Source organism: Micromonospora sp. 067-2, assembly GCF_046549295.1.
Taxonomy (GTDB): Bacteria; Actinomycetota; Actinomycetes; order Mycobacteriales; family Micromonosporaceae; genus Micromonospora.
On sequence record NZ_JAJPWB010000005.1, the window covers coordinates 397,660 to 452,959 of the forward strand.

57 protein-coding genes (2 of these 57 running past the window's edge) are annotated in these 55,300 nt (G+C 71.2%); 30 read left to right on the forward strand and 27 right to left on the reverse strand.

Annotation, left to right across the window (positions count from 1 at the left end; all coding sequences use genetic code 11):
• Positions 1 to 827 carry the 3' portion of a 2,3,4,5-tetrahydropyridine-2,6-dicarboxylate N-succinyltransferase gene (dapD, locus tag ACLJN9_RS14605; protein ID WP_410811839.1) on the forward strand. Its footprint begins 133 nt before the window's first position, so only the last 827 of its 960 coding nucleotides appear in the window; its start codon lies off the left edge, out of view; the stop codon is at positions 825 to 827.
• A 51-nt stretch (positions 828 to 878) separates the two neighbouring features.
• Here dapD and ACLJN9_RS14610 read toward each other — a convergent pair whose 3' ends face one another.
• On the reverse strand, positions 879 to 4,235 hold the full coding sequence (locus ACLJN9_RS14610; RefSeq protein ID WP_410811840.1) for a S8 family serine peptidase: 3,357 nt from the start codon (positions 4,233 to 4,235) through the stop codon (positions 879 to 881).
• Positions 4,236 to 4,373: 138 nt separating this feature from the next.
• Here ACLJN9_RS14610 and ACLJN9_RS14615 point away from each other — a divergent pair, with 138 nt between their 5' ends.
• Positions 4,374 to 4,931 (forward strand): sugar O-acetyltransferase, encoded by a 558-nt coding sequence (locus ACLJN9_RS14615; protein ID WP_410811841.1) that lies wholly within the window; start codon positions 4,374 to 4,376, stop codon positions 4,929 to 4,931.
• 15 nt (positions 4,932 to 4,946) lie between these two features.
• Here the strand turns inward: ACLJN9_RS14615 and ACLJN9_RS14620 are convergent, their stop codons facing one another.
• The 5 genes from ACLJN9_RS14620 to ACLJN9_RS14640 all read right to left on the reverse strand — a co-directional run bounded on the left by ACLJN9_RS14620 (position 4,947) and on the right by ACLJN9_RS14640 (position 8,097).
• Complete coding sequence (locus ACLJN9_RS14620; protein ID WP_410811842.1) at positions 4,947 to 5,594, reverse strand: nucleoside/nucleotide kinase family protein; 648 nt, start codon at positions 5,592 to 5,594, stop codon at positions 4,947 to 4,949.
• Positions 5,594 to 6,238 (reverse strand): SIMPL domain-containing protein, encoded by a 645-nt coding sequence (locus tag ACLJN9_RS14625; RefSeq protein WP_410811843.1) that lies wholly within the window; start codon positions 6,236 to 6,238, stop codon positions 5,594 to 5,596. Before ACLJN9_RS14625 ends, ACLJN9_RS14620 begins: the two co-directional genes overlap by 1 nt.
• A 10-nt stretch (positions 6,239 to 6,248) precedes the next feature.
• Positions 6,249 to 7,268: a prephenate dehydrogenase gene (locus ACLJN9_RS14630; protein WP_410811844.1), complete on the reverse strand. Its 1,020-nt coding sequence runs from the start codon at positions 7,266 to 7,268 to the stop codon at positions 6,249 to 6,251.
• Between the two features lie 281 nt (positions 7,269 to 7,549).
• Positions 7,550 to 7,795: a flavin reductase gene (locus ACLJN9_RS14635; protein ID WP_410811845.1), complete on the reverse strand. Its 246-nt coding sequence runs from the start codon at positions 7,793 to 7,795 to the stop codon at positions 7,550 to 7,552.
• A complete protein-coding gene (locus ACLJN9_RS14640; RefSeq protein WP_410811846.1) occupies positions 7,795 to 8,097 on the reverse strand; it encodes a hypothetical protein in 303 nt (100 codons plus the stop codon). Before ACLJN9_RS14640 ends, ACLJN9_RS14635 begins: the two co-directional genes overlap by 1 nt.
• Positions 8,098 to 8,303: 206 nt before the next feature.
• Between ACLJN9_RS14640 and ACLJN9_RS14645 the strand changes: the two genes are divergently transcribed.
• The gene (locus tag ACLJN9_RS14645) at positions 8,304 to 9,050 is read left to right on the forward strand and encodes a DUF5753 domain-containing protein (RefSeq protein ID WP_410811847.1); all 747 of its coding nucleotides are present in this window, start codon (positions 8,304 to 8,306) and stop codon (positions 9,048 to 9,050) included.
• The gene (locus ACLJN9_RS14650; protein WP_410811848.1) at positions 9,038 to 9,232 is read left to right on the forward strand and encodes a DUF397 domain-containing protein; all 195 of its coding nucleotides are present in this window, start codon (positions 9,038 to 9,040) and stop codon (positions 9,230 to 9,232) included. The genes ACLJN9_RS14645 and ACLJN9_RS14650 overlap by 13 nt, the downstream gene beginning before the upstream one ends.
• A gap of 213 nt (positions 9,233 to 9,445) precedes the next feature.
• Here the strand turns inward: ACLJN9_RS14650 and dapC are convergent, their stop codons facing one another.
• Positions 9,446 to 10,555, reverse strand: a complete 1,110-nt coding sequence (gene dapC, locus ACLJN9_RS14655) for a succinyldiaminopimelate transaminase (RefSeq protein ID WP_410811998.1) — start codon at positions 10,553 to 10,555, stop codon at positions 9,446 to 9,448.
• Positions 10,552 to 10,878 (reverse strand): ferredoxin, encoded by a 327-nt coding sequence (fdxA, locus tag ACLJN9_RS14660; RefSeq protein ID WP_331461003.1) that lies wholly within the window; start codon positions 10,876 to 10,878, stop codon positions 10,552 to 10,554. The genes dapC and fdxA overlap by 4 nt, the downstream gene beginning before the upstream one ends.
• A 79-nt stretch (positions 10,879 to 10,957) precedes the next feature.
• On the opposite strand from fdxA, the gene ACLJN9_RS14665 reads away from it, so the two are divergent.
• The gene (locus ACLJN9_RS14665) at positions 10,958 to 11,953 is read left to right on the forward strand and encodes a GNAT family N-acetyltransferase (RefSeq protein WP_410811849.1); all 996 of its coding nucleotides are present in this window, start codon (positions 10,958 to 10,960) and stop codon (positions 11,951 to 11,953) included.
• A gap of 19 nt (positions 11,954 to 11,972) precedes the next feature.
• On the opposite strand, the gene ACLJN9_RS14670 is transcribed toward ACLJN9_RS14665, so the two are convergent.
• The 3 genes from ACLJN9_RS14670 to mshB all read right to left on the reverse strand — a co-directional run bounded on the left by ACLJN9_RS14670 (position 11,973) and on the right by mshB (position 13,897).
• The gene (locus ACLJN9_RS14670; RefSeq protein WP_410811850.1) at positions 11,973 to 12,437 is read right to left on the reverse strand and encodes a hypothetical protein; all 465 of its coding nucleotides are present in this window, start codon (positions 12,435 to 12,437) and stop codon (positions 11,973 to 11,975) included.
• Between the two features lie 81 nt (positions 12,438 to 12,518).
• Complete coding sequence (locus ACLJN9_RS14675; protein ID WP_410811851.1) at positions 12,519 to 12,953, reverse strand: hypothetical protein; 435 nt, start codon at positions 12,951 to 12,953, stop codon at positions 12,519 to 12,521.
• A 17-nt stretch (positions 12,954 to 12,970) separates the two neighbouring features.
• Entirely contained in the window at positions 12,971 to 13,897 is a 927-nt protein-coding gene (gene mshB / locus ACLJN9_RS14680; RefSeq protein ID WP_410811852.1) for an N-acetyl-1-D-myo-inositol-2-amino-2-deoxy-alpha-D-glucopyranoside deacetylase, read from the reverse strand.
• An 87-nt stretch (positions 13,898 to 13,984) separates the two neighbouring features.
• Here mshB and ACLJN9_RS14685 point away from each other — a divergent pair, with 87 nt between their 5' ends.
• Positions 13,985 to 16,150 (forward strand): prolyl oligopeptidase family serine peptidase, encoded by a 2,166-nt coding sequence (locus ACLJN9_RS14685; RefSeq protein WP_410811853.1) that lies wholly within the window; start codon positions 13,985 to 13,987, stop codon positions 16,148 to 16,150.
• Between the two features lie 57 nt (positions 16,151 to 16,207).
• Here the strand turns inward: ACLJN9_RS14685 and ACLJN9_RS14690 are convergent, their stop codons facing one another.
• Positions 16,208 to 16,582 (reverse strand): YciI family protein, encoded by a 375-nt coding sequence (locus tag ACLJN9_RS14690; protein ID WP_410811854.1) that lies wholly within the window; start codon positions 16,580 to 16,582, stop codon positions 16,208 to 16,210.
• A gap of 179 nt (positions 16,583 to 16,761) precedes the next feature.
• Positions 16,762 to 16,896, reverse strand: a complete 135-nt coding sequence (locus ACLJN9_RS14695; protein WP_410811855.1) for a hypothetical protein — start codon at positions 16,894 to 16,896, stop codon at positions 16,762 to 16,764.
• Between the two features lie 353 nt (positions 16,897 to 17,249).
• Here ACLJN9_RS14695 and ACLJN9_RS14700 point away from each other — a divergent pair, with 353 nt between their 5' ends.
• Positions 17,250 to 17,438, forward strand: a complete 189-nt coding sequence (locus tag ACLJN9_RS14700; RefSeq protein ID WP_410811856.1) for a hypothetical protein — start codon at positions 17,250 to 17,252, stop codon at positions 17,436 to 17,438.
• A gap of 132 nt (positions 17,439 to 17,570) precedes the next feature.
• Here the strand turns inward: ACLJN9_RS14700 and ACLJN9_RS14705 are convergent, their stop codons facing one another.
• The 5 genes from ACLJN9_RS14705 to ACLJN9_RS14725 form a co-directional block, all read right to left on the reverse strand.
• Positions 17,571 to 19,313: an ABC transporter substrate-binding protein gene (locus ACLJN9_RS14705; protein ID WP_410811857.1), complete on the reverse strand. Its 1,743-nt coding sequence runs from the start codon at positions 19,311 to 19,313 to the stop codon at positions 17,571 to 17,573.
• Between the two features lie 155 nt (positions 19,314 to 19,468).
• Positions 19,469 to 20,455, reverse strand: coding sequence for an ABC transporter permease (locus ACLJN9_RS14710; protein WP_410811858.1), 987 nt, complete (start codon positions 20,453 to 20,455; stop codon positions 19,469 to 19,471).
• A 127-nt stretch (positions 20,456 to 20,582) separates the two neighbouring features.
• Positions 20,583 to 21,590, reverse strand: a complete 1,008-nt coding sequence (locus ACLJN9_RS14715; protein ID WP_410811859.1) for an ABC transporter permease — start codon at positions 21,588 to 21,590, stop codon at positions 20,583 to 20,585.
• The gene (locus tag ACLJN9_RS14720) at positions 21,587 to 22,597 is read right to left on the reverse strand and encodes an ABC transporter ATP-binding protein (RefSeq protein ID WP_410811860.1); all 1,011 of its coding nucleotides are present in this window, start codon (positions 22,595 to 22,597) and stop codon (positions 21,587 to 21,589) included. Before ACLJN9_RS14720 ends, ACLJN9_RS14715 begins: the two co-directional genes overlap by 4 nt.
• A complete protein-coding gene (locus ACLJN9_RS14725; RefSeq protein WP_410811861.1) occupies positions 22,594 to 23,664 on the reverse strand; it encodes an ABC transporter ATP-binding protein in 1,071 nt (356 codons plus the stop codon). Before ACLJN9_RS14725 ends, ACLJN9_RS14720 begins: the two co-directional genes overlap by 4 nt.
• Before the next feature lie 666 nt (positions 23,665 to 24,330).
• Here ACLJN9_RS14725 and ACLJN9_RS14730 point away from each other — a divergent pair.
• The 5 genes from ACLJN9_RS14730 (at position 24,331) to ACLJN9_RS14750 (ending at position 31,473) form a co-directional block, all read left to right on the forward strand.
• Complete coding sequence (locus ACLJN9_RS14730; RefSeq protein ID WP_410811862.1) at positions 24,331 to 25,767, forward strand: TldD/PmbA family protein; 1,437 nt, start codon at positions 24,331 to 24,333, stop codon at positions 25,765 to 25,767.
• A 244-nt stretch (positions 25,768 to 26,011) separates the two neighbouring features.
• Positions 26,012 to 27,409, forward strand: coding sequence for a TldD/PmbA family protein (locus ACLJN9_RS14735; RefSeq protein WP_410811863.1), 1,398 nt, complete (start codon positions 26,012 to 26,014; stop codon positions 27,407 to 27,409).
• A 252-nt stretch (positions 27,410 to 27,661) separates the two neighbouring features.
• On the forward strand, positions 27,662 to 28,468 hold the full coding sequence (locus ACLJN9_RS14740; RefSeq protein ID WP_410811864.1) for a hypothetical protein: 807 nt from the start codon (positions 27,662 to 27,664) through the stop codon (positions 28,466 to 28,468).
• A gap of 12 nt (positions 28,469 to 28,480) precedes the next feature.
• Positions 28,481 to 30,409, forward strand: coding sequence for a fumarate reductase/succinate dehydrogenase flavoprotein subunit (locus ACLJN9_RS14745; protein ID WP_410811865.1), 1,929 nt, complete (start codon positions 28,481 to 28,483; stop codon positions 30,407 to 30,409).
• Positions 30,406 to 31,473, forward strand: a complete 1,068-nt coding sequence (locus tag ACLJN9_RS14750; protein WP_410811866.1) for a succinate dehydrogenase/fumarate reductase iron-sulfur subunit — start codon at positions 30,406 to 30,408, stop codon at positions 31,471 to 31,473. The genes ACLJN9_RS14745 and ACLJN9_RS14750 overlap by 4 nt, the downstream gene beginning before the upstream one ends.
• A 90-nt stretch (positions 31,474 to 31,563) precedes the next feature.
• On the opposite strand, the gene ACLJN9_RS14755 is transcribed toward ACLJN9_RS14750, so the two are convergent.
• Positions 31,564 to 32,004: a (deoxy)nucleoside triphosphate pyrophosphohydrolase gene (locus tag ACLJN9_RS14755; RefSeq protein WP_410811867.1), complete on the reverse strand. Its 441-nt coding sequence runs from the start codon at positions 32,002 to 32,004 to the stop codon at positions 31,564 to 31,566.
• Between the two features lie 183 nt (positions 32,005 to 32,187).
• Between ACLJN9_RS14755 and ACLJN9_RS14760 the strand changes: the two genes are divergently transcribed.
• The 4 genes from ACLJN9_RS14760 to ACLJN9_RS14775 all read left to right on the forward strand — a co-directional run bounded on the left by ACLJN9_RS14760 (position 32,188) and on the right by ACLJN9_RS14775 (position 34,724).
• Complete coding sequence (locus ACLJN9_RS14760) at positions 32,188 to 32,496, forward strand: 4a-hydroxytetrahydrobiopterin dehydratase (RefSeq protein WP_410811868.1); 309 nt, start codon at positions 32,188 to 32,190, stop codon at positions 32,494 to 32,496.
• Positions 32,497 to 32,633: 137 nt separating this feature from the next.
• Positions 32,634 to 33,389 (forward strand): class I SAM-dependent methyltransferase, encoded by a 756-nt coding sequence (locus ACLJN9_RS14765; RefSeq protein WP_410811869.1) that lies wholly within the window; start codon positions 32,634 to 32,636, stop codon positions 33,387 to 33,389.
• Between the two features lie 10 nt (positions 33,390 to 33,399).
• Positions 33,400 to 33,762, forward strand: a complete 363-nt coding sequence (locus ACLJN9_RS14770) for a PH domain-containing protein (RefSeq protein ID WP_007464929.1) — start codon at positions 33,400 to 33,402, stop codon at positions 33,760 to 33,762.
• Positions 33,763 to 33,992: 230 nt separating this feature from the next.
• Positions 33,993 to 34,724: a class I SAM-dependent methyltransferase gene (locus ACLJN9_RS14775; RefSeq protein WP_410811870.1), complete on the forward strand. Its 732-nt coding sequence runs from the start codon at positions 33,993 to 33,995 to the stop codon at positions 34,722 to 34,724.
• Positions 34,725 to 34,799: 75 nt separating this feature from the next.
• Here ACLJN9_RS14775 and ACLJN9_RS14780 read toward each other — a convergent pair whose 3' ends face one another.
• From ACLJN9_RS14780 to ACLJN9_RS14790, 3 genes are read right to left on the reverse strand one after another with little or no spacing between them, the layout of a single operon-like run.
• On the reverse strand, positions 34,800 to 35,243 hold the full coding sequence (locus ACLJN9_RS14780; protein WP_410811999.1) for an SRPBCC family protein: 444 nt from the start codon (positions 35,241 to 35,243) through the stop codon (positions 34,800 to 34,802).
• Positions 35,244 to 35,245: 2 nt separating this feature from the next.
• Positions 35,246 to 35,596, reverse strand: coding sequence for an ArsR/SmtB family transcription factor (locus tag ACLJN9_RS14785; RefSeq protein WP_410811871.1), 351 nt, complete (start codon positions 35,594 to 35,596; stop codon positions 35,246 to 35,248).
• Positions 35,593 to 36,051, reverse strand: a complete 459-nt coding sequence (locus tag ACLJN9_RS14790; RefSeq protein WP_410811872.1) for an SRPBCC domain-containing protein — start codon at positions 36,049 to 36,051, stop codon at positions 35,593 to 35,595. Before ACLJN9_RS14790 ends, ACLJN9_RS14785 begins: the two co-directional genes overlap by 4 nt.
• 116 nt (positions 36,052 to 36,167) lie before the next feature.
• Here ACLJN9_RS14790 and ACLJN9_RS14795 point away from each other — a divergent pair, with 116 nt between their 5' ends.
• Positions 36,168 to 36,542 carry a VOC family protein gene (locus ACLJN9_RS14795; RefSeq protein WP_410811873.1) on the forward strand — a complete coding sequence of 125 codons (375 nt, stop codon included), beginning with the start codon at positions 36,168 to 36,170 and terminating at the stop codon, positions 36,540 to 36,542.
• A 59-nt stretch (positions 36,543 to 36,601) separates the two neighbouring features.
• A complete protein-coding gene (locus ACLJN9_RS14800) occupies positions 36,602 to 38,083 on the forward strand; it encodes a hypothetical protein (RefSeq protein WP_410811874.1) in 1,482 nt (493 codons plus the stop codon).
• A 94-nt stretch (positions 38,084 to 38,177) separates the two neighbouring features.
• On the opposite strand, the gene ACLJN9_RS14805 is transcribed toward ACLJN9_RS14800, so the two are convergent.
• The gene (locus tag ACLJN9_RS14805) at positions 38,178 to 38,741 is read right to left on the reverse strand and encodes a hypothetical protein (RefSeq protein WP_410811875.1); all 564 of its coding nucleotides are present in this window, start codon (positions 38,739 to 38,741) and stop codon (positions 38,178 to 38,180) included.
• Between the two features lie 819 nt (positions 38,742 to 39,560).
• On the reverse strand, positions 39,561 to 40,646 hold the full coding sequence (gene ychF / locus ACLJN9_RS14810) for a redox-regulated ATPase YchF (RefSeq protein WP_410811876.1): 1,086 nt from the start codon (positions 40,644 to 40,646) through the stop codon (positions 39,561 to 39,563).
• Between the two features lie 146 nt (positions 40,647 to 40,792).
• On the opposite strand from ychF, the gene ACLJN9_RS14815 reads away from it, so the two are divergent.
• The 6 genes from ACLJN9_RS14815 to ACLJN9_RS14840 are packed head-to-tail and all read left to right on the forward strand — an operon-like array spanning position 40,793 to position 43,532.
• Positions 40,793 to 41,221 carry a YbaB/EbfC family nucleoid-associated protein gene (locus tag ACLJN9_RS14815; RefSeq protein ID WP_410811877.1) on the forward strand — a complete coding sequence of 143 codons (429 nt, stop codon included), beginning with the start codon at positions 40,793 to 40,795 and terminating at the stop codon, positions 41,219 to 41,221.
• 4 nt (positions 41,222 to 41,225) lie between these two features.
• Positions 41,226 to 41,543 carry a hypothetical protein gene (locus tag ACLJN9_RS14820; protein WP_410811878.1) on the forward strand — a complete coding sequence of 106 codons (318 nt, stop codon included), beginning with the start codon at positions 41,226 to 41,228 and terminating at the stop codon, positions 41,541 to 41,543.
• 18 nt (positions 41,544 to 41,561) lie between these two features.
• Positions 41,562 to 42,044, forward strand: coding sequence for a hypothetical protein (locus ACLJN9_RS14825; protein WP_410812000.1), 483 nt, complete (start codon positions 41,562 to 41,564; stop codon positions 42,042 to 42,044).
• Positions 42,041 to 42,610, forward strand: coding sequence for an exonuclease (locus ACLJN9_RS14830; protein WP_410811879.1), 570 nt, complete (start codon positions 42,041 to 42,043; stop codon positions 42,608 to 42,610). The genes ACLJN9_RS14825 and ACLJN9_RS14830 overlap by 4 nt, the downstream gene beginning before the upstream one ends.
• Positions 42,607 to 43,158 (forward strand): nucleotidyltransferase domain-containing protein, encoded by a 552-nt coding sequence (locus tag ACLJN9_RS14835; protein ID WP_410811880.1) that lies wholly within the window; start codon positions 42,607 to 42,609, stop codon positions 43,156 to 43,158. Before ACLJN9_RS14830 ends, ACLJN9_RS14835 begins: the two co-directional genes overlap by 4 nt.
• Before the next feature lie 26 nt (positions 43,159 to 43,184).
• Positions 43,185 to 43,532, forward strand: a complete 348-nt coding sequence (locus ACLJN9_RS14840) for a hypothetical protein (protein WP_410811881.1) — start codon at positions 43,185 to 43,187, stop codon at positions 43,530 to 43,532.
• 12 nt (positions 43,533 to 43,544) lie between these two features.
• On the opposite strand, the gene ACLJN9_RS14845 is transcribed toward ACLJN9_RS14840, so the two are convergent.
• Both ACLJN9_RS14845 and ACLJN9_RS14850 read right to left on the reverse strand, forming a co-directional pair.
• Positions 43,545 to 44,279: a Type 1 glutamine amidotransferase-like domain-containing protein gene (locus tag ACLJN9_RS14845; RefSeq protein WP_410811882.1), complete on the reverse strand. Its 735-nt coding sequence runs from the start codon at positions 44,277 to 44,279 to the stop codon at positions 43,545 to 43,547.
• 101 nt (positions 44,280 to 44,380) lie between these two features.
• The gene (locus tag ACLJN9_RS14850; protein ID WP_410811883.1) at positions 44,381 to 44,878 is read right to left on the reverse strand and encodes a hypothetical protein; all 498 of its coding nucleotides are present in this window, start codon (positions 44,876 to 44,878) and stop codon (positions 44,381 to 44,383) included.
• A 339-nt stretch (positions 44,879 to 45,217) separates the two neighbouring features.
• Here ACLJN9_RS14850 and ACLJN9_RS14855 point away from each other — a divergent pair, with 339 nt between their 5' ends.
• From ACLJN9_RS14855 to valS, 6 genes are all read left to right on the forward strand, one after another.
• A complete protein-coding gene (locus tag ACLJN9_RS14855; protein WP_410811884.1) occupies positions 45,218 to 46,714 on the forward strand; it encodes an FAD-binding protein in 1,497 nt (498 codons plus the stop codon).
• A gap of 95 nt (positions 46,715 to 46,809) precedes the next feature.
• Positions 46,810 to 48,327 (forward strand): DNA-3-methyladenine glycosylase 2 family protein, encoded by a 1,518-nt coding sequence (locus ACLJN9_RS14860; RefSeq protein WP_410811885.1) that lies wholly within the window; start codon positions 46,810 to 46,812, stop codon positions 48,325 to 48,327.
• Positions 48,324 to 48,833: a methylated-DNA--[protein]-cysteine S-methyltransferase gene (locus ACLJN9_RS14865; protein ID WP_410811886.1), complete on the forward strand. Its 510-nt coding sequence runs from the start codon at positions 48,324 to 48,326 to the stop codon at positions 48,831 to 48,833. Before ACLJN9_RS14860 ends, ACLJN9_RS14865 begins: the two co-directional genes overlap by 4 nt.
• 37 nt (positions 48,834 to 48,870) lie before the next feature.
• A complete protein-coding gene (locus tag ACLJN9_RS14870) occupies positions 48,871 to 50,724 on the forward strand; it encodes an ABC transporter ATP-binding protein (protein WP_410811887.1) in 1,854 nt (617 codons plus the stop codon).
• On the forward strand, positions 50,721 to 52,601 hold the full coding sequence (locus ACLJN9_RS14875) for an ABC transporter ATP-binding protein (protein ID WP_410811888.1): 1,881 nt from the start codon (positions 50,721 to 50,723) through the stop codon (positions 52,599 to 52,601). Before ACLJN9_RS14870 ends, ACLJN9_RS14875 begins: the two co-directional genes overlap by 4 nt.
• A 58-nt stretch (positions 52,602 to 52,659) precedes the next feature.
• Positions 52,660 to 55,224 (forward strand): valine--tRNA ligase, encoded by a 2,565-nt coding sequence (gene valS / locus ACLJN9_RS14880; RefSeq protein ID WP_410811889.1) that lies wholly within the window; start codon positions 52,660 to 52,662, stop codon positions 55,222 to 55,224.
• 54 nt (positions 55,225 to 55,278) lie between these two features.
• Here valS and ACLJN9_RS14885 read toward each other — a convergent pair whose 3' ends face one another.
• On the reverse strand, positions 55,279 to 55,300 hold the 3' portion of the coding sequence (locus ACLJN9_RS14885; RefSeq protein ID WP_410811890.1) for a hypothetical protein. Its footprint extends 623 nt past the window's final position; 22 of the gene's 645 nt are visible here — the last part of the coding sequence; its start codon lies beyond the right edge, outside the window — the gene reads right to left on this strand; it ends in the stop codon at positions 55,279 to 55,281.

Sequence of the window (55,300 nt, forward strand, 5' to 3'; positions counted from 1 at the left end):
CGGACGTGCTCGACCTGCCGCCGACCGCGCTCGGGGAGCGATCGCTACCCGGTCTGCGTACGGTGCAGGTGGTCACCGTGATCGGCTCCCTGGACGAGGAGATCAAGGACGCTCCCGACGCGTACCTCCGGTTGCATCTGCTGTCCCACCGCCTGGTGCGGCCCAACCAGCTCAACCTGGACGGCATCTTCGGCAAGCTGGCCAACGTGGCCTGGACGTCCGCCGGGCCGTGCCCGCCGGAGCGGGTGGACGAGCTGCGGGTGATCGAGCGGGCCGCCGGCCGCCACCTGGCGGTGTACGGGGTGGACAAGTTCCCGCGGATGACCGACTACGTGGTGCCCGCCGGTGTGCGGATCGCCGACGCCGACCGGGTCCGCCTCGGCGCGCACCTGGCCGCCGGCACCACCGTGATGCACGAGGGCTTCGTCAACTTCAACGCCGGCACGCTCGGCACCTCGATGGTCGAGGGGCGGATCGTGCAGGGCGTCGTGGTCGGCGACGGGTCCGACATCGGCGGCGGCGCCTCGATCATGGGCACCCTGTCCGGCGGCGGCACCGACAGGGTGCGCATCGGTGAGCGGAGTCTGGTCGGCGCGAACGCCGGTGTCGGCGTCTCGCTGGGCGACGACTGCGTGGTCGAGGCCGGCTGCTACATCACGGCGGCCTCGAAGATCACCCTGCCGGACGGCCGGGTGGTCAAGGCCCGGGAGCTGTCCGGCGTCGACGGCCTGCTGTTCTGGCGCAACTCGGTGACCGGCGCGTTGGAGGCCCGGGCGCGCACCGGCCGGGGCATCGAGCTCAACGCCGCCCTGCACGCCAACGACTGACGGCCCCGCCGGGTCCGCGGCGCTCGGCCGCGGACCCGGACGGGGTACGCCTCAGCGCAGCCGGTACGCCTGGATGATCTTTTCGCTCACCGTGTTGCCGGCGGCGTCCCGGGCGGTGGCCCGCAGGGACGCGTACCCGGCGCCGGCGGGATGCCGGACGGTGGCCGTCCAGCCGTGCCGACCGTTGCGGACCTGGGCGGCCTGCCAGGTCTTGCCGCCGTCGTAGGAGACGTCGACGGTCAGCTTCTCCACCCGGGCGGCCGGCGCACCGGGCTGCGACTCCACCCGCACCGGAATGACGAAGCTCCGCCCGGCCGGAGCGCTGTTGTCGACCGCCAGCGGCGGCGCGAAGCGTACCGCCCTCAGGGGCAGCCGGGCCGGGGCGTCGCCATTGACGTGCCGCGACCGGAAGGTCCAGCTGGACTCCACCTCCGTGCTCAGGTCGGTGAAGCTGCGCTTCGCCGACGTGCTGAGCCGGTAGTTCGCCGCGCCCGGCGGCACGGTGAACTCGCCGTAGCCGGCGTACTCGCTCTCGCCGACCAGCTTCCCGTTGCGCCACAGCGTGGTGCGCTCGGTGTCGGTGAGCGACCCGCCCGGGTGCCCGGCCGCGTCGCTGAAGATCGGCAGCCCGACCAGGATCGTGTCACCGACCCGGGTGACGCTCTGCTCCGGCCAACGTGGGGTCGGGAACGACGGTGAGTACGGCGCGTGGTTCCAGTCCTCCCGGACGGTCCGTCCGGCGCGATAGGCCGTGGGTGTCGAGAAGAGCGCGGCCTTCGCGTTCAGCCAACCGTCCTCGTCCCGCGTCCCGAAGTCGATCTCGGACTCCCACTTCACACCTCTGGTGTTGTAGTGCTCGACCCGCTGGCCGGGCACGTCGGTGGGCAGGATCAGCGCGGATCCGCCGACGTTGTACTCCAGCGCGGACAACACGATCCGCTCGGCGTCCAGCCCCTGGTAGCCGCCCCCGAACCGGTGTACGACGGTGGCCAGGTCCCGCCGGGTGTAGTTCCGCACGAAGCCGGTGGGCATACGGCCCGGGATCGCTTCGGCCAACGCGTACAGGTAGGGGCTGTTGGCCGTTTCGGGTTTGATCCACTGGCTGCTGATGGTGGCGACGAACCGGTCCGCGGAGGCCGGCCGGCCGAGCTGGGCGCTGGTCAGGCCATCGAAGGTGTCCGTCCAGAGCCCGATGGTGTAGCTGCTGCCGTCGTCGGCGGTGAAGTTTCCGCTGACGTCGATCAGCGCCGAGTAGGCGCCGCGCTCCGGAACGGTCGTGCGGACCGGCTTCGCCCGGCGGGCGTCCACGGTGATCCGGGTGTCCCGGTCGACGGTCAGTTCGGGTTGCACCAGCGCGGACAGCCCGGTCGGCCCACCGTCCGGTCCGGTCTCGAAGATCAGGCTGCTCAGGCCGTAGTGCCCCTTGGGCACCCGCACCGTGGCCACGCCGTCGGCGCCGGAGAGGTCCCGCCAGGAGAAGCTGTCCAGGCCCACCAGGCTGGTGGATTGCTGCGCGGTGCGCGCACCGGCGCGGTTCAGGTGCTCCACCGTCAGCGTGTAGCTCTCCACCTCCCGGTGCACGGCCAGCGGGGTGACCGCGACCGTCGTCCCGGAGCGGGCGACGACGCGCCCGGTCCAGTAGCCGTCGGCGTCCCCGAGCCGGGTGTCCGCGGTGACGGTGGTCGAAGCCGTTCCGCCCGCCGGCACGGTGAGCTGGCCCGCGCCGAGCGTGAACAGACCGGCCGGCACCGCCCGTCCGTCCGGGCCGGCGCCCTCGACGCTCAGGTTCAGGGTGACCGGGCCGGGACCGTCGTTGCGCCACGTCACCGTGCGGGTGATCGGGGCGTCGTCACCGTGCGGCCACAGGGTGCGCCCGAACGAGACACTCACCGGGTCGGTGGTGACCAGTTGGGTGATCGCGTGCGCGACGTCGACCCGCCCGGCGCCCTGCTGGTAGGCGGTCTGCGTCGGGTGCGGCTTGGCGGCGGCCATGAGCGTGGCCTTGAGCCGGTCGGCCCGCCAACCCGGGTGCTGCTGAGCCAGCAGCGCCGCCGACCCCGCCACGTGCGGGGTGGCCATCGAGGTGCCGGAGAGCGTGACGTAGCGCTCCCCCACCGGGTCGCCGATGACGCCGTTGGCGGACCGCGCGGCGACGATGTCGACGCCGGGCGCGGTGATGTCCGGCTTCAGCGCGTCGTCCCCGACGCGGGGGCCCCGGCTGGAGAAGTCCGCCAGCTGGTCGTCGCGGTCCACCGCGCCCACCGCGAGCGCGGCGTCCGCGCTGGCCGGGGAGCCTACCGAGCCGTCCGAGCCGTCGTTGCCGGCGGCGGTGACGAAGAGCGTGCCGGTCTGGGCGGTCAGTGTCTGCACCGCCTCCTCCAGCGGGTCGACCTCGGGGGTGTCCCAGCCGCTGAGGCTCATGTTGACCACGGAGGCCTTCTTCTCGACCGCGGCCCACTGCATGCCGGCGAGGATCGCCGAGTCGGTGCACCCGAAGTCCTCGCAGACCTTGCCGTCCAGCACCGTCGCGTCCGGTGCCACACCCTTGTACTTCCCGCCGGAGGCCGCGCCGGTGCCGGCGATGGTCGAGGCAACGTGGGTGCCGTGACCGATCGTGTCCCGAGCGTCGGGGACCTCGGTGAAGTTGCGCGCCTCGGCCACCTTGCCGGCCAGGTCCGGATGGGTCGCGTCCACCCCGGTGTCGAGCACCGCGACGGACACACCCTTGCCGGTGAACCCGGCTGCCCACGCGGCGGGCGCGCCGATCTGCGGCACGCTGTGGTCAAGGGTCACCCGGCGGCGACCGTCCAGCCAGATCCGCTCGACGCCCCCCGCCGCGCCGAGCCGGGAGGCCGTGGGGCCGGTGCCGACCGTCGCCCAGACCGCGCCGAGGGAGGACTTGCCGGTGCTCAGGGCCGCGCCACGGATCGCCGGCAGGTCGCGGGTCACCCGGGCGCCGGGCAGCGCGGCCGACGTACGCCGGGCGGTGCCCGCCGAGCCGTACGAGACGAGCAGCGGCAGGGTGTCGCGGTGGGCGTCGTCGTAGCCCGCCTCGACCAACTCGGTGACGTCGAAGAGCCGCCGGTCCACCCGGCCGGAGCGGAGCAGCGGCAACGCGTCGATCGGCGTCACCGAGAGGTGGCCGCGCTGGCGTTGAACGAGGAACCGGACGTCCTCCCGGCCGCTGCCCGGTCGAACGGCAGCGGCACCGGACGCGGTGACCGTCACCCGGTCACCGGTGATCAGGGTGACCGTGGTGGATCGCTCGGTGGGGGCGGCTGGGCGATTCGGCAGGGCCGCCCTGCCGGGGGTGCCGGGCACCGCGGCGGAGGCGGAGGCTGGGGCCGGCGTGGTGAGCGCCAGGACGGACACGAGGCCGAGGGCGGCCAATCTTCTTACCTGGTGCAACGGATCCTCCTCGGTGGAGCGTCGTTACCAGAGAGACACATTGACAGAGCTCAGGATTGCATACCCGGTATGCAGATGGAAGTCCCGAATATGACGATCTGAACAACCGCCCCGAGCGGGGGCCGGCATGATCGGGCGATGACCTCCATGAAGGACCGGATGCTGGCCGGCGAGCCCTACCTGGCCGACGATCCCGAGACCATCGCCGACCGGGACCATTCCGCCCGACTGATGGAACGCTTCAACACCAGTCCCGCCGACGACTCCCGGGCGCGGCTCACCGCACTGACCGACCTCCTCGGCGAACTCGGCGAGGGCACCTGGATCCGCCCGCCGTTCTACTGCGACTACGGCTGGCAGATCCGGATCGGGCCACGCAGCTTCGTCAACTACAACGCCGTTTTCCTCGACGTCGCCCGGATCACCCTCGGCGCGGACGTCCAGGTCGGACCGAACGTGCAGCTGCTCACCCCGACGCACCCGGTCGAGCCGGGGCCACGCCGGGACAAGTGGGAGGCCGCGAAGCCGATCACCATCGGCGACAACGTCTGGCTCGGCGGGGGCGCGATCGTGCTGGCCGGAGTCACGATCGGCGCGAACACCGTCGTCGGCGCCGGCGCGGTGGTGACCCGGGACCTGCCCGCCAACGTGGTGGCGGTCGGCAACCCGGCCCGGCCGGTCCGTCAGCTGGACTGAGCCGTACGGCTCCGGTCAGGCCGGCGGCGGCTCGGGAAGTCGGACGACCAGGTCGGCCCTTTCAGCGGTGCCGCTGACCAGGGCGGCATTGGCCTCGTCGCTGCCCGATGCCCAGGCCCGCGCCTCCTCCGGCGACCGCCCGAACGCCTCGTGCCGGGCGGTGAGCCGGCGCTGTCGCACCTCGGCGTCCAGGTCGAGGAACCAGATCTCGTGCACCAACTGCCGGACCTCCTGCCACGGATCGTCCGGCAGCAGCAGGTAGTTGCCCTCGGTCACCACCAGGCGGACCGACGGTGGCACCTCGATCGCCCCGGCCACCGGCTCCTCCACATCCCGGCGGAACTCCGGCGCGTAGACCGAGGTCGGCTCCAGCCGACGCAGTCGACGCAGCAGCGAGACGTACCCGTTGGCGTCGAAGGTGTCCGCCGCTCCCTTGCGCTCGGCGCGACCCAACCGGAGCAGCTGCGACTGCGCCAGATGGAAGCCGTCCATCGGCACCAGACGAGCGGTCGGGCCGACCTCCGCCACGATCTGCTCGGCGAGCGTGGACTTCCCGGCACCGGGAGCGCCCGCGATGCCGAGCAGTCGTCGCGGCCCGGCCTCGCCCAGAGCCCGCGCGCGGGCCACCAGCTCGTCGACCGGCAGCACCCGGGGCGGCGGCATCAGCTCAGGACCGGATCGCTGATCGTGAACCTCGCCTGCACGGCCGCCTGAACGGTCTGCGGTTGCGGGTCCAACTCCAGCTCCGGTGCTCCGCCGCCCGCGCCCCCGTCGTACGCCGCGCGGGCGAACATCGGTCGGTCGGCCGGACCCGCGTCGGCAAGCTCGATCAGCGAGGTGACCTGGGCACCGAGCGCTTCCGCATACTCCCGGGCGCGCAGCAGCGCGTCATTGATCGCCGCGTGTCGCGCCTCCCGATGCGCAGGGCTGCCCGGGAGCAGCTCCCACCAGGGACCCGCCACCTCGACCTGATCCTGGTCGGCCAGCCGGAGCATCAACTCGCCCAGGGCGGTGAAGTCGGTGACGGTGACCGTGGTGGTGACGCTTCCGTGCCAGGCCACCACCCGCTCGCCCGAGCGCCGCGTCTCCGGCCGGACCCGCAGGTCGCCGGTCTCCCGCCGGGCCACCACCGGGCCGGCGCCGTCCAACAGCACCCGGATCGCGGCCGCCCGCTCGGCGAGCCGGGTCAGCGTGGCCTCCCGATCCCGGTCCCGGGCCGTCGCCGTGACCGCGAACCGCGCCAGCTCGGGCGGCACCTCCCGGTACGCCTCGCCCCGCACCTGCACCACCGGACCATCGACCGCCATGTCCCCCACCTTAGTCAGCCACCGGGCGCCGCGCCGCGTAGGAGACGGTGTCCGCACCCACTTGGAGCCCGGCCAGGTGGCCGCCGGCCACCCCCAGCTCGCACAGCCAGGACACCTCCGCGGTGTGGTCGCCACCGACCGGGAACTGCCGGTCGTACGCGTCGAACCGGCGGTCCCGCAGCGCCGCCCGGGCGGTGCCGGCCTCGGCGTAGCGCGCGGTGAGCGCCGCCGCGTCACCGGCGCGCAGGGCGGCGGTCAGATCGTCCAGGAACGCGGTGACCCCGGCCAGCTCGTGCAGCACCCGGTCCCGGTTGCCGAGCAGCATGTTCGCCGTCCGTTGCGGCGGGGTGCCGGCGACCCGGGTGCCGTCGGAGAAACTACCCGCGGCAAGCGCCAGCACCGCGTCGCGCAGCGGCGCCCGCTGGGCGGCGCCGGCCAGCGCACCGGCGAGCAGATGCGGTACGTGTGAGGCCAGCGCGGCCGCCGAGTCGTGCTCGGACGCGGACATCGGCACCACACGGGCGGCGAAGACGTCGACCACCAGGTCGGCCAGCCACCGGAAGGCAGCCAGTCCCGGCTCGGGGGCGGGACAGAGCACCCAGGCAGCCCCGGTGAGCAGGTCCGGCCCGGCGGACGACAGGCCAGCCCGGTCGGTGCCGGCCATCGGGTGACCCGGCACGAACCGGTGGGTCAGCCCATGCGCGGCGGCGAACGCCGCGACCTCCGCCTTGGTGCTCCCGACGTCGGTCAGCACGCAACGCTCACCGGTCACCGCCGCCACCTCCAGCAGCGTCGCCGGGATCGTGGGCAGCGGCCCGCACAGGAAGACCACATCCCGGTCGGCCACGGCCTCGACCAGACGGTCCGGAGCGGGTACGCCCAACCGGCGAGCCTCCCGCCGGGTGTCCTCGTCCGGATCCCACCCGACCACGTCGAGGCCGGCGGCGTGCGACCGGAGCAACACCGAACCGCCGATCAGGCCGGTGCCGACCACCGCCACCCGCACCCGCGCGCCGGGCCTATCCGCCATCCGCACACCTCGACGTTCCTGCTGGGGTGCGGGGCCGACACAGCCCCGACCAGGTCCGGGGCCGAGGATATCTCTGACCCGGCCCGGACGCGGGTCAGTCCTCGGCGGCCATGCATCGTTGCGCCACCCGATGAACGGGATCAACGGGTCGGTGTTGGTGGGACCGCAGGTCCGAGACCTTCGAAGAGCCCATTCCGAAGGTGTCGTACCAGCCCAGTCCAGCCGCCGACGGCAGTCGGGGTGGCACACCGACTGGTTGGTTTCCAGGCGGTCAGCAGGGGCTAACGGGCCTCGGCCCAGCCAACGAAGCGGGGCGACAGGTCGGGGAGCAGAGTGTCCGGGTTGAGCTTGGTCAGATCGGCCGCCGCCTCCTCCTGAACCTTCGCCATGTGCGCCAGCAGGCCCGGCCGATCCTCGCGGAACTTCCCCAGGAGGCGCAGCTTCGCGGCCGAGCAGGGCCAGAGAATGCCGCAGTTAGGGCAGCGCCACGACGGGCGCAGCGGCTTGTGCTCAGGCTCGCCGCGCATCAGCCGACCCGCAGCGGCGTACGGGCGACAGGACGCCGGGTGACCTTCCGGGCCGGCGGAGCGGGCGGGGGACTCTGCCAGATCAGGCCGGCGGGCATGACGAACAACGACCGGCGCGCGACCGCGTCGCCGCTCTCGCCCAGCTCGTACGCGTCAATCCAAAGCCACCCGTCATAGGTCGGCCAGTTCTGCACCCGAATCACGCGGATGGAGATCGGGTGCATGAACTGCACGCTCGCGGCGGTGGTCAGGCGCAAGACGTCACCTGTGCGCGGCTTCGGTTCGGGTGGCTTGTTCGGCATGGCGCTCCCCCTGCTCGTAGCTCTGGAAGGGGGCCGCCCCCATGAGTGCTCGCTCAGCGGGGACGGCCCCGGCACGAACGCGTCCGCCGGGTTTCGGGTCCCTGCCGGCCACGCCGTCTACACAGCACCTTGCCGATCGGAGCTGGACGACTACACCACGTAGCCATACGTTCTATAGACGTTGAAGACGTTCGCTCGGAGGTGGCATGAACCAGGCGCTACGAGCGGCGTTGGCCGACGCGGGTGAGACCGTCGAGAGTCTTGCCGAGCAGGTCGGCGTAGATCCGAAGACGGTGGCGCGCTGGGTCAACCCCGGACGAGTCCCACACCCGCGCCATCGTGCAGCCGCAGCCGCTGCGCTCGGCCTCGCGGTTGAGGACGTTTGGCCGGACGTCTTGAAGCGGCGGGAACCGGCGTGGCTACGCCCGTGGGTGGAGACCGAGCTTCAGGCGTCCGCCCTGCGCGCCTTTCAGGTGGCGGTCATCCCCGGCCTGTTGCAAACCCCTGAGTACGCCTCGGCGGTGCTAGCCAGCGGAGTGCTCGACCCGGACGAGGTGGCTGACTACGTCGCGACCCGGCTACGCAGGCAAACGGCGGTACTCGACCGACGCAAGCCCCCGCTCTTCGTCGCGGTGGTTGATGAATGCGCACTCCGCCGTGGCGACCCCGAGATCATGAACCTCCAGCTAGACCACCTGGTGAAGATGGCTCAGCGGCCGAACGTTCTCCTCCATGTGCTGCCACTGGACGCGGGCCTCCACGCCGGGCAAGCGGGTCCGTTCGTCATCGCCACAACTGAAGACGGCGATGTCGCCTACCTCGATGATCAGGCTGCGGGACGGCTGACGAATGACACCGCTACCCTCTGGGCCACCTGGGATACGCTGCGTTCGATGGCTTACTCGCGCCGTCAAACCATCGACTACCTAGAGGCAAGATCATGGCTGACCTGACCGGCGCCCTCTGGCGCAAGAGCACCCGCAGTAGTTCCAACGGCGGCGACTGCGTCGAGGTTGCCGACAACCTTCCGGGCATCGTCGCCGTGCGCGACTCGAAGGACCCAACGGGTCCTGCGCTGACCTTCTCTCCGGGCGCGTGGGCCGCGTTCGTCGGCCAGGTCGCCGAGCGGTCCTAATCAACGCCAAGCGCAAAGAGCGCCCGTCCCCGATACCGGGGGCGGGCGCGATGCGTTGAGGGTGGCGCGCGCCGTTTGGCACAGTGTCAGCGTGGCCCGAGTGCGCACTTGATGCACGGAAATGGCTGAAGCCGTGCATCGGCCGCACGGTGCGGCCGTTGCGCTGGATTCCGCGCGAAGTTACGCGGGAACCTCGCGACCTCCCGGAACCCCTCAGGCGTGGGCGAGGCGGCCGGCGACCGCGGCGACGTGCTCGTCGGACTCGGTCAGCGCCACCCGGACGTACCGCCCGGCGGAGGGGCCGTAGAAGACGCCCGCGGCGACCAGGATGCCGCGTCGGGCCAGCCAGTCGACCGTCTGCCAGCAGTCCTCGTCCCGGGTCAGCCAGAGGTAGAGGCCCGCCTCCGAGTGCTCGACCGTGAAGCCGGCGTCGGTGAACGCGGCGGTCAGCACCTCGCGCCGCGCCCGGTAGCGCTCGCGCTGCTCGACAGCGTGCCGCTCGTCCTGGAGCGCGGCCACCATGGCCGCCTGCACCGGGGCGGGCACGATCATGCCGGCGTGCTTGCGGACCTTCAGCAGCTCGGCGACGAGCGCCGGGTCGCCGGCCACGAAGCCGGCGCGGTAGCCGGCGAGGTTGGAGCGCTTGGAGAGCGAGTGAACGGCGAGCACCCCGGCATAGTCGCCGCCGCAGACCTCCGGCGACAGCACCGAGACCGGCTCGGCCGACCAGCCGAGCGGCAGGTAGCACTCGTCGCTGGCGACCACCGCGCCCCGCTCCCGGGCCCAGTCGACCACCTTGCGCAGGTGCGCCGCGGGCAGCACCCGGCCGGTCGGGTTGCCGGGCGAGTTGACCCAGACCAGCCGCACCCGGGGAGTCGGCCCGACCGCGGTGAGCGAGTCGGCCCGGACCACGGTGGCGCCGGCCAGTCGGGCCCCGTCGGAGTAGGTCGGGTACGCGATCGACGGCACCACCACCACGTCGTCCGGGCCGATGCCGAGCAGGGTGGGCAGCCAGGCGACCAACTCCTTGGAGCCGATGGTCGGCAGCACGCCGAGGCCGTCGACCCCGGCGCCACAGGCCCGGGCGACCCACGCCGCTATCGCGTCTCGCAGCGCCGGTGTGCCCGCCGTCAGCGGATAGCCGGGAGCGTCGGACGCGTCAGCGAGCGCCTGCCGGATCACCTCGGGAACCGGGTCGACCGGCGTGCCCATCGAGAGGTTGATCAGGCCCTCCGGATGCGCCGTGGCCAGCGTGGCCGCGGCGTCCAGGGTGTCCCAGGTGAACTCGGGCAGCCGCGACGAGACCGGCGCGGACCGGTTCAGTGGCCTTCGCCGCGCGGCGGCTGCGCGGCGACGAAGGTGGTGTCCTTCTCCACCTTGCCGATCTTGGAGGCGCCCCCGGGCGAGCCCAGGTCCTCGAAGAACTCGTAGTTGGCGCCGGTGTAGTCCTTCCACTGCTCCGGGACGTCATCCTCGTAGAAGATCGCCTCCACCGGGCAGACAGGCTCACAGGCACCACAGTCGACGCACTCGTCGGGGTGGATGTAGAGCATCCGGTTGCCCTCGTAAATGCAGTCGACCGGGCATTCCTCGATGCATGCCTTGTCGAGCACATCCACGCACGGCTCGGCGATGATGTAGGTCACCGGTCTTCTCCTCCGCAAGACACGCCGCGATCTCCCGCGACGGTAAGAGCCTAGTATCTCGCCCGGGAGGGGGAGAATCGTGCTCCGACAGCAGGATGTGGGACACCGAATCGTGGTCCGCCGGATTGTGGGGATTCGCGAAGGCCGCCCGCTCTTCTCCGACGCCCTCGGCGAGCTGGTCGAGCTGAGCGAGACCCATCTCACTCTGGCCACCGCGCAGGGCGCGCTGCGGGTCCCGGTGGCGCAGGTGCACCGGGCGAAGCGGGTTCCTCCGACACGCCGTCCGACCGCCGCCGCCGTGGTGGCGTTGGAGCGCGCCGCCGACGAGGCGTGGCCGGCACCGACTCGGAGCCGGCTCGGCGACTGGCTGCTCCGGGCGGCCGACGGCTGGACCGGCCGGGCCAACTCCGCGCTGCCGATCGGCGACCCGGACCGCCCGCTGCCGGCGGCGGTGGACGCCGTCGAGCGCTGGTACGCCGAGCACGGTCGACCAGCGATGATCAACACACCGCTGCCGCTTGCCGCACCGGTCGGCGCCGAGCTGGACGACCGCGGCTGGGGCAGCCGCCCGCCCACGCTCGTACAGATCGCACGCCTCCCCCTGTCGGCGCCGACGGATGCCGACCCGGGCCCGGGGTCCCACGGCGGCGTGCTGAACAGCCCAGGCGGCGTGGTGATCGAGCTGGTGGGTGCGCCGAGCGAGGCGTGGCTGACCGTGGCCGCCGGCCGCAAGGGCGGCCTACCGGATGCCGCCCGGCACGTGCTCACCGCCGTGGACCAGGTCCGCTTCGCCCACGGGTACGCCCCCGACGGCACGCTGGTGGCGATCGGCCGGGGCACGGTGACCGGGCAGGGCCGCTGGCTCGGGCTCAGCCTCATCGAGGTGCTGCCGCCGGCCCGCCGGCAGGGGTTGGCCCGTGCGGTGATCGCCGCGCTGGTCGGCTGGGGCGGGACGCTGGGCGCGACCCGGGCGTTCCTGCAGGTCGAGCAGCGCAACACCGCCGCGGTGACGCTCTACCAACGGCTCGGCTTCACCACCCACCACACCTACCTCACCCGGGTCGCCCCGCACTGAAAGACGGGCCAGCCGCGGGTCAGCGGCGGACGACCCGGCGCGGCTTGGCGGCCTTGACCTCGGCGTACCGCTTGAGTTGCTGGGAGCGGTGGTCGCGGCCGAGCGCGGTGAGCACCAGATAGCCGATCAGCAGGCCGGCGCCACTGGCGAGCAGGTAGAGCCAGATCTGGGCGAAGAACGTGCCCGCACCCCCGGCGAACGGGTTGTGGCCGACCAGTAGCGGCCCGACCAGCACGGTCAGCGCCATCGCCACCAGCACCACGACCACCATGTCGGACGACCATTCGGCCAGCGGCCGGCGGCGGCCCCAGCCGAAGGCGACCACGGCCAGGATCAGGCCGATCACCACGAACATCGCCAACGACACCCGGTCCGCGGCGGTGTCGTCACCGTCGAAGCCGATCCGGATGATCAGCCGGGCGATCACGTTGACCGCAAACAGCGCCCCCGCGAGCACTCCGACGTCACGCCACCGTCTGTCCACCGCACGACCTCCTGCCGTACGCCCCGTCGCGGGGCCGTATCCCTGGCAGGAATATCTACCACCCTTACCTGGGTGGCGTCATCAGCCTCCGAGTGCGGGCGGTGGGGCGAGCAGCTGCCGGAAGCCCATCACCGCGAAGGTCATCGCACCGGCCACGATCATGGCGAGGCCGACCCAGTTGTCGCCGGCGAGCAGCAGATCACCCTCGGTGGTGCGGATGGCGGCCACCGCCATCAGCGCGAACCACGGCACCGCGGGCAGCGCCACCGCCCACCGGCGGCCGACCGACTCGTGGGCGAACCAGCTCAGCAGGATGTTGGCCCCGACCGCGAGCAGCGCCGACACGCCGGCCAACTGCCCGCCGACGCGGACCGTGGACAACAGCAGCTCCAGCACCCCGGTCAGCACCCCGGCCACCACCACGACGACCGCGCCCACCACCCGCAGGCCGAGGTCCAGCAGTCGCGGCGGCGGCCCCGCCGAAGGCGGGGTTTCCTGATCCGGTACGACCGACATCGGCGCGACGGGCAGGGTCACCGGGAGCCGGCCGCGGCGACCGGAGACCGGTCCCGGGCGGTCTCCTCCGGCAGCCCGGCGAAGAGGTCGTCCTCCCAGCCGTACCGGCCGGCGCCCGGCCCCTTCTCACCGACCGCGAGGGTGAAGAACTCCACGCCCATGAACTCGCCGCCGAAGTTGCCCGCGATCGAGTAGAGCCAGGAGGTTGCCGGGATCTGGGTGGCGTGCGCCCGCATCGCCGCCTCCTTGGCCGCGTGCTGGTCGGTGCCGTCGATGCGCGCGGCGATCTGCGCGTCGGGGGTGCCGAAGGGCAGGTCGGCGAGGTCCTCGATGCCGGCGAACGGGTTGTCCGAGGATTCGGCGAAGTGCGCCATGCCGGCTTCCAGCACGCTGAGTGGCATGGCCGTCCAGTAGACCTTGAGCGGGGCGCAACCCTCGGCGGCGGCCAGCTCGACGGCGCGCATCGCCACCCGGTGCGCCTGGATGTGGTCGGGGTGGCCGTAGAAGCCCTCCGGGTCGTACGTGACCAGCACCTGGGGGCGTACCTCCCGCATGATCTCCACCAGGTGCCCGGCGGCCTCGTCGAGGTCGGCCTGCCAGAACGCGCGGGGATGCTGGTTGGTCGCGAGCCCCATCATTCCCGAGTCGCGGTAGCGACCGGCGCCGCCGAGGAAGCGGTGGTCGCGGACGTCGAGCGCGGCGCAGGCGGCGGCCAACTCGGCGACCCGGTAGCCGCCGAGCTGGTCGGCCTCGGCGGCGGCGAGCTGCGCCAGCGCCGGGACGTGGATCTCGCCCTCCTCGCCGAGGGTGCAGGTCACCAGCGTCACCTGCGCGCCGGCAGCGGCATAGTGCGCCATCGTCGAGCCGGTGCCGATCGACTCGTCGTCGGGGTGCGCGTGGACCAGCAGAAGGCGGCGGTCGGGCAACGTCGTCACGACGGTCACTCTAACCGGCGGCTCCGCCCGGGGAGTCGCCGACGCGTCCGCCCAGGTCGGCCACATCTCGCCCGGCGCGGCTCTACGATTTGGCCTGTGGACTTTCCGGAGCTGGCCGCCCGCACCCGCCGGTTCAGCCACGGCGCGCCGCGTGCTGTCTCCGTGGCCGAGGACGGCTCCCGGGTGATCTTCCTGCGCTCGGCCGGCCCCGAGGATCCGGCGGACGCGCTCTGGCTGCTGGACGTCAGCACCGCGCAGGAGCGGCTGGTCGCCGACCCGGCCACCCTGCTCGGTGACGCCGGCGACGCCCGTGCGCTCTCCCCCGGCGAGCGTGCGCTGCGCGAGCGGCTGCGGCTCAGCGCCGCGGGCATCGGCTCGTACGCACTGGACGCGGCGGGCCGGGTGGCGGTGTTCGCGCTGGCCGGGCGGCTGTTCCGGGCTGACCTGGTGCACGGTGACGTGGTGGAGGTGGCCGCTCTCGGCCCGGTGCTGGATCCCCGGCCGGACCCGACCGGCCAGCGGCTGGCGTACGTGACGGACGCGGCCGAGGGGGTCCGCCGGGGCGAGCTGCGGTTGATCGACTCCGATGGCACCGACACGCTGCTGGCCGGCGAGGACTCCGGGGTGAGCTGGGGGCTGGCCGAGCACATCGCGGCCGAGGAGTTCGGCCGGTTCCGGGGCTACTGGTGGGCGCCGGACGGCCGCTCGGTGCTCGCCGCCCGGGTCGACGAGTCCCGGCTGGACCGCTGGCACCTGCACGACCCGGCCGAGCCGGCCAGCCCGCCGACCGCCGTCGCGTACCCCCGGGCCGGCGGCCCGAACGCGGAGGTCAGCCTGCACCTGCTGGACCTGGACGACGGCTGGGTCGACGTGCACTGGGACCGGGAGACCTACCCCTACCTGACGGCGGTCAGTTGGGGCGAGGGCAGCCCGTTGATCACGGTGCTGCGCCGCTCGCAGCAACACGGGCTGGTGCTGGCGGTGGACCCGCGGACCGGTGAGACGCAGGTGCACGCCGAGTTGGCCGACCCCCGCTGGGTCGAGCCGATCGCCGGCACGCCGGCGCACCTGCCGGACGGCCGGGTGCTGGTCGGCGGCGAGCTGGCCCACGACGGGTACGACGCGCGCTGCCTGTTCGCCGACGGCACCCTGCTCACACCGCCGTCGCTGTACGTGCGGCGGGTGGTGGGTCGGCTGCCGAGCCGCACCGGGCCGGCCGACCTGCTGGTCGAGGCGAGCGACGGCGAGCCGAGCGAGCGGCACCTGTTCCGCGTCCGGACTACGATCGGCGGCGGCGTGGACGCCCGCCGGCTCACCACCGACTCCGGCTGGTACACGGCGGCCGTGGGCGGGGACGTGCTGGCCGTCGGGGTGGCGTCGCTGGATCACGCCGGGGTGCGGTGGACGGTGCGCCGGGGCGACCAGGAGTTGGCCGAGCTGCGCTCGCTGGCCGCGACCCCGCCGTACTCGCCGTTGCCGTTGCTGGAGCGGGTGACCGACCGGCGGCTGCCGGCGGCGGTGCTCTACCCGGACAACCACGTGTCGGGCCGGCGGCTGCCGGTGCTGCTGGACATCTACGGCGGCCCGGGGCACCAGGAGGTGGTGGCCGCCCGCGCCGCGTGGCTGGAGCGGCAGTGGTGGGCCGACGCCGGGTTCGCGGTGGTCACCATCGACAACAGGGGTACGCCGGGAGTGGCGCCGTCGTTCGAGAAGGCCATCCACCGGCGGATGGCCGACGTGATCCTGACCGACCAGGTGGATGCGTTGACCGCGCTCGCCGGCAAGCACCCCGACCTGGATCTGGGCCGGGTGGGGGTGCGGGGCTGGTCCTTCGGAGGGTGGCTGGCCGGGTTGGCGGTGCTGCGCCATCCGGAGCTGTTCCGCTGCGGGATCGCCGGTGCCCCGGTGACCGACTGGACGCTGTACGACACCGCGTACACCGAGCGTTATCTCGGGCTGCCGGAGGACGGCATGGACGTCTACGCGCACCACTCGCTGGTCGAGATGGCCGCCGAGCCGGTCACCGGCCCGGACCAGGCCCGGCCGCTGCTGCTGGTGCACGGCCTGGCCGACGACAACGTGGTGGCGGCGCACACGCTGCGGCTCTCGGCGGCCCTGTTGTCCACCGGCCGCCCGCACTCGGTGCTGCCGCTGACCGGGGCCACCCACATGGCCGCGAACGGCACCGCCGAGCGCCTGCTTCCGTTGGAGCTGGACTTCCTCCGCACCCACCTCGGCTACTCCGCGACGCCACAACTGTGAATCTTGGACACTTACCGTCATCGCGGAACGGAAACTGTCCAAGATCTCCTGTTGGCGTCACCCGCCACTGATTGCCGCACGCAGCATCGCGTCCTGGTCGGCGTCCGGCATGAGTTCTCGTACCTCCTGCGCGCAGCGGCAGGCGGCGGCGATCCTGGCAGCCCACGCCAACGCCTCCTCGCGGGAGGCAACCTCGATGATCGAGAAGCCGCCGATGACCTCCCTGACCTCCGGGTAGGGACCGTCGGTGACCGTCCCGTCCGTGGCCACGACGCTCGCCCTCTGGCGTTCGAGACCGGCGCCGAACACCCACACGCCGGCGGCATGGGCATCGTGGACCACCGCCTGCGAGGCCTTGCCCACGTCAGCCCAGTCCTCGTCGGGGATGTGGTCCATCGAACCGTCACTGAACGAGATCAAGTATCGGGTCATCCCATCGCTCCCTTGTCCGGGCCGCCTCCCGCAACCGCCTCTGAGCTTCTACCACGTTGCGCCGCTGATGGCAGCGCACCTGCTCCGGCTCTCCGCAGCCCTGCAGCACCGGCCGGCCGTACACCATCCTGCCGTTGACCGGCGCCACCCACCTGGAGCTGGACCTTCTCTCGGTTGAACTACACGACCCCCAGGGCGATGGCGAGCCGGGTGATCGTCGGTGGGGCGTCCGGGTCGCGCGCGACCTGGGCGACCACGTCCCGTGCGGCCGGCCGGTGGCGGATCTCGGCGGGCGCGATGCTGTCGGCCCGCATCAGGACCAGGGCCGCGTTGGCAGGGTCGGGCCGAACGCCGTCCGGAAATGGTCGCGTCCGTCGCCCACCCGAACGGCCAGCTCGGCGGCCTCGTCCAGCAGATCTCCGACCACCCGTCAACCCAAGCGGACTCGCACAGCCGACTCTCACGTCCCCTGAGCTTCCCATTCCGCTGCAGTCGGAAGTCTCCCGCCCTCCAAGCGGCGGGCGAGGCCCGTCTTCTCGCGCATTGTCAGCGAATCCGGCATCTGCAGGAATGTCGGCGGCCAAATATCCAGCAGGGAAAACACTTCCTGACCATCCCGCATGCGCAACAGAAGCATGCACCGCCAGTGCGGCGAGAACTCAGGCCGATGACCCGCACGGTGAACCATGAACGGATACAAATTGCCCGCGTCGTCGAGAAGGGCCGCCAGCCGCGAGCCAGGGTGACGGACCTGCTCATCGCCGCAACCGCACACGCCCATGATGCCGCCGTCTACACCCGTAACGCCGACGACCTCGCCAGCCTCGAAGACCTCATCACAATCCGCGCGATCTGAGGTCACCCCGATCGGGATCTCGAGATAGCGACCGTGCGCTGCTCTGATCGCACCAGTGACACCGACCGGCGGGAACCGTAAGGGCCCCCGGCCGACGACGGTGTCGACCGGGGGCCCGTCCGGGTGGTGCGGTTACGGCTTGACGTACGCGTTCACGAACGACGGGTACCCGAAGACGCTGGAGATGAACACTCCGCCCGCCTTGGACCCGTGCACGTTGTAGGCCACGTCCACGAAGAGCGGCACCACCGGGGCGTGCTCCTTCATGATCCGCTCGTCGAGCTTGGCCCACTCCGGGCCCTGGTCGGCGGCGGGCAGTGCCAGGATGCGGTCCATCTCGGCGTTGATCGCCGCATCGTTGAGGAACGAGTTGTTGCTGTTGCCCTCGGCCTTGATGGTGCGGCCGTCGTAGAGCACCGGCAGGATCGAGGCCCCGCTCGGCCAGTCCGCCGCCCAGTTACCGATGTACAGGTCCCAGGGGTTGTTCTTCTTCTTGACCTCGTCGAGCTTCGCGTCGTCCGGGATGTTCCGGACCGTGATCTTGAAGCCGGCCCGCTCCAGGTTGGCCTTGAGCTGGGCGCCCTGCTGCTGCTCGGTCGAGTTGTCGGCCACACCGAGGACCAGTTCGGGGGTCTTCCCGCCGAGCAGTTCCTTGACCTTCTCCACGTTGCCGTTGGCGCCCGCCGGGTACGCGTCGTACGCCTTGTAGCCGATGGTCGCCGGCGGCATCAGCGTGGTCAGCGGAGCGGCCACGGTCTGACCGCCCAGCGCCTTGATGAAGCCCTCGCGGTCGATGGCGTAGTTGAGCGCCTGCCGGACCTTCAGGTCGGTGACCCGCTGCGTGTTGATCACGAGCTGGTTGGCGCTCGGCGTCGGCGAGAGGATGGTGCGCGACTTCAGCGCCGCGTCCCCGGCCACCCTGGCGACCAGCGAGGCGGGCACGGTGTTCCACGCCAGCGCGCTCTGGTCGGCGCCGTTGTCGGCGATCACCCGGTTGTTGGCGGCGTCGGCGGTCGGGCCGTAGGTCAGGACGAACTGGTCCGGATACTGGTGGCGCACCGGGTCGGTCTTCGCATCCCAGTTCGGGTTGCGGTCCAGGGTGAGCTGCACGCCCGTCTGGTTCTTGGCGACCTTGTACGGGCCGGAGGAGAACGGCTGCTGGTCCAGGTTGACGCCGGTGTCCTTGTCGGCGGGCAGCGGCGCCGTGGTCGGCAGCGAGACCGCGAACGGCAGGTCACAGCGGGCCTTGGCGAACTCGAAGCGCAGCGTCTTGGCGTCCGGGGTGGTCAGCCCCGGCGGCAGCGACGTCTTGTTCTTCTTGAAGTCCCACGTGGTGTCGAACTGCGCGGTGTCGGCCAGCCACTCCTGGAGGTAGGTCGGGCCGCCGGACAGGTCGGGGTCGAAGGAGCGGGCGATGCCGTACGCGATCTCCTTGGAGGTGATCGGGCGGCCGTCCTCGAACTTCACCCCGTCCTTGACCGTGAACTCCCAGACCTTGCAGTCGTTGTTGACGTTCTTGCCCGGCGTCTCGGCCAGGTCGCCGACCAGGACCAGGCCGCCCTTGCCGTCGTCCTTCCAGGTGGTCAGGTAACGGGAGAAGAGCGGGTTCGTCATCAAACCGGCGAACGAGTACGTCCGCTGCGGGTCCAGATGGGAGATCGGCGTCTCCCGGATGACGCTGAAGGTGCCACCCTTCGCCGCGCCGCTCACCTCGGCCGCGGGGCCCTGGGAGTCCTTGGGGTCGGTCGCGATGACCCCGCTCTGCTTCCGCTCGGTGTCCACCGTGGTGCCCTCGCCCGTGTTCTTCGAGCACGCACCCAATGCCACAACCAGAGCGATCGCGCCGCCAGCAGCGGCCGCCACGCGTGGTCGCATGAAGTACCTCCTTCACCCATGTGCCATGCGGTCCGTCGGGGCGAGATCCGCCGACGTCCCGAGGATCGTAAGGAAGAAAACCTACAAGTTGTGTAACAGTTGTCGATAAGTTTCGCCGCCGGCGGGGCGATGGACACCCCGGCCGACCGCCCGGCTCAGCGCAGCCGGACCCGCGGGTCGATGGCCGCGTAGAGCAGGTCGACCAGCACGTTCGCGAACACCACGAAGACCGCCGCGATCAGCACGGTGGCCATGATGGTGGGTAGGTCGCCGGCCTTGACCGCGTCCACCGCGGTCCGCCCCAACCCCTGGATGCCGAACGTGGTCTCCGTGATCACCGTTCCGCCGAGCGCACCGCCGACGTCCAGCCCGGCGATGGTCACCACCGGGGTGATCGCCGCCCGCAGCGCGTGCCGTCCGTACACCGCGGGTTTGGCCAGGCCCTTTGCGCGTGCCGTACGGACGAAGTCCTCGGACAGCGTCTCCAGCATCTGCGCCCGCGACAGCCGCGCGTAGATGGCCGAGAAGAGGAACGCCAGCGCCACCCAGGCCAGCACGAGCCCACTGGCCCACTTCACCGGATCGTCGAAGAGAGAGGTGTAGCTCGGCACGGGTAGCAGCCGCAGGTTGTAGACGAACACCAGCATCAGCACCGCGCCCACGAAATAGAGCTGCAACGAGGCGCCCGTCAGCGAGAAGCCGATGGCGGCCCGGTCCAACCAGGTGCCCCGCCGCAGCGCGGAGACCATGCCCAGACCCACGCCGAGCAGCAGCCAGAGGATGGCTGCCGGGATCACGATGCTCAGCGTCACCGGCAGCACCCGGCCGATGGTGTCCGAGACGGCCTCGTTGGTGACGTACGACCAGCCCAGGCAGGGCGCGTCGCACCGGCCGCCCTGGGCGCTGCCCAGGTCCCGTCCGGTCACGATGCCCTTCATGTAGCCGGCGTACTGGCTGATCAGCGGGTCGTTCAGGCCCAGCTCGGTGCGGACCCGCTCCAGCCGCTCCGGGTTGCAGTTCTTCGGGCACATGCCGGTGACCGGGTCGCGCGGCAGGGCGAAGAACATCAGGAAGGTCAGCACGCTCACCGCGAAGAGGGTCAGCAGGGCGGAGAGGATCCGCTTGATCAGAAACCGCGTCATGGGAGCCACCTTTCGTTCGCGACTGCGGGGCTCCGCTTCGCTGCACTCCTCGCGCTCAATGGGAGCCACCTCTCGTTCGCGACTGCGGGGCTCCGCTTCGCTGCACTCCTCGCGCTCACACGAATCCCTACCGGGACGACTTCGGGTCGAGCGCGTCGCGCAACGCGTCGCCGAAGAGGTTGAAGGCGAACACCAGCGCGAAGATCGTGATGCCCGGGAAGAACACGTACGCCGGGTCGGTCTGGAGGAAGTCCAGGCTGCGGTAGATCATCCGGCCGAAGCTCGGCGTCTCGTCACTGAGGCCGACACCGATGAACGAGAGCGCGGCCTCGCTGGTGATGAACTGCGGCACGGCGAGCGAGAACGAGACCAGGATGGGTGCCCAGATGTTCGGCAGCAGTTGCCGGAAGATGATGTGCCCCAGGCCGGCGCCGCTGGCCCTGGCCGCCTCCACGAACTCCCGTTCGCGCAGCGCGATCACCTGCCCGCGCACCAGTCGGGCTGTGCTGGTCCAGCCGAAGATGGCGAAGACGGCGATCAGCACGCCCACCCCGAAGGCCGACGACACCTGCCCCCGGTCACCGTAGAAGCGCAGCGTCAGGGTGGGCGCGAGCGCCAGAGCGACGATGAGGAACGGCATGGCCAGGGTCAGGTCGGTGATCCAGTTGATCACCGCGTCGAGCCAGCCGCCGAGGTAACCGGCGAGGGCGCCGAGCACGACGCCGATCGTCGCGGTGATCAGGGCCGCCGCGAACGCGATGAAGAGCGAGGTCCGCAGCCCGTAGATCAACCGGATGAAGATGTCCCGGCCCAGCCCCGGTTCCAGCCCGAACCAGTGGTCCCCCGTCACGCCACCGACGTAGCCCAGCGGCATGCCGAAGTTGTCCAACAGCTTCTGGAACTGCTCGCGCGGACCCACCCCGTAGGCCATCTCGATCAGCGGTGCGGCCAGGCCCAGCAGCAGGAAGAAGACCAGCAGCACGCCGCTGACCACGGCCGTCCGGTCGCGACGCAGCCGCAGCCAGGCGAGCTGACCGGGTGAGCGGCCGACGACGCCCTTCACCTCGGGACCGGCCGCGCCGGTTTCGGACTCGATCTCGGCCAGGGCCACACCCTCCACCGGGGACAGGCTCACGACGGCACCTCCTCGAAGACCTGGGCAGTCGAGTCCGCCGACTCCGGGAAGTGACACGCGGTGGCCTGGCGGCCGCCGTCGCGCGGGACCAGCGCCGGCTCCTCGGTCGCGCAGATGTCCTGCGCCTTCCAGCACCGGGTGCGGAACCGGCAGCCCGAGGGCGGGTCGAGCGGGGTGGGCACGTCACCGCTCAGCCGGATCCGGCCGGCCGGGCCGAGCCGGGTGACGTCCGGAATCGCCGAGAGCAACGCCCGGGTGTACGGATGCTGCGGGCGCTCGTAGATGTCCGCCCGGTCGCCGATCTCGACGATCCGGCCCAGGTACATGACCGCGACCCGCTGGCAGAAGTGCCGCACCACGGCCAGGTCGTGGGCGATGAACACGAACGCCAGGCCGAGGTCCCGTTGCAGGTCACGCAGCAGGTTGACCACCTGCGCCTGGATCGACACGTCCAGCGCGGAGACCGGCTCGTCGGCGACGATGAGCTTGGGTCGCAGGGCCAGCGCGCGGGCGATGCCGATGCGCTGCCGCTGGCCGCCGGAGAACTCGTGCGGATACCGGTTGTAGTGCTCCGGGTTCAACCCGACCAGCTCCAGCAACTCCTGCACCCGGGCCCTGATCCCACCAGGCGGCTTGATCCCGTTGACCTGCAACGGCATCGCCACGATCCGGCCGACGGTGTGTCGGGGGTTCAGCGAGGCGTACGGGTCCTGGAAGATGATCTGCAGGTCCTGGCGCAGCGGGCGCAGCTCACGCCGGCTGGCGTGGGTGATGTCCCGCCCCTCGAAGGAGATGGTGCCGGCGGTCGGCTCCAGCAGCCGCACCAGCATCCGGCCGGTGGTGGTCTTGCCGCAGCCCGACTCCCCCACCAGGCCGAGCGTCTCGCCCGGGCGCACGTCGAAGTCGAGGCCGTCCACCGCCTGCACCAGGCCGGTGGCACGCAGACCCTGGCGTACCGGAAAGTGCTTGGTCAGGCCGCGGACCCGCAGCAGCGGCTCGTCCGTCATCGGGCCACCCCCACGGATGCGACGTCCTCGGCGTAGCGCGCGGCACGCTCCTCGGCCGACAGGTGACAGGCGACCAGGTGACCGTCCCCGCCGGCCGGGCCGGCATCGCCGGTTGAGCCGGCCGGGCGCAGCTCGGGCACCTCGGTCCGGGAGCGGTCGCCGTTGCGGTCGGCGTACCGGCAGCGCGGATGGAAGGCACAGCCGGGTGGCAGGTTGATCAGGCTGGGCGGGTTGCCCCGGATGGGCAACAGGTCCGCGTCCGCGTCGCCGTGCAGCGACGGCACGCTGGAGAGCAACCCCCAGGTGTACGGATGCTGCGGCGAGCGGAGCACCTGCTCGACGCTGCCCTGCTCGACGGCCCGTCCGCCGTACATCACCAGTACCTCGTCGGCGACCTGACCGACCACGCCGAGGTCGTGGGTGATCAGGATGATGGCGGAGTGGAACTCGGCCTGCAGGTCGGCGAGCAGGTCCAGGATCTGCGCCTGCACGGTGACGTCCAGCGCCGTGGTCGGCTCGTCGGCGATCAGCAGGGCCGGGTCGTTGACCAGCGACATGGCGATCATCGCCCGCTGGCGCATGCCGCCGGAGAACTCGTGCGGGTACTGGTCGAACCGGCGCGCCGGCTGCGGGATGCCGACCCGGTCCAGCATGTCCACCGCCCGCTGGCGCGCCTCGCGCCGGTTGGCCTTCGGGTGGTGCACCCGGTACGCCTCGGCGATCTGCCGGCCCACCGTGTAGTAGGGGTGCAGCGCCGACAGCGGGTCCTGGAAGATCATTGCCATGTCGCGGCCGCGCAGCCGGCGTACCTCCTCGTCGGGGAGGCCCACCAGTTGTCGGCCGCCGACGGAGATCTCGCCGGTGATGGTCGCGCGCTTGGGGTCGTGCAGGCCGAGGATGGCCAGCGAGGTGACGCTCTTGCCCGAGCCGGACTCGCCGACGATGCCGAGGGTGTGGCCCCGCTCGACGGCGAAGGAGACCCCGTCGACCGCGCGCACCACGCCGTCGGAGGTGTCGAACCGGACCCGCAGGTCGTCCACCCGCAGGTAGGCATCCGAGCTGCCCACGGCCGCCTCCCTCAGTGACGAAGAGAACTTACAGGAAAGTCCCGAGGGTGAAAATAAGCTACAACGTCGGCACCTGTCAGCGGGCCAGAGCGTAACGAGTCGGCATCGGCGGCGCACCCCCGTCACCTCCCCATCCACACCCGTTCATCCCCCGCCCCCACGCCGCACGCCCTCACACCCTGCGCCCCCGCGCACCGCGAGGCGCGCACCGCGAGGCCAGGATCGGGGTTTGAGCGCCCACCGCCGTCAAGGTCACGCTCGAACCTGGTTGTAGTGGTCTCACCGACGCGCCGACACCACTAAAACCAGGATGTTGCGGGATCTTGCGGCCCGCGGAGCGGAGCGGCGCAGCGGGGCGGGAACGGAGCGGGGCGGCGGGGGCGGGAGCCGGGTTTGAGCGCCCACCGCCGTCAAGGTCACGCTCAAACCAGGATGCAGTTGCCACGGCGCGTTCGGATACCACTACATCTACGATCGAGCGCGATCTTGATGACTCAACCTTCGCGATCACAACGTGCCGGCAGACGCTCGGACACGCACTACGTGGAGCGGTCGACGACAGAGGCCGGCGAGGTCCTGGAACTGACCGAGCCCGTGCGGGCCACCATTCGGCCGGAGGATCTCGTCCCCTGACGAACCTCGGTGGGCTGGCCTAGGGTCGAGCGCATGACCGAGTTCGACGCAGCAGCCGCCGCCGTGCAGGCCGCCCTCGACGCCGGCGCGCGGTACGCCGACGCCCGGGTGATGCACCGCCGCTACGAGTCGATGACCGCGCGCAACGGTGACGTGGAGGAGCTGACCCAGGACGAGAGCATCGGGCTCGGTGTCCGGGCGCTCGTCGGATCGAGTTGGGGCTTCCACGCCGTACCCGATCTGTCTGATGCCGCCGCCCGCGACGCCGGCCGGCGCGCGGCGCGGACGGCCCGGGCGAGCGCGCGGGTGCCCGGCCCGCCGGTCGACCTGGTGCCGGCCGAGGCGGTGACCGCGAGCTGGGCCTCGGGTTGTCAGATCGATCCGCTCGGGGTGCCACTGTCGACGAAGGGTGACCTGCTGGTCGACGCGACCCGCACGATGGCCGAGCACGGTGCCGACCTGGCCGAGGGGCTCTACCAGATCTGGGACACCGCGAAGTGGTTCGTCTCCAGCGAGGGCCACCGGATCGACCAGCGGATCCGCGAGTGCGGCGGCGGCATCTCGGCCACCTCGATCGGCGACGGCGAGACGCAGCGCCGCTCCTGGCCCAGCTACCGGGGGCAGTACGGCACCACCGGCTGGGAGTTGGTCGAGTCGCTCGACCTGGCCGCGCACGCCGCGCAGATCGCCGAGGAGTCCCGGGCGCTGCTCACCGCGCCGCCCTGTCCGGCCGGCGAGACAGATCTGATCCTCGGCGGCGAACAGCTGGCGCTGCAGATCCACGAGTCGGTCGGGCACGCCATCGAGCTGGACCGGATCCTCGGGTGGGAGGCCGCGTTCGCCGGCACGTCCTGGCTGGACCTCGCTCAGCTCGGCTCGCTGCGCTACGGCTCGGAGCTCATGAACATCACGATCGACCCGACCATCCCGGGTGCGCTGGGCAGCTTCGGCTTCGACGACGAGGGCACGCCCGCGGTCAAGCGGGACGCGGTCCGCGACGGGCGGTGGGTGGGTGTGCTCGCCGGCCGGGACTCGGCCGCCGTCGCCAGCCTCGACTACGGCGGCAGCGTACGGGCCGACGGCTGGGCCCGGCTGCCGATGGTCCGGATGACGAACGTCGGCCTGGAACCCGGCCCGCACACCCTGGAGGAGATCATCGCGGCCACCGACGACGGGGTGCTGATGGACCTCAACCGGTCCTGGTCGATCGACGACAAGCGCCTCAACTTCCAGTTCGGCTGCGAGGTCGGCTGGGAGATCAAGAAGGGCCGGCGGGGGCGGATGCTGCGCAATCCCACCTACACGGGGATCGGCCCACTCTTCTGGCGCTCGATGGACATGCTCTCCGGTGAGACGGTGTCCTGGGGTACGCCCAACTGCGGTAAGGGCCAGCCGGGCCAGACCGGGCACACCGGCCATCCGGCCGCGCCGGCCCGCTTCCGCAACGTCCGGGTGGGGGTATCAGCGTGAGCGCGAGGAGTGAGCCGGGTTCGCGAGCCCCGCAGTCGCGAACGAAAGAAGGATCAGCGTGAGCGCGAGGAGTGAGCCGGGTTCGCGAGCCCCGCAGTCGCGAACGAAAGAAGGATCAGCGTGAGCGCGAGGAGTGAGCCGGGTTCGCGAGCCCCGCAGTCGCGAACGAAAGGAGGATCAGCGTGAGCGCGAGGAGTGAGCCGGGTTCGCGAGCCCCGCAGTCGCGAACGAAGGGAGAGTCAGCGTGAGCGAGGTGGAGTTGGCTGGGCAGGTCATCGAGCTGGTCGGGCGGCTTGGCGGCCCGGCCGCGCAGGCCGAGGCGGTGGTGACCCGCGCCGACCTGGCGCTGACCCGGTTCGCCAACTCGGCCATCCACCAGAACGTCGCCGAGTCGACCGTCGGGGTGCGGCTCCGGCTGCACGTCGACGGGCGGACCGCCAGCGGCAGCGGCAGCGTCGTCACCGCCGACGGGCTGCGCGCGCTGGTCGAGCGCACCCTGGGCGCGGCGCGACTCTGCCCGCCCGACCCGGGCTGGCCGGGGCTGGCGCCGCCCGCGCCCATACCGGTCGCCCCGCCCGTCGACGAGGCCACCGCGCACGCCGACCCGGATCAGCGGGCCGATCGGGTCCGGGCGTTCGTGGCCGCCGCCGGTGACCTCAGCACGGCCGGCTACTGCCGCACCGCGCACCGCTCGTCGGCGTACGCCAACTCCGCCGGACACACGGCGTACGGCCGCTTCGCGGAGGCGGCGATGGACGGCATCGCCCGCCGCGACGGCGCGGACGGGGTGGCCCGCCGCTGCGCCGACCGGCTGGCCGACCTCGACGGCGCCGAGTTGGGAGCGCACGCCGCCGCGAAGGCGCAGGCGGCGGCCGATCCGGTCGAGTTGCCGCCGGGGCACTACGAGGTGGTGTTCGAGCCGGCCGCGGTGGCCGATCTGTTGCAGAACCTCTCCTGGTACGGCTTCAACGGCAAGCGGTACGCCGAGCGGCAGTCGTTCGCCGAGCCAGGCGCGGCCCAGTTCGACCGGGCGGTGACCCTGGTGGACGATCCGCTGGGCGCGTCGGGGCTGCCGTTCGACGCCGAGGGCACCGGCCGGCGGGCGCTGACCCTCGTCGAGGCGGGCACCACGAGGGCGGTGGCGCACGACCGGCGGACCGCCGCCGAGGCGGGCACCGAGTCCACCGGGCACGCGATCGCGGGCGGCGCCACCTGGGGCCCGATGGCCCGCAACCTGCGCCTGGCCGGCGCGGCGGCCGGGCCGGCCAGCGCGGTGGGCCGCAGCACCACCGGCGCGGCGGCCGGTGCCGTGGTCGACGCGGACACCGCGGCGCTGGTCGCCGGGGTGCGTCGAGGGCTGCTGGTCACCGACCTCTGGTACACGCGGGTGCTCGACCCGAAGAGCCTGGTCGTCACCGGGCTGACCCGCAACGGGGTCTGGTTGATCGAGGACGGCACGGTCGTCCGGGCGGTTCGGGACCTGCGGTTCACCGAGTCGTACCCGCGGGCGCTGGGGCCGGGGGCGGTGCTCGCGCTGGGCGCACGGCCGGTGCGACAACCGGACCGGGTGGACGGCGCCTGGTGGGCGGCGCCACCGGTGCGGCTGGCGTCCTGGCATTTCACCGGGGGCGCCTCCGGCTGAGCGCGGTGACGTTAGCCAACGACACGTCATCGATCGGCGTACCGGGGCTTTTCCGCAGGCCGGACACACGGGACACTCCCTTGCGCGGACGGCTCGCAGAGATCGGCGTAACGTGTGTCACTTAGCTGCGCCGGTCGATCCGGCGTGGTCGTTGGTGTGCGCATGACGTGGCAGCGGGTGCGGGTTCGCCGGTCCGCGTGCCGACCGGAGATATCAGCCCGCCCGTACGGGCCCGTCGAGGAGACGACTCGAATGACTTCAACGGCAACGAGGCCGCGGGGAGCGCGGGCGCGCGCCGCCATCGCGGCGAAGACGTTGCGTACCGACCGCTGGTGGCTCGCCCCGCTGATCACCGTGATCGGGCTCGGCGCCTGGGTGGCGTACGCGACGGTCCGGGTGTTCATGCACAAGTGGTACTGGGTGGACGAGTTCCACTACCTGACCCCGTTCTACTCGCCCTGCGTGACCGAGCGGTGTGTCGAGGGTTCCTCGCACTTCGGCTCGTTCCTGCCCAGCTGGTGGATCATCCCGGACGCCGCGCTGACCCTGCCGTTCCTGCTGCTGTTCCGGCTCACCTGCTACTACTACCGCAAGGCCTACTACCGGTCGTTCTGGCTGTCCCCGCCGGCCTGCGCGGTGCCGGACGGCCACGCCGGCTACAGCGGTGAGACCCGCTTCCCCTTGCTCGGTCAGAACCTGCACCGCTACTTCTTCTACGCCGCCGCGATCATCTCGCTGATCAACACCTATGACGCGATCCTCGCCTTCCACTCCCCGAAGGGCTTCGGCTTCGGACTCGGCAACATCATCCTGCTGGTCAACGTGGTGATGCTGTGGGCGTACACAATCTCCTGCCACTCCTGCCGGCACATCGTCGGCGGCCGGCTCAAGCACTTCTCCAAGCACCCGGTGCGATACAAGGCCTGGACCTACGTCTCGGCGTTGAACGTCCGGCACATGCAGCTCGCCTGGATCACCCTGGGCACCCTGGCGCTGGCGGACTTCTACGTGATGGCGCTGTCTGCCGGCTGGTTCAACGACCTGCGGTTCATCAACTAAAGGGCCCCTGACATGACCACTACCACTCGCATCGAGCGACACCACTACGACGTCGTCGTCATCGGGGCCGGCGGCGCCGGCCTCCGCGCGGCGATCGAGGCCCGGCTGGCCGGCAAGAAGACCGCGATCATCTCCAAGTCGCTCTTCGGCAAGGCACACACGGTGATGGCCGAGGGCGGCGCGGCCGCCGCCATGGGCAACGTGAACAGCCGGGACAACTGGCAGGTGCACTTCCGCGACACCATGCGCGGCGGCAAGTTCCTCAACAACTTCCGGATGGCCGAGCTGCACGCGAAGGAGTCGCCGCAGCGGATCTGGGAGTTGGAGACGTACGGCGCGCTCTTCGACCGCACCCCCGACGGCAAGATCTCGCAGCGCAACTTCGGCGGCCACGAGTACCCCCGACTGGCGCACGTGGGCGACCGGACCGGCCTGGAGTTGATCCGCACCCTCCAGCAGAAGATCGTCTCGCTCCAGCAGGAGGACAAGCGCGAGTTCGGCTCGTACGACGCCCGGATCAAGGTGTTCTCCGAAACCACCATCACGGAGCTGCTGCTCGACGGTGACCGGGTGGCCGGCGCGTTCGGTTACTACCGGGAATCCGGAGAGTTCCTCCTCTTCGAGGCGCCGGCGGTGGTGCTGGCCACCGGCGGCGTCGGTCGCTCCTACAAGGTCACCTCGAACTCGTGGGAGTACACCGGGGACGGTCACGCGCTGGCACTGCGCGCCGGGGCAACCCTGATCAACATGGAGTTCCTCCAGTTCCACCCGACCGGCATGGTCTGGCCGCCCTCGGTGAAGGGCATCCTGGTCACCGAATCGGTACGCGGCGACGGCGGCGTGCTGAAGAACTCCGACGGCAAGCGGTTCATGTTCGACTACGTCCCCGACGTCTTCCGCAAGCAGTACGCGGAGACCGAGGAGGAGGCGGACCGCTGGTACACCGACCCGGACAACAACCGCCGCCCACCGGAGCTGCTGCCCCGCGACGAGGTGGCCCGCGCGATCAACAGCGAGGTCAAGGCCGGTCGCGGGTCCCCCGCCGGCGGCGTCTTCCTGGACATCGCCAGCCGGCGCTCGTCCGACGAGATCCGCCGGCGGCTGCCGTCGATGTACCACCAGTTCAAGGAGCTGGCCGACGTCGACATCACCGCCGAGCCGATGGAGGTCGGGCCGACCTGTCACTACGTGATGGGCGGCGTCGAGGTGGACCCGGACTCTGGTGCCGCCTTCGGCCACGTACGCGGGCTGTTCGCCGCCGGTGAGGTCTCCGGCGGCATGCACGGCTCCAACCGGCTGGGCGGCAACTCGTTGAGCGACCTGCTGGTCTTCGGCAAGCGGGCGGGCGGGCACGCGGCCAGCTACGCCGACGGGCTGGCCGCCCGGCCGAAGGTGGCCGTGGACGCGGTCGAGGCCGCGGTGGAGACGGCTCTGGCCCCGCTGCAGCGCGACACCGGCGAGAACCCGTACACCCTGCAGCAGGACCTCCAGGCGGTGATGGGGGATCTGGTCGGAATCATCCGCCGTCACGGCGAGCTTGAGGACGCGTTGGGGCGACTGGCCGAGCTGCGCGAGCGGGTGGCCAAGGTGAGTGCGGCCGGCGGCCGGCGCTACAACCCGGGCTGGCACCTGGCCCTCGACCTGCGCAACATGCTGGTGGTCTCGGAGTGCACCGCGAAGGCGGCGCTGGAGCGGCAGGAGTCGCGCGGCGGGCACACGCGGGAGGACTACCCGACGATGGAGCCGAAGTGGCGGCAGGTGAACCTGGTCTGCGCGCTGGACGGCGACACCGTGCGGTTGACCCACAAGCCGCTGCCGAAGATGCGGCCGGAGCTGATCGGCCTCTTCGACCGGGCGGAGCTGGCGAAATACCTCACCGACGAGGAGATCGCCGACTTCGACGCCCTCGTTCCCGACGCTGGAGAGGCGGACAACCGATGAGCGCGAAGCGTCAGTTCCGGATCTGGCGGGGCGACGAGACCGGCGGGGACCTCCAGGACTACATGGTCGAGGTCAACGAGGGTGAGGTCGTCCTCGACGTCATCCACCGCCTGCAGGCCACCGACGCCCCCGACCTGGCCTGCCGGTGGAACTGCAAGGCCGGTAAGTGCGGCTCCTGCTCCATGGAGATCAACGGCAAGCCGCGGTTGGGCTGCATGACCCGGATGTCGACGTTCGAGGAGGACGAGACCGTCACGGTCACCCCGCTGCGCACCTTCCCGGTGATCCGGGACCTGGTCACCGACGTCTCGTTCAACTACGAGAAGGCCCTGGAGACGCCCGCGTTCGCTCCGCCGGCGGACGTGGCCCCCGGCGACTACCGGATGCAGCAGGTGGACGTCGAGCGCTCGCAGGAGTTCCGCAAGTGCATCGAGTGCTTCCTGTGCCAGACCGTCTGCCACGTGATCCGTGACCACGACGAGAACAAGCAGGCGTTCTCCGGGCCGCGGTACTTCATCCGGGCCGCCGAGCTGGACATGCACCCGCTGGACGCCCGGACCGACCGCAAGGAGTACGCGCAGACCGAACAGGGCCTCGGTTTCTGCAACATCACCAAGTGCTGCACCGAGGTCTGCCCCGAGCACATCAAGATCACTGACAACGGGATCATCCCCATGAAGGAGCGGGTCGTCGACCGCAGGTACGATCCCCTTGTGTGGCTTGGTAGCAAGATCTTCCGTCGGGGCGAGACGCCCCAGACCAGCGTGACCACCGCCCGTTCGGGCTCGGCGACGCCGCCGAGCACGACCCGTGGCGGGGTGCACTCGCACGCGGGTGGTTCCCACGACCCGCGGGCCGAGGCGCAGGCGCAGAGCGGCGTCAACTGGCAACGGGAGGTGCCCCACCCGACCGCGCCGGCGGTCGACGACCGGGGCAGGCTTCCGCTGACCGAGCTCACCTTCGACCGGGCCGCGGCGCCGTCGCCGTTCGGCGACGACGTGAGCTTCCCGCTGCCTCCGGAGCACCTCAACTTCGCCCACCCGGACCAGGACAACAAGCACTGACCTGCACCATCGAATGAGGGGGCGACCGGCTGAGCCGGTCGCCCCCTTCCGTCTACCCCTCCCCGGCCGTTGACCAGCGGGGGGTCGGTCTCAGTTGCCGCCGAGGAGGGGGCGCAGCGCGGCGACGATGGGGGCGTCGGCGGGGAGCCAGGTGACCGAGTCCAGCTCTCCGGCCGTGAGCCAACGCAGCTCCGAGTGCTCCAGCGCCTGCGGCTCGTCGTCGTGCAGGAGGCGCGCGGCGTACACCTTGAGCACTGAGCGGCCGTGGGCCATCCGCACGTTGCGGCCGACCCGGTCGCCGACCTGCACGCGTACGGCCAACTCCTCGACGCACTCGCGGGCCAGCGCTTCGGTCTCGGCCTCTCCCGGCTCGACCTTGCCACCGGGAAACTCCCACATCCCCGCCACCTCCGGCGGCGCGGAACGCGCACAGGCCAGCACCCGCCCGTCTCGGATGATCGCCGCGCCGACGATCACCTTCAGAGCCCGTCGTTCGGCCTGCCCACCATCATTAGCCCGTTCGGTCCGCACGGGCGTCCAGGGTGCCAGATCCATCGGCGGTTCGGGTACCGAAACCGGCCTCTAAGCCAACAGAACCCGGAAGTGTGGGCGTGGACACCCTTAGGGTACGGCGACAGACTAGAGGGCACCGACAAGACACGGGATGGCGACGATTTGGCCACAAGCCGGCAACGGCGCTTGGGGGGTGCGGTGATGCGCGTGCTGTTCAGCAGCCGGGCCAAGCACGACTACCTTTCCGACGCGTTGACCTTGCTATCTGGTTGGACGCGGGAAGGCGAGCAGATCCGGCGGACTCTCGCGATAGACGATACCCAACACGCCGCGCTGACCGAACGTGTCAAGGTGGTCGCCGACGCGCTGCACCTGCGCCCGGACATCAGTCGCCACGCGGACAGCACCCAGATCCGGGTCGGGCACGGCAACGGCGAGCCCCTGACCGAGGGCGACGTCCTGCTTGCCGCCCGCATCGAGGACGTCTACCGGACGGTCACCGAATCCTGAGCATCCGTGGCCGAGTCCTACGGGTATCAGGGCAACGCCGCCGAGTTACCGTCCCGGTCCCGCCGGCAGATCGAGGTCGCCGAGCCGCGAGCACCGACACCGCCCATTTCTCCGCGCCGCGAGGGATGCGAACGCCGATGAGACACGGCGAGTTCCGTCACCACCGGCTCGTTCAGGTCTACGAGGCCGAGTGCCCGTGGGGGCCGGATGACGACTTCTTCCTGGCCGTCGTCAACGAGACCGTAGCCGCGCGAGTCCTGGACCTCGGCTGCGGCACCGGCCGGCTGACCGTCGCCCTCGACGCCGCCGGCCACACCGTCACCGGCGTCGACCCCGCCCGCGCGTCGCTGGCTGTCGCCCGTGCCAAGCCGGGTGGCGAGCAGGTCACCTGGATCGAGGGCACCTCGGCACTGCTGCCGGAACGGGCCTTCGACGTGGCGGTGCTGACCAGCCACGTGGCCCAGTACTTCGTCGACGACGCGGCGTGGGCGCGTACCCTCGTCGACCTGCGACGGGCGCTGGCGCCCGGCGGCCGGCTGGCCTTCGACGCCCGCGACCCGGCGGGCCGCCGTTGGGAGCGGTGGAACCCGGCCGACTCACGGCGGCGGATCACGCTGCCGGACGGCGGCGAGGTCCGCGCGTGGACCGAGGTCACCGGGGTACGTGACGGCGTGGTCAGCTTCACCCACCACTACGGCTTCGCCGACGGTGAGAAGCTGTCCAGCTCGGCGACCCTGCGCTTTCGCACCGAGGCGCAGCTGCGCGACTCGTTGGGCGCGGCGGGCTTCACCGTGGACACCATCCACGGCGGCTGGCACCGTGAGCCGGTGGGTCAGGGCGACGGCGAGTTCGTGGTCTCCGCCCGCGCCGGTCGGTTGGCGCCGGTTGCCTAGCCTGGTCGGCATGGCGAACATCGCGTACGACCGCAAGGAGCAGGTCCAGCAGATCGAGAGTGGACTTCTCGACGGTGAGCAGATCATCGCCGTCTACGACGCCGTCGGCACCGGCACCGGGTTCATCGGGCTGACCGACCGACGCGTGATCATCCAGGACCGCTCGTTCGTGGGCAAGCGGCATGCGATCACCAGCATCCCGTACTCGAAGATCACCAGCGTGAGTGTGGTCAGCAACAAGTCCTGGGGTGGCACGTTCTTCTCCACCGGCGCGATCGCCATCCACGTCGGCACGCACACCTACGAGGTCGAGTTCCGTGGTGCGCAGAAGAGCCACCACGTGCACAACGTGATCCTGCACCACATCTCCTGATCGATCGGACCCGTCGCGGGGCCGGCCGGGATAAATGCCTTGCCGGGCCCCGGCGTCCTCTGGTGTCCTCAGCTGTCAGCCTCGCGAAGGGAGCAGCCGCCATGCCCGACCCAACGAAGTCCCTCCGACCGAACGTCATTCGACCCGAGGAATCGAGACTTCGTGAGCACACCTGCTCCCCTGGCCACGGCGCGACTGCGCGCCACTGACACCAACCCCGGAGGCCGCTGATGTCGGTCTTCGACGATCCCGGCCTCTTCGGCCGGCTGTGGGCCGCCGGCTACGACGACGGACCCAACCCTGACCCGGCTCCGGCCGTCGACTTCCTGGCCGACCTGGCCGACGGCGGGCCGGTCCTCGAACTGGCGATCGGCACCGGCCGGATAGCCCTGCCGCTCGCCGAGCGTGGCCTTCCGGTGCACGGCGTCGAGGCATCCGAGGAGATGCTGGCACAGTTGCGGGCCAAGCCCGGCGGCGAGCAGATCCCGGTCGTGATCGGCGACATGGCGGACGTCGGAGTGCCGGGTCCGTTCCGGCTCGCGTACCTGGTCTTCAACACGCTGTTCAACCTGGTGGACGCGGAGCGGCAGGCGGACTGCTTCCGCAACGTCGCACGGGTGCTGTCACCGGGCGGCGCGTTCGTCGTCGAGGCGTTCGTGCCCGACCCGCGCAGCTTCGACTCCGACGAGCAGGTGCAGGTGCGTGCCGTCACCGAGGACTCCGCGACGATCCGGCTGCACCGGTACGACCGGCCGGCGCAGCGGTTTGTCCGCCAGACCATCACGTTCGACGGCGAGGGTGTGCACCTGAAACCCTTCGCCATGCGGTACGCCTGGCCGCACCAGATCGACGCGATGGCCCAGCAGGCGGGGCTCCGGCTCACCGAGCGGTACGCCGACTGGCACCGGCGACCGTTCGATGCCGACAGCACGAGCCACATCTCGGTGTACCGGGCCGCTTAGCGGCGGTTGAATCGCCGGGGTTCGCGATCTCGCGTCGGAGCGCGCGAATCCCCGGCGACTCAGCCGTTCCCGAGGTCAGTGTCCGTCGCTGATCTGAACGTCGTCCGGCGCTGGCCTGCCGCGCCCCGTCTCCACAAGCTCCTTGAGACTCATCAGGAAGATCGCCCACTTGGTGCTGCACTCGTGCATGAACTCGACCGGCTCGCGCCAGCCCTCGTGCGTGAACTGGACGATCGTGTACCGACCGCGCTGGTCGAGACGCCAGTCGACCTCGGTGCCGATCCATTCCTCGGGGCCGCCGACGACCCGCCAACGGACCCGGCCTGCGGGGTTCAGCTCAAGGATCTCCAGGTCGAACCCACCGACGTCGCCGAACCGGACGGCCAACCGCCTGCCGACCTCGCTCCCGCCCGTCGTGTCGATCGACCACCAGCCGGCGATGCCCTCCGGAGTTGCCACCGCTCGGTAGACGTCGTCGAGCGGAGCGACGACGCCGACCTGGTGCAGAATGTCGAGCATTGTCATTCTCCAACCCTGGTGTGGCGGTTGCGTTCGATCGTTTCCGCGATCCGCTTGATCCGACGGAGTCTGGCGTCCCAGGTGGCGCCGACCGCTGAGAGCTGGGCGACGGCTCGGGCGAGTTGTGCCTCGTCGACCTGGTAGAGGCGCTCGCGGCCGGCCGGCGCCCCGGAAATCAGCCCGACCCGGTCCAGGACGGCCAGATGCTTCGAGACGGCCTGCCGGGTGACGGGTAACCGCCTGCTCAGCGACGTGGCCGTGCCTGGTCCGCCGGAGAGGAGAAGGTCGATCATCGTACGCCGGGTGGGGTCGCCGATCGCCGACCACAGGTCATCGTCGACGGCCGTGCTCACGAGCTGGCAACCAGTCGCGCCACGTACGTGCCCAGCCGGGGGATGTAGTGGTCCCACCCGGACTCGTGGTCGCGGTACTGCTCCTCGAGGACAGCGATCTCCCAGCCCATCTCCCGGAACCCGGTCTCGGTCATCCGGATCAGAGTCCCCGCACCGCGCGGCTCCAGGTCGAAGGTGACGAGCAGCGACTGCCCGTTCCGATCCGCCTCGGTGAAGCACCACCGGAAGGAGAACCGCTTCGGGGGGTCGACCTCGACGACGGCGAGTGCGACCGTCGTCGTCTCGCCCGTCTCACCGTTGCGCCACACGAGGTCGCCGGGAGCGCCCGCCACCGGCTCGAACCGTGCGTCGTCGGGCCACCACTCCCGCATGTGCTCGGGCCGACTGACCACCTCGAAGACCACCTCGGGTGAGGCGTCGACCTGGATGTCGCGTTCGATGGTTCCCTGGTCCATGCTCACAACCCCTTCCGCAACCTTTGGTTGCATCAACCTACGGCAACCCACTCTGAATGCGCAACTTTTTGTTGCATGTTTCGGTTCTGTCGTACCCGGGGCACATGATGTGGCGCATGTCTGAGCCATCTCCGCACCGGCACCATGCCATCGACTACGTCGAGCTGACGGTGACCGACCTCGCCCGCGCCAAGCGCTTCTACGCCGACGCGTTCGGCTGGCAGTTCAACGACTACGGGCCGGGATACGCGGGCATCCGCAGCCCGCACGGCGACTCCGCGCCCGAGGTGGGTGGTCTCCGCCTCGACCAGGAGGTCAAGGCTGGTGGCCCGCTCGTCCTGCTGTATTCGACCGACCTGGATCGGTCGGTGCAGTCCGTGACGGCGGCAGGCGGTCAGGTGGTGAACGGGCCGTACGACTTCCCCGGTGGCCGGCGGTTCCACTTCACCGATCCCAGCGGCAACGAGCTGGGTGCCTGGGCCGAGGCCTAGCGGGCCGCGTCACGCCGCACGGACGCCATCCAGTTGACCGGTCATCCTACGATCCGCTCATGCGCCGTGCGGAGATAGACGGAGCCACAGTCCTCCAACAAGACCTACCGGGCACGCTGGCCGCATCGCTGACATTCGGCTGTGGCACCCGTGACGAGGACATCGACTCCATCGGCCTGAACCATCTCGTGCAGCACCTGGTGGAATGGGCCGATCCGCACGTCACAGAGAAATACTCGGACGACACCTGGGTGAACGAGACGTCATTTCTCGCAGCCGGCACACCCGAGCAGATCGCGGAACACTTCACCGCCATCAGCTCGGCTATCAGCGACCTTCCCCCGGAGGACCTGTCCGATGCTGTCGCCGCCGTCGACGCAGACGGCCGGTCCGTCTCGGACATCGACGAGGGCGTGCTCGACCCCTGGGGATCACTGCTCTCGCGGCGTTTCGGGCCGCGCGGGCATGGCCTGGCGCGCTGGCCCGCGGTGGATTACGGGCTCTTCACGGCTGACGAGATCAGCAAGCAGGTGGAAAGGTTCTTCACCAGTGGCAACGCGATCCTCACCGTGACCGGCGAGGCCCCGCGAACGATGCGGCTTCGACTGCCCGCGGGTGCGCGCATCGCCCGCGGCGCCCACCCCGTCAATCACCAGTCGGGTCCGGTATGGTACGCCGACGAGGTCCGCGGGGTCGCGCTGATCGTCAGTGCCGAGTCCAACGTGGAATCGGCACTGCTGATGGGGGTGCTGCAGTCTCGGGTCGGCCAGGCAGTGCGGCGGGCCGGGCTCGCCGACGGCGCTGAACCTCTGTCCGCGGTCGTGGACAGCACGCGGCACGAACTCGGGCTGAGGATCACCCCGAAGGACGGCCGGAAGACCAAGAGTTTCGACGCCGCTGCCGCTGCGGAACTGCTCTGGGCCGAGCTGCGGAGACTCGTGCACGACGGCTTCGATCAGGCGGACATCGCCAACCTGGAGGCGGCCCGGGACGAGGCCGTGTCCGTGCTCCTGGTGCCCATGGTCGAGTCGCTTGCCTGGATGCGACCGATCCAGGCGCTCGAACCAGCGACCCACCGGGAATTGTTCGGCACGGCCGAGCACCACTACGCGGAGTCGCTCAGCGAGCTGGCTGGACTCTCTCCGACAGCGGCGCGGGACGTCATGTCCCGCTGGCTCTCAACCGCCATGATCGTCGTGCCCTACGGATCGACGCCGGATCTCCCTGGCACCACCGATGTCTCCTGCCCGAGCACCCGATTCGTGCCGGCCGGTGAGGTGATCAGGCCGACGCTCACGAAGCGGTTCGGCAACAGGAGCTCGCTGGTCATCGGCTCGGACGCGATTTCCACCGTGCACGGTGACGGCAGCGTGCACACCGTTCCGCTGTCCCAGGCGCTCGTGGCCGCGCGGGACGGCTCACTCTGGCTCGCCCACACCGGCCACGGCTGCGTCACCGCCATCTCCGACTTCGCTCACGCAGAGGGCAGGCTCCGGGCCGCCCTACCTCCGCGACGATTCCGCCGGGCGGCGTACACCTGAGTTCCAGTGGCCGGACGTCATCAGCGGAGCGGCTTCGGGCGCTCGTTACTCAGGTGGCCGAATGTGTTCTGGCGGACCTGCTCATACCAGCGAATCAAGAGGGATCGCCCGGGTCGCGTTCCGGTTGCCCAGCCGAAGCACGGTCGTTCGCCAGGAGCTGCGCCGGGTCGGTCTCGCCTACCTCGGTCGCTGTCTGCGGTGCTGTCTGCCCGTATGGACCGAATGCCGCCTCCCTGCGCGGCTCCGCGCCGGCGGTCCTGTCATCGTCCTGGACCGTCGACGAGATGGCTGCCTGCCGGTTGGTTCGTCGACTGCGGTCAGATCGCAGGTACCACAACACGGCAACGACAACCACACTCCAGGTGCCAGGGAGCCACCAGTACAGGTTGAGGTTGATGGATTGGAGCGGCCACGCGACGACCAAGCAGCAGCAGAGGGCGAGTACAGATGCAAGGGCGATCCGCCTGACCAGCCCTCCGCGCTCACGCCGGACCTCGGCCAGATCATGGTAGGCGCCCACGATGACGACGAGTACAAGACCGACAATGCTTTCGATCGGCTCCCACGGCCCCTCAGCCGCGGTGATGCTGACGGTTGCCGCAAGCGCGACCCCTAACAGGGCCGCTTGATCCGGCAGACGTTCCGGCACCTGCGTCACGACGGATCCTTTCGGCAGCGAGATGAGCGGCACGTCCGAAGGTGTCAGGACCAGGTTCCGACATCCCATCAACTGTCGTCTTCACGTCAGTAAGGTCCTTGAAACCGCGGCAATCCCTGCGGGCGTCGACCCGACACGAGCACCCCCTCACCTGCCAGGGCGATCCCTCACCGTCCTCCGTTTGCGCCCGATCTGATCGTCACTCAGCTAGTCCCCCACGGTCGACTTCCGAACGCTGTCGTCGACGCAGCAACAAGGCCGTTATCAGGTAGCCGGCGCCAAGCAGTGCCGTTGACAACCCGAAGATCAAAGACCAGCCGACCGGCTCACCGTATGCAGTTACCGCTCGCATCGAGCCGAGGAAGAGCCAGATGCCTCCCAGGACGAACCCGCCCTTCGGCGTCTTCGTTGTCTGCCACCAAGGATTCGAGCCCCGCGTCATGCGAGTGAGTTTGCCACCGGTACGGCGCTCCGGCATCGACGAGCCGCCCGCCTACTGAACAATTGTCGGCTTGGGAATCGGCCTGAGTCAGGGTTGGCGGAAGTGATGGGCACTGCCACAAAGCAGGCATCTCGCACACGCGCCCAACAGGACAAACTAATTCAATTCAGAATGATATCTGTCCCGTCACGGGCGGTTGCGACTGCGGTGCCGGCACGGACGGTGCAGGTCGGCGTCTTCACTGGTCGAGCTCGTTGTGAAGCTCGGAAAGCGAGCGCGGGAGAAGACGTCCTTGAGGCTGTCCCGGGCGTCGGAGATGGGGAGTTCGGCAGCAGGCTCGCCCACTCGCCGACCACAGGACTCGTACGGCTCACGGTTCAGACGTTGAAGCGGAACTCCACCACGTCGCCGTCCTGCATGACGTACTCCTTGCCCTCGATGCGGACCTTGCCCGCCGCCTTGGCCGCCGCCATCGAGCCAAGCCCGACCAGATCGTGGTACGAGACCACCTCGGCCTTGATGAAACCGCGCTGGAAGTCGGAGTGGATGACACCCGCGGCCTCCGGCGCGGTGGCGCCGACCGGGACGGTCCAGGCCCGCGCCTCCTTGGGGCCGGCCGTGAGGTACGTCTGGAGCCCGAGCGCGCGGAAGCCGACCCGGACGAGCTGGTTGAGGCCGGGCTCGTTCTGCCCGATCGACTCCAGCAGCTCGCGGGCCTCGTCCTCGGGCAGGTCCACCAACTCGGACTCGATCTTCGCATCCATGAAGACGGCCTCGGCGGGAGCGACCAGCGCCCGCAACTCGTCGAGGAACGCCGCGTTGGCCAGCTCGGCCTCGTCGACGTTGAAGACGTACAGGAAGGGCTTCGTGGTGAGCAGGTGCAGCTCGCGCAGGTGCTCCAGCTCGATCTTGGCGGCGGCGGCCCCGGAGTACAGGGTGGTGCCGCCGTCGAGCACCTCGATGGCCTGCTTCGCGGCGGCGACCGCGGCGGCCCGGTCCTTGCGGAGCTTGGCCTCCTTCTCCAACCGGGGCAGCGCCTTGTCCAGGGTCTGCAGGTCGGCGAGGATCAGCTCGGTGTTGATCGTCTCGATGTCGTCGGCCGGGGAGATCTTGCCGTCGACGTGCACCACGTTCGGGTCGGAGAAGGCCCGCACCACCTGGCAGATCGCCGAGGCGTCCCGGATGTTGGCCAGGAAGGCGTTGCCCCTGCCCTGCCCCTTCGACGCGCCGCGAACCAGGCCGGCGATGTCGACGAACGACACCGGGGCCGGCAGCACCTTCTGCGAGGAGAAGATCTCGGCCAGCTTGCCCAGCCGCTCGTCGGGCAGCCCGACCACGCCGACGTTGGGCTCGATGGTGGCGAACGGATAGTTCGCCGCCAGCACGTCGTTCTTGGTCAACGCGTTGAAAAGCGTGCTCTTGCCGACGTTGGGCAGGCCGACGATGCCGATGGTGAGACTCACGACGGGCCAGCTTACGCCGGTGCTGCCGAGACCGGTCCAGGCGGCTCGGATTTGGTGAAGCCGGGCGCGCGATCGTCGGCGTTCGGCGGATCCTGGCAGTGGTCACCCGTTGCTACCCTCTCGATGCGGCGAGCGGAGGAGGCGTTGTGGACCAGGTGGCTGAATTCGACCGGTTGTTCCAGCAGACCCGACAGGCGCTGGCATCGATGCGTACGACCGGCCAGGTCCCCGACGACGGCCCCGCCGGTCGTCCGGCGCGGGGCGCCGGATCCGCGGCGGGCGGCCAGGTCGAGGTGGTGATGGTCGGCCAACGGGTCGAGTCGGTGACGCTGGATCCACGGGCCCTGCGAATGGGCGCCGAGTTGCTCGGCGAGCAGATCACCCTGGCGGTCAACGCCGCCCTGGACGACCTGCGGCTCCAGGCCGCCGACGCCTCCGTGGACGCACCCCCGGTGGACACGGTGGCCCTTGACCAGACGCTCGACGAGTTGCAGAACGAGTCCGTGCGCAGCATGGCCGCGATGACGGAGGCGCTCACCGACGCGGTGCGGCGCATCCAGCAGGCAGCGAGGTGACGACGTGCCCGAGGACCTGCAGGTGCATCCACCAGCGCTCCGCCAGGGCGGTAGCCACCTGACGGAGGTGGCCGAGCAGCTCGCCGCGCAGTGGGAGGCGCTGCGCGCCCGGACGGCCGCGATGGGCGACATCTTCGGTGACGACGACGTGGGGGGCCTGATCGGCATGTCATACCAGGTGGCCGAGGAGATCGCGGCGGAGTGCCTCGGCTCGGTCGTCGAAGGACTGCGCGGCTTCGGCGACGGGCTGGGCCTGATGGCCGACCAGTACGACCTGGTCGAGCAGGACAACGACGCGCAGTTCACCACGATGAGCTGGTAGGCGGCGACGGTGGGCATCATGCTGCCCGGCGAGCTCGCCGGCCTGCTGAACGAACTGGGCTACACCTGGCCCAAGTCGGACGAGACGAAGCTGTTCGAGCTCGGTCAGATGTGGTTGGAGCTGGCGGACTCTCTTCAGCAGGCGGCGGCGGACGGCACGGCGGCCGCACAACGGGTGCTGGACGGCAACCAGGGCGACGCGCTCGCCGCGTTCCAGCAGCGTTGGGAGGGCGCAGGCTCGGCGATCTCTGTGCTCCGCGACGGGGGCGCCGGGGCGCGGATGGTCGCCGCGACGCTCTTCGTCTGCGCGATCATCGTCCTCGCGTTGAAGATCAACGTGATCGTTCAGCTGGTCATCCTGCTGGTGCAGATCATCCAGGCGGTCGCGACGGCCGCGCCGACGTTCGGTGCCTCGCTGTTGGAGATCCCGGTGTTCAAGAAGCTCGCCGACATGGTCCTCGGCATGCTTGTCGATCAGGCGATCGGAGTGGTCCTGGGATGACCTCGACCCTGCCGGAGCTGTACGTCGCCGTGGACGTGGAGGCGGACGGCCCGATCCCCGGGCCGTACAGCATGATCTCGCTGGGCATGGCCGTGGCCGGCCACCCGGAGCTGACCTTCTACACCGAGTTGCGCCCGATCTCCGAGGAGTTCGTCCCGGCCGCGCTGGCCGTCTCCGGCCTTGACCGGGACCGCCTGCTGCGGGAGGCGCCCAGCGCGCAGGAGGCGATGACCGCCGCCGCGACCTGGGTCAACGGTCTACGCCGGCTCGGGCGTCCGGTCTTCCTCGCCGCACCCGCCGTCTGGGACGGGATGTTCGTGCACTGGTACTTCGTCCGCTTCGTGGGCCACAGCCCGTTCGGTGCCACCGGCTCCGGCGTCGATCTGCGCAGCTACTGGATGGGGTTGACCGGAAGCGAGTGGGTCCAGACCAGAAAGGGCAAGATCAAGCACGAGCTGGGTCTGCACGACGTGCCGCACACGCACCACGCCGGTGAGGACGCCGCCGAACTGGCGCAGGTCTTCGACGCGGTGCTCCGTCGCCGACAGTCGGACAAGCCGGCGTGACCGGGCGGCGGCACCTGCCGGACGGGGCCACGACGGCCGCCCGGGGCATCGTCGCGCAAGCCGCCCGGAGCATGATGCGCAGAGCCGACGACGTGGCCGGCGAAGCGGCCGAACACGCGGGCAACCGGGCCGCGCGACGGATCCCCCAGGGGTTCACGGAGCGGCAGTGGACCCGGTTCGCCCGGGGCGCCCGCCAGACCCAGCGGCAGGCCGGCCTCCCCGACGGCGACCTCGTCGCACACGGCAGCCGGGTACGCGGCACCGCCCGTCCGGACTCCGACATCGACGTGGCGCTCATCGTCGACGACGACGCCTTCTTCGACCTCGCGGAGCGCTCGCTGTCCCGGGCGCCGGCCGGGACCCGGCTGCGGAGGACCATGCTGCGCCGGATCAACGAGAACGGGCAGCTCGCCAGCTTCGACCTGGGCACCGACTTCACCCACCTGCGCCGTGAGCTGATGGACAGCCACGTACCGCACAAGGTGCAGTTCTCGGTGCTGCGCCGAGGCGGCAAGTTCGACAACGGCCCGTTCCTCCCGCTCGACTGAGCGCCGCATCTGGCAAGGTGGCAGACGTGCAGACGACGTTGCAGTTCCTCATCATGGTCGACGGCCCGCTGACGGAGGCGGAGCTGCTGGACCGGATCCGCACCGGGCTACCCGACGCGGTGCCCTACCGACGGGACTCGGTCGACGTTCGGGGCAACCTGTTGGAGATCAACCTCAACGAGGGCGCCGACCCGCAACTGGCCGCCACCGACGAGGACGACTACCTCTACTTCCGTTGGCGGGTGGAGCTGACCCCGATGGCCGGCTCGGTCGACGAGGGGCACCAGATCGTCCTTGCCCGGGAGCTGCTGCGGGCGATCGAGGGCCCGCAGGTGCGGGCCACCGTCTGCGCCGCGTTCGAGGACCGGGTCTGAGGGGCCACGCCCTCAGCCGAGCAGACGCGCAGCGATGATCGCCTCTCGGACGCTGCCATCCGTGCCGCAGCTGACCTCGTAAGCCGAAACGCCCTCGCGGTCGGCCACGGCCTCGACCAGTCGGGTGCCCCGATAGACCAGCCCGACCCCGTCGTCGGTGCAGTGGCTGGTGGGCAGCGTCCCGTCGCCGACCAGCTCGTGCATCAGTGGTCGTCGCTGGCCCTCGCTGTCGTAGTGCACCCCGTTGCCGTACGGCAGCCAGCCCAGGCTTCCGGTGAAGCCACGTAGCCGGGGGCCGAAGCTGTCCGTGGCGCCGCCCACATGCCAGCAGATCGAGCCGGCGGAGACGCCGCCCAGCACCACGCCGGCCTGCCAGCACTCGTGCAGGATCTCGTCGAGCCCGTGCGCCCGCCAGAGCGCGACCAGGTTGGCGACGCTTCCGCCGCCGACCCAGATGACGTCCTGGGCGAGCAGGTGGGCGCGGACGTCGTCGACGTTGGGCATCGGGAACAGCGCCAGGTGCGAGAGGCGGAACCGGCTGTCGGCGAACGCTGCGTAGACGGCGCTCAGCGAGGTCGGCTGGTCTCCGACGGCCTGCCCGAGGTAGCAGATTCGCGGCTGCGGGCCGGCCTCGGCCAACTCCGCCGCGAACTCGAAGACCGGACCGGGACGCAGGTCGGCCGGACCTCGGTCGCCCCGGAAGAACCCCATGCTGGTGGCGAGGATCGTCGGTTCGCTGGCGGGCATTCGCCGTTCCCTTCGTCGGGTGCTGACGGCGTCCATCCTGCCGCAGCCCGCGCCCGGCGGATCATCGGACGCACGCGCTCGATGGATCGCCCGCCGCACGCTCAGCCGGCCCGGCGCTGACGAGGCACCGTCACCGTTTCGGCGGGCAGCTCGTCGAGTGGCGACTCGCCCGGAGGTAGCTGCGCGGCGGCGGCGCGAGGCAGAGTGAGCCGCTCGGCGGCGGCGGGGCCGGCCGCGGTCGACTCACGAAGCATCCAGAGCACCTCGTCCGTCGTCCAGCCCAGGCCCGGGCGGCCGGCGATCTCCCGGAGCAGTCGCCGGCCGACGCGAGTGTCGTCGTCGTAGAACCGCATGCACCAGTGGTGTGTCCACATGCCGAGCGCCCGCAGGCCGGCGTCGTCGAGCGAGTGGGCCAGGCGACCGCAGGCGGTGTCGGCGAAGGTCTGCTCGAGGTCGCCGGCCCGGTCTCGTTCGAGGGCGCCGACCGCGGCCGGCCCGACGGCCCGCATCCGGCGGTGGAAGGCCTGAGCCACCGCGCGGGGCAGCGACGGGAACGCGCCCCGTGTCGACGCCGCCGCCCGACCCGCCACGCTCGCCATCGCCGCACCCCTCTTGAGTTGGTGGCCGGACGTTACCTTCCACGACCGACACTTTCGGGCGGAAAATCCGCCCTCGACCGTGGACAGCGAGGATGACCTGCGGCGTCTGTATTGGTGACGACGAGATCGCCGCGGCCGCACCGGATCGCCGGTGCCGTGAGTCACCGGGCGAGCAGCTGGCCGGAGACCCTGGTCACCTTGCCGCACCAAGTCGCGCCGCACGTCCCGTTGCGCGGGCTGGCAGGGGTCCATCGAGTTTGCCGAGGCCGAAGTGGCCGCTCATCCTTGGGCGATGAGCGATCACGGACACCCGACGACGCGTGCGCCGCGCGGGCAGCGATGAGCGCCGCCCTGGCCCGGGTGCCCCAGTCGCTGACCGGGCAGCTCGTCACCCCCGGAGACCGTCGGTACGCGCAGCTGCGCTCGACGTACACCACGACCGCGTCGCCGGCCGGCGTCCTGCTGCCGAAGAACACCGCGCAGGTCGTGGCCGCGATCCAGTACGCCCGCGAGCAGCGGCTGCCGATCGCCGTCCGCAGCGGCGGACACGGTCTGTCCGGCGTCTCCTCCAACAACGGTGGACTGGTCATCGACCTGTCCATGCTCAACCGGGTGCGGGTGCTCGACGAGCGGTCCGGGTTGGTCCGGGTCGAGGCCGGTGCCCGCTGGGCGAACGTCGCGTCCGCGCTGGCGCCGTACGGCCTGGTGGTCAGCTCGGGTGACTACGGCAACGTGGGCGTCGGTGGCCTGACCACCGGCGGCGGTGTCGGCTGGCTGGTCCGCTCCCGCGGGCTGACCATCGACCGCGTCCGGGCGGTGGAGGTGGTGCTCGCGGACGGAACGCTGGTGCGCGCGGACGCCGAGCACGAGCCGGAACTGTTCTGGCTGGTCCGGGGTGCCGGGGCCGGGGCCGGGATCGTGGTGGCGTTCGAGATGGAGGCCACCGAGCAGCGCAACGTCGGGGTGGCGCAGCTGGTCGTGGAGGCGCACCCGGACGGCCGCACGCTTCGCGAGTGGGCGGACTGCCTGGCCCAGGCCCCACGAGAGCTGTCCGCGGCCGTTGTGCTGTTCGCGGAGGGACGGTCGACCCTGATGTCGATCACCGCCGTGGTCGCCGCCGAGAGCCTCCGCCGGGCCCGCCCCATGGTGGAGCCGCTGCTGGCCATCGGGAAGCTGCTCGAACACCGGACCGACCTGCTGCCCTATCCAGCCCTGGTGCCGACCGCACACCTGCATCCGAACGTCGGGCAGCAGCGGGGCACGACCACCAACGGCCTGTTCACCGGGCTGGACGACGCTGGCGCCCGCGCACTGATGCGGGCGGTGACCGGGCCGGGCCGGGCGGTGCTCCAGCTCCGCTCGGTGGGCGGCGCGGTCAACGATGTCGCCGCCGACGCGACCGCCTACGCGCACCGGCACCAGGACATCCTGGTCGTGGCCTCGGTGTTCCCTCCGCAGGGAGACGCGGCGTTGGACACCGCCTGGCGGGGCGCCGCCGGTCGGGCCGACGGCGCGTACGTCAATTTCGAGAGCCGGCCGGACCCGGCCGCGTTCGCCCGGATCTACCCGGGCGAGACCGGCGCGCGGGTACGGCGGCTGTGGCGACGGTACGACCCGGACGCCGTGTTCCGGTCGGCCCTGCTGACGGGCCAGTCCGCACGCTCGGGCCAGCCGGCACGCTCGGCCCGGTCCGCCGGGTCGGGCCAGCCCGCACGCTCGGGCCAACCGGCAGGCTCGGGCCAACCGGCACGCTCGGGCCAACCGGCACGCTCGGGCCAACCCGCACGGTCCGGTCAGTCCGCGCGGTCCGGTCAGCCGCACCGGCGCCGCCGCTGACCACCCGCCCGAGCAGAGGTGCACGTCGGGCAGGTCCACACCCAGGTCCGATTCCCGCCAGCCGATGGCCCGGCTGGCCAGGCATCATCGGTGACGTGGAGATGGACTTCGAGCGGTGCTACCGGGCTGTGGACAGCCGTGACCAGCGGTTCGACGGCTGGTTCTACACCGGCGTGACGTCCACCGGGATCTACTGTCGGCCGTCCTGCCCGGCGACCACTCCCAAGCGGCAGAACGTGCGGTTCTTTCCGTCCGCCGCCGCGGCTCAGGGTGCCGGGCTGCGCGCCTGCCGCCGCTGCCGGCCGGACGCCGCGCCCGGCTCCCCGCAGTGGGACGTCCGCGCCGACGTGGTCGGCCGGGCGATGCGGCTGATCGCCGACGGGGTGGTCGACCGGGACGGCGTTCCCGGGCTGGCCGCCCGGCTCGGCTACACCGAGCGACACCTGCACCGGATGCTGCGCGCCGAGATGGGGGCCGGACCGCTCGCGTTGGCCCGGGCCCAGCGGGCACAGACCGCCCGGATCCTGATCGAGACGACCGGCCTGGGGATGGCCGAGATCGCGTTCGCCGCCGGCTTCGGCAGCGTGCGGCAGTTCAACGACACGGTCCGCGAGGTGTACGGGATCGCCCCGTCCGAGCTACGCACGGCCCGTGGCCGACACCGGGCACCGTCCGGGGCGGGGACCATCACGCTCCGCCTGGCGTACCGCCCGCCACTGCACACCCGGGCGCTGCTGGACTTCCTCTCGGTGCGGGCGCTGCCCGGCGTGGAGGAGGTCCGCGACGGGACGTACCACCGGGGTCTGCGGTTGCCGCACGGTGCCGGCCAGGTGGCGCTGACCCCGGCGGACGGGCATGTGGCGGCGACGCTGCGGCTGGCCGACCTGCGCGACCTGTCGCCGGCGGTGGCCCGCTGCCGGCGGCTGCTCGACCTGGACGCGGACCCGACCGCGGTCGACGCGACACTCGCCGCCGACCCGGCGTTGGCCCCCACGATCGCCGCCGAACCGGGCATCCGGGTCCCCCGGGCGGTGGACGGCTTCGAGATGGCCGTCCGCGCCATCGTCGGCCAACAGATCTCGGTCACATCGGCCCGCACAACCCTGACCCGCCTGCTGCGGGCCACCCCAACCGAAGACCAGGTTGATCATGAAGTTGTCGTCAACGGCACCGGCGTGTCGCCACAACAACTTCATGATCAACTAAGCGAAGGGGGGCCGGGAGCGCCGGGGAGACTGGAAGGGTTCTTGAGCCCGGAGGACCTGCTCGAATTGCCGGATTCGGCGTTCGGGATGCCGGTCGGGCGGCGGGAGACCGTGCGGGCGTTGGCTCGGTCGGTGGCCGATGGGGCGCTGGACCTGGCGGCGGGCGGGGATCGGCAGGAGACGCTCGCGCGGTTGTCGGCGCTGCCCGGTATCGGTCCGTGGACGGCCGGCTACCTGGCGATGCGCGCGTTCGGCGACCCGGACGTCCTGCTCCCCACCGACCTGGCGGTCCGGCGCGGCGCGGCCGCGCTCGGTCTGCCCGACGACCCGAAGGCCCTCGACGCGTACGCCGACCGCTGGCGCCCCTGGCGGTCCTACGCCACGATCAGACTCTGGAGAGCCGCATGAGCATCGACAGCACCGTACTGAACACCCCGACCGGCCCGCTGAGCATCCTCGCCGACACCGACGGCGAGGTCCTGGCGGCCGGCTTCACCCCCGACCCGGCGGCGCTGCTGCCCCTGGTCCACCCGACCCTGCGGGCGTCGCTGCGGCAGCGCGCCGACCTCGGCCCGGTCAGTGCGGCCGTGCGGTCCTACCTGGACGGTGACCTCGCCGTCATCGACACGGTTCCGGTGCGGCAGCGCACCGGCGGCGAGTTCCTGGCGCACGCCTGGCAGGTGCTGCGCGAGGTCCCACCGGGCATCCCGGTCACCTACACCGGGTATGCGGCACTGGCCGGCCGACCACCGGCGGTGCGGGCCGCCGCGGCAGCCTGCGCCCGCAACGCGGCGGCGCTGTTCGTGCCCTGCCACCGGGTGCTGCGTACCGACGGCAGCCTCGGCGGCTACCGCTGGGGGCTGGACGTGAAGAAGTGGCTTCTCGGTCATGAGCGACGGTTGACAACAAGCTGACACCGGCATCGACAGCTATTGACGCTACCGTCGGGTAGTGCCTGCGGACAGCGTCGGCAACCCGGCCGCCCGGGTCGCCGCGGGCCCCCACCCCGTGCACAACCTCTGGCGGCTGCGCCGCTACCTGCGCCCGTACGCGACGGAGTTCGCCTGGCTGATGGTCGCGGGGTTCGCCGGCACGGCGGCCGGGATCGCCGTACCGCTGGTGGTGCAGCGCGTGGTGGACGGGCCGGTGGCCCGGCACGAGCCCGCCGGGCTGCTCCAGCTCGGTGGCCTCGCGCTGCTGCTCGGTGTGGCCGAGGCAGTGTTGATCTTCATCCGTCGGTGGGTGCAGTCCTCCTCCTCGGTCGGCATGGAGGCGGCGTTGCGCGCCGACGTCTACGCCCACCTGCAGCGGCTGCCGACCAGCTTCCACGACCGCTGGCAGTCCGGTCAGCTGCTGTCCCGGATCACCAGCGACCTGTCGGTGATCCGCCGGTTCCTCTCCTTCGGCGTGTTCTTCCTGGTGCTCAACCTCGCCACCTACCTCGTGGTGGTGGTGCTGCTGATCCGCCTGCACCTGACGCTCGGGCTGCTGGTGGCGGCCAGCACGGTGCCGCTACTGCTGATCAGCCGGCGCTTCGCGCGGCACTACCACAGCGCGTCCCGGCGGATGCAGGACCAGCAGGGCGACGTGGCCACCCTGGTCGAGGAGACCGCGCAGGGCCTGCGCACCATGAAGGCGTTCGGCCGCGAGCCCGAACTGGTCGCACGCTTCGCCGGCGGGGCCCGCAGGCTGCACGACACCGGAGTGCGTAAGGGCCGGCTGCTGGCCAACACCGCGGCACTGCTCGACCTGGTGCCCAACCTCACCCTCGGCGTGGTGCTGGTCGCCGGGGCGGCCGCCGCCGCGAGGGGCGTGCTCACCATCGGTGAGGTGGTCGCGTTCGTCAGCCTCCAGTTGATGCTCATCTGGCCGGTGCAGACGCTCGGCTGGATCATCGCCAACGGTCAGGAGGCGGCCACCGCCGCCGACCGGGTCCAGGAGGTGCTGGACACTCCGCCCCAGATCGTGGACAGACCGGGGGCGCTCGCCATACCCCGCGACGCGGTCCGCGGCCGGCTGCGCTTCGAACGGGTCGAGTTCCGGTACCCGGGCAGCACCGAGACGGTGCTGCGCGAGATCGACCTGACCGTCGAGCCGGGCGAGACGCTGGCCCTGGTCGGTGCCACCGGCTGCGGCAAGAGCACGCTGCTGTCCCTGGTGCCCCGGCTGCACGAGGTGACCGGCGGCCGGATCACCCTGGACGGGCACGACCTTCGCGACCTTCGACTGGACTCGCTGCGCCGACTGGTCGGGGCGGCGTTCGAGGAGCCCACGCTCTTCTCCATGTCGGTCCGGGAAAACCTGACCCTGGGGCGCCCGGACGCGGGCGACGACGAGGTCCGGGCGGCTCTCGCTCTCGCCCAGGCCGACTTCGCGTACGACCTGCCGTGGGGTCTGGCGACCCGAGTGGGCGAGCAGGGGTTGTCGCTCTCCGGCGGGCAGCGCCAGCGGCTCGCGCTGGCGCGGGCGGTGCTCGGCCGGCCGGCGCTGCTGGTGCTGGACGACCCACTGTCCGCCCTCGACGTGCACACCGAGGCGCTGGTCGAGGCCGCGCTGCGGCGGGTGCTCAGCGGCAGTACGGCGCTGCTGGTGGTGCACCGGCCGTCGACCATCGCACTGGCCGACCGGGTCGCCCTGCTCGACGGCGGGCGGATCGTCGCGATCGGCCGGCACTCCGAGCTGTTGGCGACGGTGCCGGCGTACCGGGCACTGCTCGCCGCCGAGCCGCCGGCCGCCAGAGCACCGGCGGGGTCGGCCACCCCCGCGTCGTCGACCTCGGACGGATGGGGGCTGGTGCGGTCGTGACCACGCGGGAGGAGACCGAGCCACCGCCGGGAGAGGAACCGGAACTCACCCGGTGGCGCGGAACGGCCACCGACCCGGAGGCCGACCGCAGCCGGGCCGAGGAGACCACCCCCGAGGCGGTGGCCCGGTTGCGCCGGCTCAGCCGGACCCTGCTGGCCGACCTGCTCCACCCACACCGGAGTCGACTCACCGCCGCGGTCGGCCTGCTGCTCGCCCAGAACGCGGCCGCGATGGCCGGCCCGTACCTGGTCATGGTCGGCATCGACCACGCCATCGCACCGTTGCGGGCCGGGAACGCCACGCCGCTGGTCGCCGTCGCCGGGGCGTTCGCCATCGCGGCCGCGACCGAGTACGTCGCCCGCCGCGCGTTCCTCGCCCTCTCCGCCCGGATCGGCCAGGCCGTCCTGCTGGACCTACGGCAGCGGGTGTTCGGGCACTTCCTGCGACTGTCGGTGGGCTTCCACGAGCGCTACACGTCCGGCCGGATGGTCTCCCGGCTCACCAGTGACCTGGACTCGATCGCCGAGTTGGTCGACGGCGGGATCGACAGTCTGGTGCTGGCCGCGCTGTCGATCCTGTCGGTGGCGGCCATCCTGCTCTGGCTGGACCTGCCACTGGCCACCGTGACGCTGCTCGCGTTTCCGTTCCTGTACTGGCTCTCCCGCTGGTTCGCCCGCTCGTCGGCCGACGCGTACCGGCAGACCCGGGAGGCCGTCGCGCTGGTCATCGTGCACTTCGTCGAGTCGATGCGGGGCATCCGGGCCGTGCAGGCGTTCCGCCGGGAACCCCGCAACCAGCGGATCTTCGAGGCGCTCGGCGACGACTACCGGCGGGCCAGCCTGCACGCGTTCCGGCTGATCGCCACGTACTCCCCGGCGATCAAGCTGATCGGCAACGTCACGGTGGCGGTGGTGCTCTGCTACGGCGGCTGGCGCGTCCTCGGCGGGCGCACCGAGATCGGGGTGCTCGCCGCGTTCCTGCTCTACCTGCGTCGGTTCTTCGAGCCGATGCAGGAGCTCAGCCAGTTCTACAACTCACTCCAGTCGGCCACGGCGGCGCTGGAGAAGCTGGCCGGCGTGCTGGACGAGAGGCCCGCGGTCGCCGAGCCGGCCCGGCCGGTGCCACTGCCGAGAGGTGCCGGCCTCGGTGAGGTGGTGTTCGGGGCGGTCTCCTTCGGCTATCGCGCCGACACCCCGATCCTCGCCGGGCTGGAGCTGACCGTGCCCGCCGGGCAGACCGTCGCCCTGATCGGGCCGACCGGCGCGGGCAAGTCGACAGTCGCCAAGCTGGTCGCCCGGTTCCACGACCCGGACAGCGGTGCCGTCCGGCTGGACGGCATCGACCTGCGTGAGGTCGGCAACGCCGACCTGCGCCGAGCGGTGGTGCTGGTCACTCAGGAGAACCACCTGTTCAGCGGCACCGTGGCGGAGAACATCCGGTTCGGCCGGCCCGGCGCCGACGACGCCGCAGTGCAGGCCGCGGCCCGGGCCATCGGCGCCCACGAGTTCATCGCCGCACTGCCCGAGGGGTACGCCACCCAGGTGCACCGGCGCGGCGGTCGGCTCTCCGCCGGGCAGCGGCAACTTGTCGCGTTCGCCCGCGCGTTCCTCGCCGACCCGACCGTGCTGATCCTGGACGAGGCGACGTCCTCGCTGGACGTGCCGACCGAGCGGCTGGTGCAGCGGGCACTCGGCACCATCCTGCGGGACCGGACCGCCCTGGTCATCGCACACCGACTTTCCACCGTGGAGACGGCCGACCGGGTGCTCGTCCTCGACGACGGGCGCATCGTCGAGGACGGGCCACCCGCCGTGCTGGCCGAGGCCGGCGGCCGGTACGCCGCGCTGCACCGTCAGTGGCGGGAGTCGCTGATCTAGGCCCGGTGTCGCGGTCAACTGCGTGGCCCGGCACCCGCGCGATGCCTACGATCGCAGGATGACCGATACGGCGAGGACGGCCCGCACCGGCGTCCCCGAGCGTCCGAGTGTGGACGGGCTCGAGGAGACCTGGGCGCGCCGCTGGCAGGAGGAGGGCACGTACGCGTTCGACCGTTCCAAGCAGCGGGCGGACGTGTACGCCATCGACACCCCGCCGCCGACCGTATCGGGCGAGCTGCACATGGGACATGTCTTCTCGTACACGCACACCGACACCACGGCCCGGTACCAGCGGATGCGTGGCAAGGCCGTCTTCTACCCGATGGGCTGGGACGACAACGGCCTGCCCACCGAACGCCGGGTGCAGAACGTGTACGGGGTGCGCTGCGACCCGGCGTTGCCGTACGACCCGGTGTGGCGGCCACCGGCGACGCCGGTCGACGACGCGGCACGCCGCGACCCCACCCCGATCTCGCGGCGCAACTTCATCGAGCTGTGCGAGCGGTTGACGGTCGCCGACGAGCAGATCTTCGAGGCGCTCTGGCGGCGACTCGGGCTGTCCGTCGACTGGTCCCTGACATACACGACTATCGGCCGGGTCGCCCGGGCGACCAGCCAGCGGGCGTTCGTGCGCAACCTGCTCCGCGGCGAGGCGTACCAGTCGGAGGCGCCGACGCTCTGGGACGTGGGTTTCGCCACCGCGGTCGCCCAGGCGGAGTTGGAGGACCGGGAGCGCCCCGGCGCCTACCACCGGCTGCGGTTCACCGGGCCCGACGGGCGCGAGGTGCTCATCGACACCACCCGGCCGGAGCTGCTGCCGGCCTGCGTGGCACTGGTCTGTCACCCCGACGACGAGCGGTACGCCGACCTGGTGGGTGGCACGGTGCGCAGCCCGCTGTTCGCCGTCGAGGTGCCGGTGCACGCCCATCCGCTCGCCGACCCGGCGAAGGGCACCGGCATCGCGATGGTCTGCACGTTCGGCGACCTGGCCGACGTGACCTGGTGGCGGGAGCTGCGACTGGACACCCGGGTCGTGATCGGCCGGGACGGCCGGCTGCTGCCCGAGCCGCCGGCCGGGGTGCCGGCACAGCCGTACGCGGCACTGGCCGGGCAGAGCGTGAACGCCGCGCGCCGCGAGATCGTGGGCAGGCTGGCCGGCGCGGGTGACCTCATCGACGAGCCACGCCCGATCACCCATCCGGTCAAGTTCTACGAGCGCGGCGACCGGCCACTGGAGATCGTGTCGACCCGGCAGTGGTACCTGCGCAACGGCGGCCGGGACGACGCGCTGCGGGCGACGCTGCTGGCCCGGGGCGGCCAGCTGCACTGGGTGCCGGCGCACATGAAGCACCGTTACGACAACTGGGTGGGCGGCCTGACCGGCGACTGGCTGGTCAGTCGACAGCGCTTCTTCGGGGTGCCGGTGCCGGTGTGGTACCGGCTCGACAACGCTGGCGAGCCGGACTGGTCCCACCCTCTCACGCCGGACGAGTCCGCGCTGCCGGTCGACCCATCCAGCGATCCGGCGCCCGGCTACGACGAGTCGCAGCGCGGCCGGCCGGGCGGCTTCGTCGGCGACCCGGACGTGCTGGACACCTGGGCCACCTCGTCGCTGACCCCGCAGATCGTCGGCGGCTGGGAGACCGACCCGGACCTGTTCGCCCGGGTCTTTCCGATGGACCTCCGCCCGCAGGGGCAGGAGATCATCCGGACCTGGCTCTTCGACAGCGTGGTCCGTTCGCACTTCGAGCACGACGTGCTGCCCTGGCGGGACACCGTGCTCTCCGGCTGGATCCTCGACCCGGACCACAAGAAGATGGCGAAGTCCAAGGGAAACGTGGTCACCCCGCTGGCGCTGCTGGAGCAGCACGGCTCGGACGCGGTGCGGTACTGGGCGGCCAGCGGCAAGCCCGGCATGGACCTGGCCTTCGACCCGGCGCAGATCAAGGTCGGTCGACGGCTGGCCACCAAGCTGCTCAACGCGTCGAAGTTCGTGCTCGGGCTGGGCGCGGCCGACGCTCTGCGTACCCCGGCGACCGCTCCCCTGGACCGGGCCATGCTCGCCGAGCTGGCCACCGTCGTCAGCGCGGCGGCCACCGCCTTCGACTCGTACGACCACACGGCGGCGCTGCAGGCCACCGAGGCGTTCTTCTGGCGGTTCTGCGACGACTACATCGAGCTGGTCAAGGAGCGCGCCTACGGCACCGGCGCGGGGGCCGACTCGGCGCGGGCGGCACTGGCCTCGGCGCTGTCGGTGCAGTTGCGACTGTTCGCCCCGGTGCTGCCGTACGCCACGGAGGAGGTCTGGTCCTGGTGGCGGTACGGCTCGGTGCACCGGTCACCGTGGCCCACGACCTACGAGGTGGCGCGGACGATCGAGGGAACAGGCGAACCGGCGCTGCTCCGGCTGGCCGGCGACGCGCTGAGCCAGGTGCGGCGAGCCAAGTCGGAGCGGAAGCTGTCGATGAAGGCGGACGTGCCGTTGGCCGAGGCACTCGGCCCGGCGGCGCTGCTGCAACAGCTCACCCTGGTCGCCGACGACCTGCGGGCGGCCGGCCGGATCGGCCAGCTCGACCTGCTCCCCGACCGCACGCCGGAGCTCGTCATCGCCTGCGCCTTCTGAACGAGTCACGCCCGCCGCCGCCCGCGTGAGAAGGGTGGCGGCGGGTGGGGGCGGTCACCAGCCGCGCAGAAAGCGC

Bases quoted from the DNA above. Each gene is read 5' to 3' on its own strand.
- ACLJN9_RS14650 (WP_410811848.1), top strand. From the start codon at position 9,038: ATGGCTGACCTGACCGGCGCCCTCTGGCGCAAGAGCACCCGCAGTAGT.
- ACLJN9_RS14630 (WP_410811844.1), bottom strand. From the start codon at position 7,268: ATGGCGGATAGGCCCGGCGCGCGGGTGCGGGTGGCGGTGGTCGGCACC.
- ACLJN9_RS14710 (WP_410811858.1), bottom strand. From the start codon at position 20,455: ATGACGCGGTTTCTGATCAAGCGGATCCTCTCCGCCCTGCTGACCCTC.
- ACLJN9_RS14845 (WP_410811882.1), bottom strand. From the start codon at position 44,279: ATGCCCGCCAGCGAACCGACGATCCTCGCCACCAGCATGGGGTTCTTC.
- ACLJN9_RS14635 (WP_410811845.1), bottom strand. From the start codon at position 7,795: ATGCGCGGCGAGCCTGAGCACAAGCCGCTGCGCCCGTCGTGGCGCTGC.
- ACLJN9_RS14695 (WP_410811855.1), bottom strand. From the start codon at position 16,896: ATGCGGGCCGACAGCATCGCGCCCGCCGAGATCCGCCACCGGCCGGCC.
- ACLJN9_RS14745 (WP_410811865.1), top strand. From the start codon at position 28,481: ATGACCACTACCACTCGCATCGAGCGACACCACTACGACGTCGTCGTC.
- ACLJN9_RS14825 (WP_410812000.1), top strand. From the start codon at position 41,562: ATGCTGCCCGGCGAGCTCGCCGGCCTGCTGAACGAACTGGGCTACACC.
- ACLJN9_RS14645 (WP_410811847.1), top strand. From the start codon at position 8,304: ATGAACCAGGCGCTACGAGCGGCGTTGGCCGACGCGGGTGAGACCGTC.
- ACLJN9_RS14720 (WP_410811860.1), bottom strand. From the start codon at position 22,597: ATGACGGACGAGCCGCTGCTGCGGGTCCGCGGCCTGACCAAGCACTTT.
- ACLJN9_RS14850 (WP_410811883.1), bottom strand. From the start codon at position 44,878: ATGGCGAGCGTGGCGGGTCGGGCGGCGGCGTCGACACGGGGCGCGTTC.
- ACLJN9_RS14625 (WP_410811843.1), bottom strand. From the start codon at position 6,238: ATGGCGGTCGATGGTCCGGTGGTGCAGGTGCGGGGCGAGGCGTACCGG.
- ACLJN9_RS14690 (WP_410811854.1), bottom strand. From the start codon at position 16,582: ATGACCCGATACTTGATCTCGTTCAGTGACGGTTCGATGGACCACATC.
- ACLJN9_RS14705 (WP_410811857.1), bottom strand. From the start codon at position 19,313: ATGCGACCACGCGTGGCGGCCGCTGCTGGCGGCGCGATCGCTCTGGTT.
- ACLJN9_RS14640 (WP_410811846.1), bottom strand. From the start codon at position 8,097: ATGCCGAACAAGCCACCCGAACCGAAGCCGCGCACAGGTGACGTCTTG.
- ACLJN9_RS14615 (WP_410811841.1), top strand. From the start codon at position 4,374: ATGACCTCCATGAAGGACCGGATGCTGGCCGGCGAGCCCTACCTGGCC.
- ACLJN9_RS14800 (WP_410811874.1), top strand. From the start codon at position 36,602: ATGCGCCGTGCGGAGATAGACGGAGCCACAGTCCTCCAACAAGACCTA.
- ACLJN9_RS14855 (WP_410811884.1), top strand. From the start codon at position 45,218: ATGAGCGCCGCCCTGGCCCGGGTGCCCCAGTCGCTGACCGGGCAGCTC.
- ACLJN9_RS14760 (WP_410811868.1), top strand. From the start codon at position 32,188: ATGCGCGTGCTGTTCAGCAGCCGGGCCAAGCACGACTACCTTTCCGAC.
- ACLJN9_RS14775 (WP_410811870.1), top strand. From the start codon at position 33,993: ATGTCGGTCTTCGACGATCCCGGCCTCTTCGGCCGGCTGTGGGCCGCC.
- ACLJN9_RS14765 (WP_410811869.1), top strand. From the start codon at position 32,634: ATGAGACACGGCGAGTTCCGTCACCACCGGCTCGTTCAGGTCTACGAG.
- ACLJN9_RS14770 (WP_007464929.1), top strand. From the start codon at position 33,400: ATGGCGAACATCGCGTACGACCGCAAGGAGCAGGTCCAGCAGATCGAG.
- ACLJN9_RS14780 (WP_410811999.1), bottom strand. From the start codon at position 35,243: ATGCTCGACATTCTGCACCAGGTCGGCGTCGTCGCTCCGCTCGACGAC.
- ACLJN9_RS14865 (WP_410811886.1), top strand. From the start codon at position 48,324: ATGAGCATCGACAGCACCGTACTGAACACCCCGACCGGCCCGCTGAGC.
- ACLJN9_RS14700 (WP_410811856.1), top strand. From the start codon at position 17,250: ATGACCCGCACGGTGAACCATGAACGGATACAAATTGCCCGCGTCGTC.
- ACLJN9_RS14830 (WP_410811879.1), top strand. From the start codon at position 42,041: ATGACCTCGACCCTGCCGGAGCTGTACGTCGCCGTGGACGTGGAGGCG.
- ACLJN9_RS14675 (WP_410811851.1), bottom strand. From the start codon at position 12,953: ATGTCGGTCGTACCGGATCAGGAAACCCCGCCTTCGGCGGGGCCGCCG.
- ACLJN9_RS14740 (WP_410811864.1), top strand. From the start codon at position 27,662: ATGACTTCAACGGCAACGAGGCCGCGGGGAGCGCGGGCGCGCGCCGCC.
- ACLJN9_RS14620 (WP_410811842.1), bottom strand. From the start codon at position 5,594: ATGCCGCCGCCCCGGGTGCTGCCGGTCGACGAGCTGGTGGCCCGCGCG.
- ACLJN9_RS14730 (WP_410811862.1), top strand. From the start codon at position 24,331: ATGACCGAGTTCGACGCAGCAGCCGCCGCCGTGCAGGCCGCCCTCGAC.
- ACLJN9_RS14790 (WP_410811872.1), bottom strand. From the start codon at position 36,051: ATGGACCAGGGAACCATCGAACGCGACATCCAGGTCGACGCCTCACCC.
- ACLJN9_RS14750 (WP_410811866.1), top strand. From the start codon at position 30,406: ATGAGCGCGAAGCGTCAGTTCCGGATCTGGCGGGGCGACGAGACCGGC.
- ACLJN9_RS14795 (WP_410811873.1), top strand. From the start codon at position 36,168: ATGTCTGAGCCATCTCCGCACCGGCACCATGCCATCGACTACGTCGAG.
- valS (WP_410811889.1), top strand. From the start codon at position 52,660: ATGACCGATACGGCGAGGACGGCCCGCACCGGCGTCCCCGAGCGTCCG.